At 44.8% G+C, this 57,671-nt stretch carries 48 protein-coding genes (2 of these 48 cut by a window edge); 6 read left to right on the plus strand and 42 right to left on the minus strand.

Features of this window, described 5'->3' with window-relative positions:
- The 4 genes from B9N78_RS05240 to B9N78_RS05255 form a co-directional block, all read right to left on the minus strand.
- On the minus strand, positions 1–280 hold the beginning of the coding sequence (locus tag B9N78_RS05240) for a beta-ketoacyl-ACP synthase III (protein ID WP_085099459.1). Its footprint begins 704 nt before the window's first position; only the first 280 of its 984 coding nucleotides appear in the window; it begins with the start codon at positions 278–280; the stop codon falls past the left edge of the window.
- A 113-nt stretch (positions 281–393) separates the two neighbouring features.
- Entirely contained in the window at positions 394–1,419 is a 1,026-nt protein-coding gene (gene plsX, locus B9N78_RS05245) for a phosphate acyltransferase PlsX (protein WP_085099463.1), read from the minus strand.
- Positions 1,412–1,591, minus strand: a complete 180-nt coding sequence (rpmF, locus tag B9N78_RS05250; protein WP_085099466.1) for a 50S ribosomal protein L32 — start codon at positions 1,589–1,591, stop codon at positions 1,412–1,414. Before rpmF ends, plsX begins: the two co-directional genes overlap by 8 nt.
- A gap of 47 nt (positions 1,592–1,638) precedes the next feature.
- Positions 1,639–2,157, minus strand: a complete 519-nt coding sequence (locus B9N78_RS05255) for a YceD family protein (RefSeq protein WP_085099469.1) — start codon at positions 2,155–2,157, stop codon at positions 1,639–1,641.
- Between the two features lie 183 nt (positions 2,158–2,340).
- On the opposite strand from B9N78_RS05255, the gene rpmB reads away from it, so the two are divergent.
- Positions 2,341–2,553: a 50S ribosomal protein L28 gene (rpmB, locus tag B9N78_RS05260; protein WP_085099472.1), complete on the plus strand. Its 213-nt coding sequence runs from the start codon at positions 2,341–2,343 to the stop codon at positions 2,551–2,553.
- Positions 2,554–2,967: 414 nt separating this feature from the next.
- On the opposite strand, the gene B9N78_RS05265 is transcribed toward rpmB, so the two are convergent.
- The 27 genes from B9N78_RS05265 to mraZ form a co-directional block, all read right to left on the minus strand.
- Positions 2,968–4,638, minus strand: coding sequence for a gamma-glutamyltransferase family protein (locus tag B9N78_RS05265; RefSeq protein WP_085099475.1), 1,671 nt, complete (start codon positions 4,636–4,638; stop codon positions 2,968–2,970).
- Between the two features lie 171 nt (positions 4,639–4,809).
- A complete protein-coding gene (gltX, locus tag B9N78_RS05270; RefSeq protein WP_085099478.1) occupies positions 4,810–6,204 on the minus strand; it encodes a glutamate--tRNA ligase in 1,395 nt (464 codons plus the stop codon).
- A 120-nt stretch (positions 6,205–6,324) separates the two neighbouring features.
- The gene (locus tag B9N78_RS05275) at positions 6,325–6,549 is read right to left on the minus strand and encodes a NifU family protein (RefSeq protein ID WP_085099481.1); all 225 of its coding nucleotides are present in this window, start codon (positions 6,547–6,549) and stop codon (positions 6,325–6,327) included.
- A 79-nt stretch (positions 6,550–6,628) separates the two neighbouring features.
- Entirely contained in the window at positions 6,629–7,684 is a 1,056-nt protein-coding gene (locus tag B9N78_RS05280) for an HDOD domain-containing protein (RefSeq protein WP_085099484.1), read from the minus strand.
- Positions 7,685–7,838: 154 nt separating this feature from the next.
- A complete protein-coding gene (locus B9N78_RS05285; protein ID WP_085099487.1) occupies positions 7,839–8,690 on the minus strand; it encodes a glycine betaine ABC transporter substrate-binding protein in 852 nt (283 codons plus the stop codon).
- 35 nt (positions 8,691–8,725) lie between these two features.
- Positions 8,726–9,556: an ABC transporter permease gene (locus tag B9N78_RS05290; protein ID WP_085099488.1), complete on the minus strand. Its 831-nt coding sequence runs from the start codon at positions 9,554–9,556 to the stop codon at positions 8,726–8,728.
- 1 nt (position 9,557) lies between these two features.
- The gene (locus tag B9N78_RS05295) at positions 9,558–10,748 is read right to left on the minus strand and encodes a quaternary amine ABC transporter ATP-binding protein (RefSeq protein WP_085099491.1); all 1,191 of its coding nucleotides are present in this window, start codon (positions 10,746–10,748) and stop codon (positions 9,558–9,560) included.
- A 651-nt stretch (positions 10,749–11,399) separates the two neighbouring features.
- Positions 11,400–12,803 (minus strand): sigma-54-dependent transcriptional regulator, encoded by a 1,404-nt coding sequence (locus tag B9N78_RS05300; RefSeq protein WP_085099494.1) that lies wholly within the window; start codon positions 12,801–12,803, stop codon positions 11,400–11,402.
- A 3-nt stretch (positions 12,804–12,806) separates the two neighbouring features.
- On the minus strand, positions 12,807–14,522 hold the full coding sequence (locus B9N78_RS05305; RefSeq protein WP_085099497.1) for a two-component system sensor histidine kinase NtrB: 1,716 nt from the start codon (positions 14,520–14,522) through the stop codon (positions 12,807–12,809).
- Positions 14,523–14,541: 19 nt separating this feature from the next.
- The gene (locus B9N78_RS05310; protein WP_085099500.1) at positions 14,542–15,438 is read right to left on the minus strand and encodes a DUF4405 domain-containing protein; all 897 of its coding nucleotides are present in this window, start codon (positions 15,436–15,438) and stop codon (positions 14,542–14,544) included.
- Between the two features lie 189 nt (positions 15,439–15,627).
- Positions 15,628–16,137: a periplasmic heavy metal sensor gene (locus B9N78_RS05315; protein WP_085099502.1), complete on the minus strand. Its 510-nt coding sequence runs from the start codon at positions 16,135–16,137 to the stop codon at positions 15,628–15,630.
- A 187-nt stretch (positions 16,138–16,324) separates the two neighbouring features.
- Positions 16,325–18,025 (minus strand): radical SAM protein, encoded by a 1,701-nt coding sequence (locus B9N78_RS05320; protein ID WP_085099505.1) that lies wholly within the window; start codon positions 18,023–18,025, stop codon positions 16,325–16,327.
- A 68-nt stretch (positions 18,026–18,093) separates the two neighbouring features.
- Positions 18,094–19,353: a cell division protein FtsZ gene (gene ftsZ / locus B9N78_RS05325; protein ID WP_085101242.1), complete on the minus strand. Its 1,260-nt coding sequence runs from the start codon at positions 19,351–19,353 to the stop codon at positions 18,094–18,096.
- Between the two features lie 89 nt (positions 19,354–19,442).
- Complete coding sequence (gene ftsA / locus B9N78_RS05330) at positions 19,443–20,672, minus strand: cell division protein FtsA (RefSeq protein ID WP_085099507.1); 1,230 nt, start codon at positions 20,670–20,672, stop codon at positions 19,443–19,445.
- 41 nt (positions 20,673–20,713) lie between these two features.
- Complete coding sequence (locus tag B9N78_RS05335; RefSeq protein WP_085099510.1) at positions 20,714–21,580, minus strand: cell division protein FtsQ/DivIB; 867 nt, start codon at positions 21,578–21,580, stop codon at positions 20,714–20,716.
- The gene (murB, locus tag B9N78_RS05340; protein ID WP_085099512.1) at positions 21,577–22,449 is read right to left on the minus strand and encodes a UDP-N-acetylmuramate dehydrogenase; all 873 of its coding nucleotides are present in this window, start codon (positions 22,447–22,449) and stop codon (positions 21,577–21,579) included. The genes B9N78_RS05335 and murB overlap by 4 nt, the downstream gene beginning before the upstream one ends.
- A gap of 28 nt (positions 22,450–22,477) precedes the next feature.
- Positions 22,478–23,899, minus strand: a complete 1,422-nt coding sequence (gene murC / locus B9N78_RS05345) for a UDP-N-acetylmuramate--L-alanine ligase (RefSeq protein WP_170921395.1) — start codon at positions 23,897–23,899, stop codon at positions 22,478–22,480.
- 53 nt (positions 23,900–23,952) lie between these two features.
- Positions 23,953–25,038, minus strand: coding sequence for an undecaprenyldiphospho-muramoylpentapeptide beta-N-acetylglucosaminyltransferase (murG, locus tag B9N78_RS05350; RefSeq protein WP_342743599.1), 1,086 nt, complete (start codon positions 25,036–25,038; stop codon positions 23,953–23,955).
- Positions 25,035–26,150 (minus strand): putative lipid II flippase FtsW, encoded by a 1,116-nt coding sequence (gene ftsW / locus B9N78_RS05355; RefSeq protein WP_085099514.1) that lies wholly within the window; start codon positions 26,148–26,150, stop codon positions 25,035–25,037. The genes murG and ftsW overlap by 4 nt, the downstream gene beginning before the upstream one ends.
- The gene (murD, locus tag B9N78_RS05360) at positions 26,147–27,451 is read right to left on the minus strand and encodes a UDP-N-acetylmuramoyl-L-alanine--D-glutamate ligase (RefSeq protein ID WP_085099517.1); all 1,305 of its coding nucleotides are present in this window, start codon (positions 27,449–27,451) and stop codon (positions 26,147–26,149) included. Before murD ends, ftsW begins: the two co-directional genes overlap by 4 nt.
- 7 nt (positions 27,452–27,458) lie before the next feature.
- Positions 27,459–28,535 carry a phospho-N-acetylmuramoyl-pentapeptide-transferase gene (mraY, locus tag B9N78_RS05365; protein WP_085099520.1) on the minus strand — a complete coding sequence of 359 codons (1,077 nt, stop codon included), beginning with the start codon at positions 28,533–28,535 and terminating at the stop codon, positions 27,459–27,461.
- Positions 28,532–29,923 carry a UDP-N-acetylmuramoyl-tripeptide--D-alanyl-D-alanine ligase gene (locus B9N78_RS05370; protein WP_085099523.1) on the minus strand — a complete coding sequence of 464 codons (1,392 nt, stop codon included), beginning with the start codon at positions 29,921–29,923 and terminating at the stop codon, positions 28,532–28,534. Before B9N78_RS05370 ends, mraY begins: the two co-directional genes overlap by 4 nt.
- The gene (locus B9N78_RS05375; RefSeq protein WP_085099526.1) at positions 29,920–31,377 is read right to left on the minus strand and encodes a UDP-N-acetylmuramoyl-L-alanyl-D-glutamate--2,6-diaminopimelate ligase; all 1,458 of its coding nucleotides are present in this window, start codon (positions 31,375–31,377) and stop codon (positions 29,920–29,922) included. The genes B9N78_RS05370 and B9N78_RS05375 overlap by 4 nt, the downstream gene beginning before the upstream one ends.
- 11 nt (positions 31,378–31,388) lie before the next feature.
- Positions 31,389–33,335: a penicillin-binding transpeptidase domain-containing protein gene (locus B9N78_RS05380; RefSeq protein ID WP_085099529.1), complete on the minus strand. Its 1,947-nt coding sequence runs from the start codon at positions 33,333–33,335 to the stop codon at positions 31,389–31,391.
- 27 nt (positions 33,336–33,362) lie between these two features.
- Entirely contained in the window at positions 33,363–33,653 is a 291-nt protein-coding gene (locus B9N78_RS05385) for a hypothetical protein (protein WP_085099532.1), read from the minus strand.
- Positions 33,654–33,660: 7 nt separating this feature from the next.
- Complete coding sequence (gene rsmH / locus B9N78_RS05390) at positions 33,661–34,635, minus strand: 16S rRNA (cytosine(1402)-N(4))-methyltransferase RsmH (protein ID WP_085099535.1); 975 nt, start codon at positions 34,633–34,635, stop codon at positions 33,661–33,663.
- Between the two features lie 119 nt (positions 34,636–34,754).
- Positions 34,755–35,204: a division/cell wall cluster transcriptional repressor MraZ gene (gene mraZ, locus B9N78_RS05395; protein ID WP_085101251.1), complete on the minus strand. Its 450-nt coding sequence runs from the start codon at positions 35,202–35,204 to the stop codon at positions 34,755–34,757.
- A gap of 426 nt (positions 35,205–35,630) precedes the next feature.
- On the opposite strand from mraZ, the gene B9N78_RS05400 reads away from it, so the two are divergent.
- A complete protein-coding gene (locus B9N78_RS05400) occupies positions 35,631–36,644 on the plus strand; it encodes an HD-GYP domain-containing protein (protein ID WP_085099538.1) in 1,014 nt (337 codons plus the stop codon).
- 79 nt (positions 36,645–36,723) lie between these two features.
- On the opposite strand, the gene B9N78_RS05405 is transcribed toward B9N78_RS05400, so the two are convergent.
- From B9N78_RS05405 to rlmD, 4 genes are all read right to left on the minus strand, one after another.
- Complete coding sequence (locus tag B9N78_RS05405) at positions 36,724–37,209, minus strand: CBS domain-containing protein (protein ID WP_085099540.1); 486 nt, start codon at positions 37,207–37,209, stop codon at positions 36,724–36,726.
- 176 nt (positions 37,210–37,385) lie between these two features.
- Positions 37,386–38,630 carry an HD domain-containing protein gene (locus tag B9N78_RS05410; protein WP_085099543.1) on the minus strand — a complete coding sequence of 415 codons (1,245 nt, stop codon included), beginning with the start codon at positions 38,628–38,630 and terminating at the stop codon, positions 37,386–37,388.
- A 76-nt stretch (positions 38,631–38,706) separates the two neighbouring features.
- A complete protein-coding gene (locus tag B9N78_RS05415; RefSeq protein ID WP_085099546.1) occupies positions 38,707–42,618 on the minus strand; it encodes a class I adenylate cyclase in 3,912 nt (1,303 codons plus the stop codon).
- Between the two features lie 113 nt (positions 42,619–42,731).
- Positions 42,732–44,135: a 23S rRNA (uracil(1939)-C(5))-methyltransferase RlmD gene (gene rlmD, locus B9N78_RS05420; protein ID WP_085099549.1), complete on the minus strand. Its 1,404-nt coding sequence runs from the start codon at positions 44,133–44,135 to the stop codon at positions 42,732–42,734.
- Between the two features lie 38 nt (positions 44,136–44,173).
- Here rlmD and B9N78_RS05425 point away from each other — a divergent pair, with 38 nt between their 5' ends.
- Together B9N78_RS05425 and B9N78_RS05430 are read left to right on the plus strand one after the other, a co-directional pair.
- Positions 44,174–44,482, plus strand: coding sequence for a hypothetical protein (locus tag B9N78_RS05425; protein ID WP_085101254.1), 309 nt, complete (start codon positions 44,174–44,176; stop codon positions 44,480–44,482).
- Between the two features lie 92 nt (positions 44,483–44,574).
- A complete protein-coding gene (locus tag B9N78_RS05430) occupies positions 44,575–45,303 on the plus strand; it encodes a septal ring lytic transglycosylase RlpA family protein (RefSeq protein WP_085099552.1) in 729 nt (242 codons plus the stop codon).
- A 78-nt stretch (positions 45,304–45,381) separates the two neighbouring features.
- Here B9N78_RS05430 and B9N78_RS05435 read toward each other — a convergent pair whose 3' ends face one another.
- Together B9N78_RS05435 and B9N78_RS05440 are read right to left on the minus strand one after the other, a co-directional pair.
- Positions 45,382–45,882, minus strand: a complete 501-nt coding sequence (locus B9N78_RS05435) for an FxsA family protein (protein WP_085099555.1) — start codon at positions 45,880–45,882, stop codon at positions 45,382–45,384.
- A 25-nt stretch (positions 45,883–45,907) separates the two neighbouring features.
- Entirely contained in the window at positions 45,908–46,633 is a 726-nt protein-coding gene (locus tag B9N78_RS05440; protein WP_085099558.1) for a sulfite exporter TauE/SafE family protein, read from the minus strand.
- Positions 46,634–46,760: 127 nt separating this feature from the next.
- Between B9N78_RS05440 and B9N78_RS05445 the strand changes: the two genes are divergently transcribed.
- Positions 46,761–46,982: a hypothetical protein gene (locus B9N78_RS05445; protein ID WP_085099561.1), complete on the plus strand. Its 222-nt coding sequence runs from the start codon at positions 46,761–46,763 to the stop codon at positions 46,980–46,982.
- A 3-nt stretch (positions 46,983–46,985) separates the two neighbouring features.
- Here B9N78_RS05445 and B9N78_RS05450 read toward each other — a convergent pair whose 3' ends face one another.
- The 3 genes from B9N78_RS05450 to B9N78_RS05460 all read right to left on the minus strand — a co-directional run bounded on the left by B9N78_RS05450 (position 46,986) and on the right by B9N78_RS05460 (position 50,704).
- Positions 46,986–48,491: a 30S ribosomal protein S1 gene (locus tag B9N78_RS05450; RefSeq protein ID WP_085099563.1), complete on the minus strand. Its 1,506-nt coding sequence runs from the start codon at positions 48,489–48,491 to the stop codon at positions 46,986–46,988.
- 103 nt (positions 48,492–48,594) lie between these two features.
- Positions 48,595–49,359 (minus strand): acyl-CoA dehydratase activase, encoded by a 765-nt coding sequence (locus B9N78_RS05455; protein WP_085099566.1) that lies wholly within the window; start codon positions 49,357–49,359, stop codon positions 48,595–48,597.
- Positions 49,360–49,426: 67 nt separating this feature from the next.
- Entirely contained in the window at positions 49,427–50,704 is a 1,278-nt protein-coding gene (locus B9N78_RS05460) for a double-cubane-cluster-containing anaerobic reductase (RefSeq protein WP_085099569.1), read from the minus strand.
- A 196-nt stretch (positions 50,705–50,900) separates the two neighbouring features.
- Between B9N78_RS05460 and B9N78_RS05465 the strand changes: the two genes are divergently transcribed.
- Positions 50,901–52,499, plus strand: a complete 1,599-nt coding sequence (locus tag B9N78_RS05465; protein WP_245805475.1) for a SidJ-related pseudokinase — start codon at positions 50,901–50,903, stop codon at positions 52,497–52,499.
- A gap of 5 nt (positions 52,500–52,504) precedes the next feature.
- On the opposite strand, the gene pbpC is transcribed toward B9N78_RS05465, so the two are convergent.
- Entirely contained in the window at positions 52,505–54,823 is a 2,319-nt protein-coding gene (gene pbpC / locus B9N78_RS05470; protein WP_085099574.1) for a penicillin-binding protein 1C, read from the minus strand.
- Positions 54,816–57,671: the 3' portion of an alpha-2-macroglobulin family protein gene (locus B9N78_RS05475; protein WP_085099577.1), read on the minus strand. The gene runs 2,544 nt beyond the window's last position; only the last 2,856 of its 5,400 coding nucleotides appear in the window; the start codon falls outside the window, past its right edge; its stop codon occupies positions 54,816–54,818. The genes pbpC and B9N78_RS05475 overlap by 8 nt, the downstream gene beginning before the upstream one ends.

Here is a 57,671-nt window from a genome sequence, read left to right on the forward strand (position 1 = left end):
GGCAAGCTGCCGACGGGATTACTGTGTCCGCGGTGAAAGTCGCAACTAAAATGTGCGTAAGTTCATCCGCTTCCATTCCGGAATCTTTGAGAGCTTTCTGAGTCGCTTCAAAAGTCAGGTCAAGACATGTTTCATTTTCAACAACGTGACGCTGCTTAATTCCGGTACGGGAGACTATCCATTCATCTGTAGTGTCAACAAATTTTTCAAGATCGGCATTAGTGTAAACTCTTTCAGGGACGTGATAACCCAGCCCTCTGATGTAGGAGAAATTACTCATTATTACAGTTCCTGTTTTTGACTGGGAGGGAGGCAGTTCTCCTGCTTAAAAAAGCCTTCCTGAAAAAAATATCTGTATACATCCAGGCATTAAAATAAGTTTGTCCGGCTGTATTACAGTGTGCTCTCAGTTATTTCACTGTGCGCTGCTAAACCTTCTTTCAAATGAGCGACAGCATCATTTTTTACAAATCGCGCGGCCATTTCGATGGCGCGTTCGATTGCAAGGCTGTCAGCTTTACCGTGGCAGACAAGGACAATCCCTTTAAGGCCGAGCAGGGGTGCTCCTCCGTATTCAGATTTGTCTACCAGTCTACCGAATCTTTTAAAAGCTTTCATTGCCAGCATTGCGCCGATTTTTGAAACAATATCGCGTTTAAGTTCTCCCTTAAGGAGATTTCCAAGGCTGTTAGCAAGTCCTTCGGAAAGCTTAAGCGCAACATTGCCAACAAAACCATCGCACACAGCAACGTCAACATCTCCGGTAAAAATATCTCTGCCTTCAATATTGCCGACAAAATTCAGTGAAGAACTTTTGAGCATATTGTAGGTAGTCTTTACCAGAGAATTTCCTTTACCTTCTTCTTCGCCGATGGTCAGAATTCCTATGCGGGGATTCTTAAAGCCAAGGACATCACGGGCAAATACATCTGCCATAATCCCGTATTGGAAAAGGTGTTCCGGTTTGGAATCAACGTTGGCTCCAACGTCAATAAGTACCATAGGTTTCTTTTCGGTGGGGAGGATTCCGGCCATTCCGGGCCTTAACACACCGTTAATTCTTCCTATGATAAACATGCCGGCCGCTACAGTTGCTCCTGAATTACCTGCGCTGACCACTCCGTCAGCAAGGCCGTCCTTAACAAGTCTGCATGCAACCTGAATTGACGAGTCTTTTTTTTTGCGCATGGCATCGGCAGGCTTGTCTTCCATTGTGACAACCTGTGATGCATGGACAACGTCAATAGTACATGATCCGGTATCAAGCTTTTCAAGCTCGGACCGGATCATGTACTCATCTCCAACCAAAGTTATCGGAGTCCCTTTCTTTGCGGCACTGACCGCAGCAGAAACAATTCCCGTAAGGCCGTGATCGCCACCCATGGCGTCAACTGCAATGCGGGGAGTTTTGTTAGGCATCTTCAGATGTGATTACCTGACGACCTTTGTAGGAACCGCATGCAGAGCAAGCTCTGTGTGCAATGATAGGTTCACCGCATTCACAAACATGAACGTTAGGTGTGTCTACGTGGTCGTGAGACCTGCGCATATTTCTACGGGACTTGGAAGTTTTCTTTTTAGGCTGTGCCATGACTGTCTCCTGAGAGTGATTTTGACCCGGTTCATTCGAACCGGAATTTAGTTCTTTATCTTAAGATTGCGGAAAACCGCAAGCCTTGGATCGCCCTCTTCCTTTTTACAGGTGCATTCGCCTTTGTTTAAATCAGCTCCGCATTTGTAGCAAAGTCCTTTGCAACGGTTGCTGCATAAGGGCTTTGCCGGTAGAGCCATGACGAAATGCTCCCAGAGGAGAGCACCGATTTCTATTTTTAAGCCTTCTTTAGTTTTAACAACCGGAGACGGTTCTGTGTCTTCTGCTGTTGCAACCTGCTCAAATTCTTCGAACTCGGTTGAAATATTCTGCTTGTAGTCTGCCGTACATCTGTCGCAAATAATTGTTATTGCACCGGATGTTTTGCCACGGACAAGACATCCGTTATCCTGCGGAAGTATAAATACTTCCGAAATAAGAGGGGACGCTGGGCGAGCGTCAATATTAAAGTTTTTCCATGCTTCAGTCCAGAAGGTCTGATCATCAAAAACTAAATCTTTGCCCTCTTCGGGGATGTCGTTTAATGTAATCCAAAGTTCTGACATATTTTTCCTCGCGGAAGGGTTTCCTATATGAGTTTTTTTTCTAATGTCAAGGAAAAAGAGCTTGCAATTTTCTGAGCCAACGTTTAAATGATACCTCTTTTGCGTGTCAGGAGCAATCCTTCTCGCTTAGGATTCCGGGTTACATGCAAATATGAAAAGGTAAGATCAATAAGGAGGTTCATCATGTCCCAAGTATGCGATATATGTGGTAAAAGGCCCCAAGTAGGCAACAACGTATCCCACGCTAACAACAAGTCCAAAAGACGTTTTATGCCTAATCTTCAGAGTGTTCGCACTCAGCTCCCTAGCGGTGAAGTTAAAAGCATTAAAGCTTGTACCCGCTGCATTCGTTCCGGTTCGGTTGTAAAACCAACCCCGAATAAAAAAGCTGAATAGTTTAGCGAAGCAGATGTATTATTTCTGCACGGTGTCCGTGTGAAAAGCCCCGTTCATTTTGTTCGGGGCTTTTTTTGTCGGGTGAAAATTTATTTTATGACCCAGTTTAAAGCTTCGTTCAGTTTTTCCGGATCATAAATTTTTTTATTTTTTTCCTATTCAAAAATATTAAAATTAAGTCATGAAGCATTAAGTTGCATTTCAGGACAGTGGAGCAGATCTGAAATGACTGGTTAGTTTCATAAATTTTCAGGAATAGTTAAATATTAATTCAGCTGCAATAAGGCTTGTGCTGATCAGTTATACGGTTTGTATGCCTATCTAACACTAATTGAGCAGGAAGCGGTCACGGGTTGTTTCCGCCCTAAAATCAGAGATACAGAAACAACCTTCAGAGTGCTTGGAAGCACTCAGTTAGCAGAGACCTCCTGCAACTCCGTCTGATCTGGGATCGCACCCCGCGCAAAGGGTTCCGGTTTCTTCCTCTCTGCTTATGATCTGCCCACGTCCGAAGAGCACCCGCTCATATCCTGATTTCATTTCAACTTGATGACCCATTTCTGAAAGTTGTTTGATAGTTTCGTCAGATATGCCTTCTTCTAAGCATACCTTTCCTCCGGCATCGCCAGATTCAATACAGAAACGTAAACGATTAAGTGCTTCCTGCGGATCGGCTCCATCGTCAAGCATGGCTGAAATTACCTGCATATGGCCTTGCGGCTGCATAAACCCTCCCATTACGCCGAAAACAGAGTGGAGTGATCCGTTTTTGCGCAGACAAATCCCCGGAATAATGGTGTGATATGTCCTTTTACCGGGCGCAAGTACGTTTGGATGGTTCGGGTCCAGTGAAAAATTGTGCCCACGGTTTTGTAATGGAAAACCCAGATCTTCTGGCACAATTCCAGTTCCGAAATTCATATAGATTGAGTTGACTACAGAACATCCGTTACCGTCCTTATCAATTACGTTGAAATAAACGGTGTCTGAGCTGTTTAACGGTACACCGTGCTCAGCATCTTGATTAGCCTTTTCGGGATTGATTTCATGCGCTCTTTTGGTTCCGTATTCTTTAGACAGCAGTGTGGTAAGTGGTGTTTTGTACACATGGGGGTCGGCAATGTGTAATCTTGCATCTGCGAAGCCGAGCCGCATTGCTTCTATCTGATAGTGCAATCTTTCAGCAGAACAAGGGTTTCCTTTGTCTGCGAGGTTGATATTTTCAAGGGTGTTCAAAGCAAGCAGTGCCGCAAGTCCCTGCCCGTTTGGCGGGCATTCGTGAACTTCATAGCCTCTGTATTCGGTCTTAATTGATTCACCCCATAAGCTTTCGTGAGCACTCATGTCCTCAGCAGAGAGCATCCCGCCATTTTCGCGGACCGCTTTAACAATCTTTTTTGCTATTTTTCCAGTGTAAAACATTTTTTTAGCTTCTTGCGGAGTGTGCAATGAAAGTTGTCGGAGAACTTCGCCAAGAGCATGGTTATGCATTATTTCTCCGGCTCTCGGAGCTTTACCGTTCAGCAGTAGATTTATTCCGCCCGGACTTGCCATTAAAATCTCTTCTTCCCCTGTTTTCCAAAGGCTGGCCGTTACGGGACTTACGGGGAATCCTTCTTTTGCATATCTTGTTGCCGGAGCGAATATTTTTGAGAGCGTCAGCGTGCCATACCTGTCTATCAAATCGCACCACATTCCAAATGCTCCTGGAACATTCACAGTCAGTGCATGACGCTCAGGAAGTGAACCGTGTATGCCCATGTCTTGGATCTTTTTCAGAGTCATTTCACGAGCTGATTTGCCTGAGCCGTTTAGGGATGAAATTTTATTGTCTGCCGCGTTGTAGAAGAGTGCAAAGCCGTCTCCGCCTAATCCCGTGCTGCATGGTTCTATTACTGCGAGAGCTGCAGCTACGGCTATGGATGCATCTGCAGCGTTTCCTCCGGAGCGGAGCATTTCAAGACCTGCTTCGGTGGCTAGCGGCAGGCTGGAGGCAACCATCCCTTTGGTGGCATATACAGGCGATCTTCTGGAATTGAAGATGAATTCCGGCTGAGAGTGTTTAGATATTTCAAAGGGGATCATATGCGTTCCTCCGATTAATTATTAGCAAACTTTACAGTATCCTATTGAAAATTAATCAGATGATGCAAGCATTGTTTTTGGGTGGCAGATGAAATTGCGTATAGGCAAAAAAAAGCTCCGCACTTTTAAAAGTGCGGAGCTTTTTGAGTAAACATCAACTTGGAGAGATATCTAAGCGAGGGTCACAGCTCTTCTCATTCTTGCAAGAGTCTCATCTTTGCCCATAACGAGCATCAGGTCATAAAGTCCGCCGGGGCTTTGTACTTTTCCGCAAAGGGCTAAACGTACAGGCTGACCGATTACTTTGAATTTGAGTTCCTTTTCAGCAAGATATCCTGTGTGGACCGCTTCAAGAGAGTCATGAGTGAACTCAGAGTCTGCTTCAATTCTGACTGTCAGTTCTTTCAGGTGATCTAAAGCTTCAGTAGTAAATACCTTTGCAACAGAGCTTTCATCGTATTCCAGATTGTCCGCGCTTACTAAGAAGAAATCACACATATCTGCCATTTCTTTATAGTTTGTTGCGCGTGGCTGGAGCAATGGAATAATTTTTTCAAGATATTCGTCCGAAGCTTCAACCCCTTCCGGAAGGAATGAACGCATTCCGGGAATAAGTTCAGCCGGAGCTTTTGCTTTGATATATTCGCAGTTAACCCAGTCCAGTTTTTTTGTATCAAAAACTGAAGGTGAGTTGCCGAGATGTTCAGTATCGAAAAACTCGATTAACTCTTCTTTTGAGAAAATTTCCTGATCACCGTGGGACCAGCCTAGGCGGACCAGATAGTTTACAACGGCTTCCGGCAGGTATCCCATTTTTTCATATTCCATGACAGAAAGTGCGCCGTGTCTTTTGGAAAGCTTTTTCTTGTCAGGTCCCAGAATCATAGGGACGTGGCCGAAGCGGGGGATGTCCCAGCCGAGGGCTTTGTATATCTGAATCTGGCGCGGGGTATTGTTAACATGGTCGTCACCGCGCAGAACTTCAGTAACGCCCATGGTGTGGTCATCAACAACAACCGCAAGGTTGTATGTAGGAGTTCCGTCAGAACGACGAAGGACCATGTCATCCATTTCTGCATTTTCTACAACGATAGGTCCTTTGATCATGTCGTTAAAGGAAGTGCGTCCATCGATAGGTGCTTTAAATCTGACAACACGGTTTTCGCCGGGGCCGATGTTTTTTTCACGGCATGAACCGTCATATTTAGGCTTGCGTTTTTCAAGCATAGCCTTTTCGCGCATGGCATCAACCTGTTCGGTGGTACAGTCGCACCAGTATGCGTGTCCGGTTTCAAGAAGTCGGTCGATGTAAGTGTTGTAAATGTCGAAGCGTTTGCTTTGGTACATCAGCTCGCCGTCCCAATCAATTCCGAGCCATTTCATTGAATCAAGGATAGCGTCGGTGTATTCCTGAGTGGATCTTTGCTGATCGGTATCTTCAATACGCAGCACAAATTTACCGTTATTGCGACGGGCCAGAAGCCATGAAAAAAGTGCGGTTCGTGCTCCGCCGATATGTAAATGCCCGGTAGGGCTAGGTGCAAAACGTGTTACTGTATTACTCATCGGGATGTCTCCTGACATTTGGTGTGAAAAAAGGCTTATAATTGAAAAATCCGCCTCGTAGGGCGGTCTGTTCTTTTTTATATTAAATTGACCGGGATAAAAACAGTCCCGGTCATAAAGCTAATCAACAGATTCTACACCTTTTAATTCTGGAATTTCTTTAAGCAAGGTGCGCTCTACAACACTTCTTAGGGTCTTTTGAGACATAGGGCATCCTTTACATGCGCCCTGAAGACGGACCATTGCAAAGCCTTCATCTGTTACCTCAACGAGTTCAACGTCGCCACCGTCAGCTTTCAAAAAAGGTCTGACTTTTTCAAGTGCAGCTTCGACTTTATCGTACATGGTAAATCCTCCGGTTTGGTATGCATGGTCAAATAATGCCTTTAATGAACCTTGTCAACGCAGGGAGAATTTATGTCCGTTATGCCGCCATAGTAGTCAGAATTGCGAAAGCATCATCCAGAGTGGATGTCAGATCGCTACTTAGTTCTAAAAGTTTTTCCGGTGTCAGGCCGTTTTCTTCCCATCTTTGGTTGTTAATGTCCTGTATAAAAAAGTCTCCGCTGCCGCCTATGCCGAGTGTTTTAGCAATAATATTGGCGAAGTAGACATATAGAGCTTCAGGTGATTTAACCGCTTTTTCCGGATTATGATGGTACAGAACAGATGTGACAAGTGAGAAAGGCAGGTTCCATTTGCGCAGCAGCACCCCGCCCAGCTCAGCATGGTCGAATCCGGCCACAATCCTTTCGGACTTAAACATCAGGTCTTTTTTGTTTCTTGATATGGCGGTTGCGGCAATTGCCCGTTCCGGCATAGTCATCATGAATACGGGCCTGCCTATATCGTGCAGAAGACCTGCAACAAAACACCGTTCAGGGGTACCTTTTTTAAACATTTTAGATAGCTGGCTGGCTATAATTCCGCAGGCGAAACTGTGTCTCCAAAAGAGTTCAAGATCAAGTATATCAGCAGGGATGTCCTTGAACATATCCATGACGGATGTGCCGAGCGCAAGTGTTGAAAGCTGTTTTGTGCCGATAACGGCAACTGCTCGTGAAATAGTGTCTATTTTGGATGGAAAGTTGTAAAATGCGCTGTTGACCATACGTAAAAGAAAAGCCGTCAAAGCGGTGTCCCGTGATATGACTCTTGCAAGATCCGTTGCAGAACTGGCCGGATCGTTAATAACCCGCCTCATTTCAAGAAAGACTTGCGGAAGAGACGGAAGTTTTATTTCAGAACTTATAAGGGATATAGGGTCAATCGGTTCAAAGCAATCTGTCGGCATTGGTAAGGGGGCAGCTTCTCTATAAAGTTCAGGGTGTTCAACTAGGTCGCGCGCAACGTGTGCAACCCCGAGATCAAAGAGAGTGCCTAGTACCGGCTTGCTTCTGTCGGCATGAGCAAAGCGGTTTTCCATCAGGGCTGTAGCAGTCTGAAGTGTCTGTTCAGGGATATTGATCTCTCGGGTCATGCTGTCCAACCTTGCTTGGTGTTATGTCTTAAATTTAATGTTACATTAAAATAAGTAGTTAGCAAAGAGGTGATTGCAGTTTAAGATCAGCAAATAAAAGAACCCGGGGAAAGGTTTCCCCGGGTTCAGATTTTCGATATATTAGAGTGGATATCTATTTAAGCCAAGAGTCGACTTGTTCTTTGTTTTCTTTGATAAAACGCTTAGCGTTTTCGTAAGGATCTGCGCCTTCTTCCTGATTCCAAGCCATTACTTTTTGAAGCTGGTTGGCATCTTTCCATGCAAATTTATCAAGGAAAGCATATACTTCAGGCTTATCTTCTTTCAGCCCTTTACGGACTATGGTGTTAATAGTTTCTTCCCCGCCGAGAGATCCTTTAGGATCTTTCAGATATTTCATATCCCAGCGACCGAAAAGCCAATGAGGAGACCATGCGGTAACAACTATCCATTCTTTGCGTTTAATTGCGTTGCTAAGACTTGCTGTCATGGTTGCGCCCGAGCCTCCCATGAGCTCAAAGTCTTTTAAGTCATAATCCTTCATAGCCTTTTCAGAAAGGGTCATAAGGCCGGAACCGAGATCAATACCGATGATCTTGTTATTAAATTTGTCTGCGTGTTTATTGAGGTCGGCAATTGAGTCGACTGTTACGTAACTTGGAACAGCCCATCCGAGTTTTGCGCCGGAGACAATAGGACCGAGGTTGACGACATCTTTTTCTACTTTTTTAAGATAATCTGCGTGTGTAATCGGTAACCATGCAGTTGCCATTGCATCAACGTCTCCTGTCGCTACAGCCTGCCACATAATTGCAGCCGCGACAGGAAGGATTTCAACGTCATATCCCATGCGTTCATGCAGGACGGCTTTGATTACATTTGTGGTGGCCGTTGCGCAGTCCCATTCAACATAAGCCAGTTTGACTTTTTTATCGCCGGCAAAAGCTGTTGCGCTTAGTGAAGCGATAAGAAGGGCTGCCATAAGCAGTACCAGAATCTTTTTCATACGTGTCTCCATTTTGTAAGTGTTTGTGGAAGATATTATTTTTTTGAACCGATTTTCTGGAGTACGCGGTCCATAATAATGGCCACGATAACAATGCCGATACCTGCTTCAAACCCTTTACCCATCTGGAGTCGCTGAATAGCCTTCCAGACTTCTCCTCCAAGCCCTTTGGCACCGATCATGGCGGCAATTACGACCATGGACAGCGAGAGCATGACGGTCTGATTTACTCCGGCCATAATGGTAGGAGTTGCAAGCGGCAGTTCAAGTTTGATGAGTCTCTGCCAACGTGTGGAACCGAATGCTTCTGAGCATTCAATAAGCTCTTTCGGAACCTGCTGAATGCCGAGGCAGGTGAACCGGATTGCCGGAGGCATTGCAAAAATAACAGTTGAGAATATTGCAGCAACTTTACCCAGTCCGAAGAAAGGGATTGCAGGAATGAGGTATACGAAAGCAGGCATGGTCTGCATTACGTCAAGCACAGGCATTACAGTCTTGTTTACGTATTTGTTCATGGCGGCCAGAATTCCGGTGGGTATTCCGATCATAAGAGCCATAAGGGTTGAGACAATAACAAGTGCTATAGTGCTGAGAGTTGCCTCCCATAATCCCATGTTCAGAATCAGCAGCAGCCCTGCAATTGAAAAAATGCCGATTCGTTTACTTTTGGTCAGTCTCCATGTGATGAGTCCTACTATGAGTATAAATACCAAAGGAGGAAGAGACAGCATGGCTGTTTGAACAAATCTTAAACCGGTATCAAGGACATCGGAAAAGGCTCTGGTTGCAAACGATAAGTGATCGACTAAAAAATCGATACCGATTTCTATTGTGTGTCCTACTGGAATGCGTGGTATGACCATTTTAGTTACCCCCTCTTTCTGCTAAGGCGGCGATAAGCGATCCTCGTACAATCACGCCTTTAAGTCTGTTGTCGTCATCAACAACTGCAAGCGGATGTCCGAGGTCCTGCATTATGATAAATAAATCTTGAGCCGGTGTTGACAGGTGCGTTGTTGTGCAGGACGTGCAGATGATGCTTGCTAAATCGCGACTCTCCTGTTCGACAAGACGCGCGCAATCCTGTGCATTGACTACTCCCATGAGCCTGCGATCTTCATTGAGTATGAAAAGACTGGATATGCTGTTCTTACGCATTTTCCTAAGGCATGACCGCGGTCCGTCAGCTTTGATGTAGCCGACAGCTTCACTCCGCTTCATTACAGATTCAGCCGTAAGTACTTTAGTAATATCTACATCTTCGACAAAACGTCTGACGTAATCATTGGCGGGATTGGTAAGAATGTCTTCCGGTGTGCCTACCTGTACTATTTCTCCATCCTTCATAAGCACGATGCGATCGCCGAGTTTTAAAGCTTCATCAAGGTCGTGACTGATGAAAAGGATGGTTTTTTTCATGCGATCCTGAAGATTGATAAGTTCATCCTGCATGTCACGGCGGATGAGCGGGTCAAGTGCACTGAAAGCTTCATCCATGAGAAGAACATCCGGGTCTAAGGCTAAAGCGCGGGCTAATCCTACACGCTGCTGCATTCCGCCTGAGAGTTGACTCGGCAGTGAGTCTTCCCATCCTTTAAGGCCGACAAGTTCAAGGGCTTCGTATGCTTTTTTGCTGCGATCTTCCGGATCCATCCCTTGAATCTCAAGCCCGTATTCTGTGTTTTGAAGTACTGTGCGGTGAGGGAACAGTGCGAAGTTCTGAAAAACCATGCCCAGCTTTTGAAGTCTTACTTTACGAAGTTCATTTTTATCCAGAGTGGTTATGTCTATTCCATCGATATAAATATGACCTTTGGTCGGTTCGATAAGTCTGTTTATACATCTGACGAGAGTTGATTTGCCGCTGCCCGACAAACCCATTACCACCACGATCTCTCCCTCTTCGACTGAAAAGGAGGCGTTGTTAACGCCGATACCGTGCTTGGTCTTCTTCATAATTTCACTTTTAGATACTCCGTCATTAAGCATCGGAATGACTTTTCCCGGCTGCGGGCCAAAGATTTTGTAAAGGTTTTCTACTCGTATTTTTTCCATGGGTTCTCCAGTTAAAATGACAAAAATGCCGTTTTCGTGAAAGCGGACAAAAAAGTTTTTGCAGATCTTGAATTAAGAGCTGCTTTTAATATACTTTATAAGTTTTTAATGTAACTTTTAATGCAGTAATAAAAAACAACATAACATATCGTTGTTGTAATGTTGATTCATTGTTATTACTTGGTGAAACTACTGTCTTTATGTCTGTTTTATTGTAAATGCAAAATGTGATTTGTTTTCATAAAGTTAGCGTGTTTTAGAATAAAAGTTTAAAGGTAGTTGTTGTCGATGAACAAGTCTTTAATTCTGTTCAGAGTAGATAAATAAGAACATATTGTCAAATGTGATAATATTTGTTAAAAATTATCGTTATTTTTTTGTGTTGAATTGATTAAGATTAGGAAAAATTATTAATGCATTAAAGCCTATGAACGTAGTCATGGCGGGAGGTAAGAAGAATTTACTCAAATTATGAAAATCATCATGTTACTTTAAATTAGAGTACTCAAAAAACGGCCTGAAAAATGAGTTCTGAGTCCTTTTCAGGTATTTGATTTGAAAAAATCAGGACAGCTCTGTGAGAGCGGCCCTGATTTAAGATGAATCAAGCGGTTAAATTTGGAAGTAAGACAAGCTTAGAACAGATTAGGATTATCGTCTGGTGAGACCGTACTTTTTAAGTTTGTATTGCAGAGTGCGCCTGCTGATCCCAAGTGCGTCGGCAGTTCTTTCACGATGATTCTGGTTGGATTCGAGTGCGTCTATTAAAGCATGCCGCTCAGCATCATCAAGTGATGTCGATGTTATTTTGCGCGGCAAAGAAGTTTCATCTGATTTGTGGGCAGAGTCGGCTGGATCTGACTTGGTGGCCGTATACGTTTGTGAACTCAGTACCTGCGGAGGCAGGAGTTCTGTTCCGAGCACTTCTGACCTGCTCAGGATTATAGCTCTTTCAAGCACGTTTTCGAGTTCGCGCACGTTTCCGGGCCAGCTGTAACGGCTTAGTGCATCGAGAAAAGATGGGCGTACTGAACGAACTTTCTTATTATTTTTCTGCCCCAGTTTTTCCAGCAGATGGGCTACCAGAGCGGGAATATCATCGGGTCTTTCTCTAAGTGGCGGAATACGTATTTCAAGTACACTTAATCTGTAAAAAAGATCCTCTCTGAAGGTTCCTTTTTCAACTTCGGCTTTAAGGTCACGGTTGGTAGCTGCAATGATACGGACGTCAGTTTCGACAGGGGCGACACTGCCGAGCGGTTCAACAATTTTTTCCTGAATCGCTCTTAAAATTTTAGCTTGAAGAACCTGTTCCATTTCTCCGATTTCATCTAGGAACAGGGTTCCTCCTGATGCCAGTTGAAATCTGCCGGGTTTGTTGGTTGTAGCTCCGGTGAAGGCTCCTTTTACATATCCGAACAGTTCGCTTTCAAGAAGATCGGCAGGAAGGGCGGCGCAGTTTACTTTTATGAGCGGTTTATCTGCTCTATGGCTTGCGCGGTGAAGTCCTTCGGCTACAAGTTCTTTACCTGTACCAGATTCACCGAGCACAAGAATGGTTGCTTCGGAAGGGCCGGCCTGTTCTATGAGTTCTTTGACGTTTCTCATCACCTGACTGTTTCCGATCATACGTTCGGTAACTTTAACGGCAGATCTTAAACGTTCATTTTCATCCACAAGTCTGGAATAGTTGAGAGCTTTTGCCATGACGGCTTTAAGCTCTTCGTTGTCAGCCGGTTTGGTAAGGTAGTCGAATGCGCCGTGTTTCATAGCCACAACAGCAGAACCTACGTTGCCATAGGCCGTGAGCATAATTATCGGAAGGCCCGGAACTCTTGCATGTATTTCGGTGAGCAGAGTCATGCCGTCCATACCGTTCATCCGCATATCAATCAAGGCGGTATTGAGCGTAAGAGACGGAAGCATTTCAAGAGCCTGTTCGCCTGAAACCGCTTCGTGCACAGTCCAGCCGTCATCCTCAAGCACCGCCCGTATCAGCAGTCTGAGCGATGGTTCATCGTCTACAATAAGTACATTTTTAGTTGTCGTGGTCATATATTATGATCCTTCATTGCGAATACTGGGAAAGAAAAGTTCTACGCACGTCCCTGTTGCAGCTGAGGAAGGTATTGTTACCCTGCCGCTGTGGCCGCGCATGATTGTGTTGACTATGGCAAGCCCGAGTCCGGTCCCTTTCGGTTTATCTGTGAAGAAAGGTTCAAGAGCATGCTTGCGGACATCTTCAGGCATACCTGGACCGTTGTCGCAGACACTTATCCATACCCCGTGATCATTGCCCTTCGCATTGATAAATATCTGTCCTTCTCCTTCAGGCACAGCATCCAGACTGTTTACCAGAAGGTTTAAAAGAACCTGACGGATTCCATCCGGGTCTGCATAAACTTCATGCGTTTCAAGGTTGTGGTCAAGTATGGCCCCTTTGTGCTCCAGATCGAATCCAAGCAGGGTGTTCATGGATTCACACAGATCATTTAAATCAACGGATTGCTGATCCAGCTCATGAGGTTTTGATAGATATAACAGGTCGGTAACAACTCTGTTTAGACGGTCGGCTTCTTCCAGCATGGTTCTGGCGTAAGTTCCGTAAGGCTTCTCGTCTTTCAGTTTATCGGCAAATAGCTGAGCAAATCCGCGTAATGAGCTGAGCGGATTGCGTATCTCATGGGCGACCCCCGCTGCCAGTGATCCTATGGATGCGAGTCTTCTTGCTTCATTAAGGTCGTCTTCAAGTTCGGCTATATCTGTCCTGTCTCTGATGATAACCATTGTTCTGTGCTCTTCGGAACTTTCAAAGTATGGAAAGAAAATTAATTCCAGATTCTTTCCATTGAGTTTTACATGTTCCCATAAGACATCACCGCGCCTGAATTTTTGAATAGATTCAAAGGAGAAGGTCTTCCAGCTTAGTCCTGCAAGGGATTTTCCTTCCGGGCTGTCCATCAGGGAGTGTGCTGAGCCGTTAGCTGCTAAAATTGTTTCATCCGGTGAAAGGGTCAGCAGTCCGTCAGGCATATTATCGAGAAGATTTGTCTGAAATCTTTCGAGTTTAATAATTTGCTTGTCTTCTTCTCTGCGTTGAAAATAGGCGACTGCAAGTAACCATAAGACAAATCCGGCGAGGAAAATATAGCCGGTCTGCATAAGGGCTGCTCGCCTGTACTGTTTAAATTGTGCAAGATGTTTTTCTGCACTTAACCCGAGCAGAATATAGGTTTGCTGTTCTTGAGGCGGAAGAAATCTGTTATGTTTCTGTCCATAGAGTCTTAGTAGATGAGGCTGCCCTTGCGTACCATAAAGCAGGGCTGCTTTTCCGTTGATAACAACCGGAGTGCTTGCTTCATTGAGCGAGCGGATCATGTTGAAAATAGGCGTGGGGGGAGTGAACGTGGTGGATGCATCTTTTTGTCCTACCACGACTAAGGGGTTGTCATCCGGGCCGTACAGTCCGATAAAAAGCAGATCGCCCTGTGCGACCATTTCCTGAAAAAGTTCTCTTGCCGCCGGAACAAGATTTTCACGAGCTTGCTGATTATGCATTCCCTGCCAGCGCATTCTGCGCATTCCGTCCGCAAGTTGAATATCAAGCCCGCGGGTAATGGACTTTGCTGAAAGAAGCATATGCTCAAACACAGTCTGCTGCATCTGGCGCAGGTTTTGCCACGTAAGGTAGAGAGAACCTGCGCCGAGCAGCAGCAGAGCCAGAAGAGCTAAAGCCAGCGGCAATCTTTGTGATCTTTGTGAGCTTAATTCCATTAACTAGTCTGGTTTATGTTTAAGGGTGTAAAAGTATTCCAATTTGACGAGGTGATGTCATATTCAACATGCCTGCAATGTCACGGATGGTTGTGGACTTGTCAACAACAGCACCTTTTTCTCTAAGTATTCCAAGAGCAGTATTGAGATCAAGATTTTGTCTCTCGCAATATTCTTCGAGTGTCAATTTGCCGAGTCCGCTTCCCGCGCCGCTTCCCATTCCGCTGCCCATGCCGCTTCCGCTGTTGTTGTAACCTGAGTCTTGGTGCATGCCGGATTGATTAAGCGGCCCGCCTGCGTTCATGTTGGTTCTTTGCTCAGGCTGATCCTTTAAAATAATTTCGTGGAGTTCTTTGGGGGTAAGTCCGGCTTTGTCCGCAATAGCTCTGATTGATTGCGCTGTAGATTCAATTTCTATCTCCGCCCCTTTAATTGAGGCCACAGCCTTATCAAGATCAAGTCCCATGCGTTTGCAGAATACGGCAAGAGAACTGAGTTCGGCATGTCCATACGGAGGATTGCCATATTTCATTTCGCCTTGAGTTTTAAGGTAAGCAGAAAATTCAAGAACCTGCTTCATAGGTGGAAGCCCTGTTAATGATCCTATTGCAACATACAGGGTGAGAAGAATGCTGATAAAAAATGCTGCTGATGAGAAATTTGATGTGGAGGATTTTTTCTTAAGATATGCAATAATGGGTTTCCAGTTAAGCCAGATATGGATGATTGAAGCAAAAAGAAAAAGCACTCCTGTGCAGATATGGATGGAGCCCCATTGGTCTTTACTAAGCCCAAGGAATGTCCAGTCCGCCCAGTATGCAACGCGTCCTTGTGGTACTAAATAAAGAATTATACTTGTTAGAGACAGGACGATAATCGCAAAGAAACTGATTAATGATGTTATTTTTCTAAGCATTAAAAATCTCCTATCCTTTTGGTAAATTAAAATTAAATGTTACAGGAAACTGAATCAGTTTTAATGTGTTCTATTATGTATACGTAACTCTTATCTTATTAGAAAGAGAATTAATAAAAAAGGAGGACATATATGTCCTCCTTTTTACCCGTTTTCCTGTTTTGTGTAGATGAACGTTTAATAAAGTTATTAGTTAAAGCGGGGGCATCCCTGCTGTGGATTGCAGTTTGGATTTTGGTTGTTGCCACAGCCTCCGTAGCCGTTCTGCATCATACCTCTGTTTCCGTTCTGCATCATACCCATGCCTCTTGGTCCGTTTCCAGGTCCGGGGACAACAAGCCCTGTAACCTGTTCAAGTTCATCAGCCATCTTCTGATGAGTAGTAAACATTTTTTCTCTTACATCAGAGAGATCTTTTACCATTGCGTGGATAGTCGCTTTGTCAGCTTTACCTGAATTTACAAGAGCATCAAGTTCTGTACGTTTAGCCCATTGTTCATTTTTGAGTGTACGGAAAGTCGTTTCGTATTTAGAAATAATTTCCTGAGCTAACTGCTGTTTTTCAGGTGCCAGCTGGTTTAAGGCTGCCCAGTTGCCTCCATTATGATATCCATTATGGTAACCACCGCCTGCCATGGCTACTGCGGCCATCGATAATACAAATACAATTGCTAGTGGGATCAAAGTTTTTTTCTTCATATAATCTCCTACAGTTAAATGTTGTTGCCCTCTCGGAGAAGTATACAGCAGTATACGTGCCAAAACTTTTAGTGTGGTAATATCAATGAGTTATGTTGGATTGGGGATTGTGTTGAATATGTTTTGGTGCAATTAACTGCACATATATTGCACAAGTGCAGCGTAATACGGGATTGGTGCAAGCTGTTTAAATAATATCGGAATTATCTGTAAGCCATTTGTGCATTCCACAGGCTTTACATTGTGCGCATCCTTCCGGAGGACATGGAGGAGTCATAACCCCTTTAAGGTATCGTTCCCATTCGCGCCACAGGTAAGACTTGTTTATACCTGTTTCAATAAAATCCCACGGCAGGGGATCATTTTTATCCAGATTGTGGTCAATAAATTTTTCAAGGTCGCCTTCGTAGTATTTGAAAGCTTTTTTCCAGCCGCCTTCTTCAGCGGCTATCATGATAAATTTATGCAATTCTTCATTGCCACGGGCAAGAATACCTTGAAGTCTTGCTTGAAATGGTGAATCGCCTGAGAATGTTACGCCTTTATATTTTTTGGTAAGTGAGTTCACTTTAGCCAGAACATTTTTAAGTTCTGTTTCGGAGGGCATGGCTGTCCACTGAAGCGGAGTCCAAGGTTTCGGTACGAGGCAACTGGCGCCTAAGGTAATGCGCATGAATTGTTTTTTCTTGTTACCTTGTCCGCGACTGCGCGCCTGATCGATCTTCTCAAGCATGGAAGCAAATTCTTCGTAATCTGCATCGGTTTCACCGGGCCATCCTACGATAATATACATCCGTAAATGATTTACTCCCTTGGCAGCGCAAAGTTCTACCGCGCGCAGGAAGTCTTCTTCATTAAGGTTCTTGCTTGCACTGTCACGCAGCCGCTTACTTGCACCTTCTAAAGCCAGAGTGACAGTGCGGACGCCGGATGCCCGCAAAATATCGAGCAGTTCTACGGTTAACCCGTCAGCTCTGACTGAGGATAAAGAAAATTTGGTTTTTCTGTTTTTGAGCCATTCAATATAAGGGATTAGATCAGGCCAGTCTGTAAGAGCCGTTCCTACTAGACCCACTTTGGGAGGATCTGCCAGTTCAACAATCTCTTTAAGCTGGTCAAGAGAGGCGTGCCTTGGAGGTCTATAGATGTACCCTGCCGCGCAGAACCTGCACCCGTAAGGGCAGCCTCTGTTCACTTCAACCAGAAACATGTCTTTGAAAACAGCTTCCGGACTTATGAAACAGGAATATGCCGGTGTTGACAGAACAGGAACGTGATCGTTCTCTCCACAAGGAGCAGGAGGAACAAGAGCTCTTTTGACCTTGCCTGACGTTTTTGCGGGAACGTATACTCCAGGTCTGTCTTTGATAAGTTCAAGAAAGTCATTCTTGCTTCCGCCGTCGTAGATATGCCGTTTAAGTTCGAGGCATAAATCCTTAAGTCCCGCTTCGGCTTCTCCTACCCAGAAAAGATCGAAAAAGGGTGCTATCGGTGCAGGATTTAAAAATGCAACCGGACCTCCGGCCATAACCAGCGGGAAGCCCGGGCGTTCCGACGATAAAGCCGGAACGCCCGAATCTTTCAGCATTCTTACGGGGTGGAGATACTCCTCCTCGAAGTTTATGCTGAAGCCGATCAGGGGAAACTCGGACAGTTCTTTGTCACTGTCCATGGAAACAGAAGGCTGTCCCGGATCACCAAGAAAAAACCTTTCAACTGCAAGTTCATCTTCAGGAGCCAGCAGGCGATAAACAGCCTGCCATCCTAAAGTGGAAAGAGCAGCACCTTTTCTGCCGGGGAAGACCAGGGCCGTGGGCAGTCGTCCACCAGTCTCTTCAGCTATAGGTTCTTCACGTCCATAATATATAAAATCCTCTTTTACAGACATGTATCAGGTTCCAGCGTGTTCCGGTAAATCAGAATTGTTTCCTTATTAATTTTCATTTGCAGACAGTATTAATCAGCCTGTTTGCGGATAAAAGTCGGTACTTCAAAATCGTCATCATCATGGAAGATGAATTCTTCTCCGCCTGAATTTGCAGCAGTTTTATTTTTCACAGGTTCAGAATTTCCAGCGGTTTCAGCCGGTTTCGCTCCTGAGCGCAGATATGCGGGAATAGAGCGGTCTTCTTCTGAATGAAGATTGCCGAGATGTCTTACATTACCTTGTTCGGTAGCTCGTGGAGCCATGCCTCTAGGAGTAATGTTAGAACGGGTAGGCTGCTGCATTTCAATTACAGGCTGCATCGGTTTCTCTTCTGCGGAGTCGATACCTGTAGCAATAACGGTAATGCGCATTTCGTCACCGGCATCAGGATCAAAAACAGTTCCGAAGAAAATCTGTGCATCTTCGTGAGCTTCTTCGTAAATAATATTTGCAGCTTCGCTGACTTCATCAATGGTCATGTCAGGGGAGCAGGTGATGTTGATGAGTACGCCTTTAGCTCCCTCAATTGAAACATCTTCAAGAAGGGGGCTTGTGATAGCTTTCATTGCGGCTTCGCGGGCTCTGTTTTCGCCTCTGGCTATTCCTGTACCCATGAGAGCAAGTCCGGAGCTGGACATGACAGCCTTAACATCAGCAAAGTCAAGGTTGATTAAACCGTGAACAGTAATCAGATCGGCAATACCTTTAACACCGTAATAAAGAACTTCATCAGCTTTTTTCAGCATTTCTGAGAAAGCTGCTTTTTTAGCTGCAAGCTGGAGAAGGCGGTCGTTCGGGATAGTGATAATTGAGTCAACAACGCTTTTGAGTTCTTCAATACCTTTTTCGGCCTGAAGAAGTCTGCGTTTGCCTTCAAAGTAGAAAGGTTTGGTTACAACTGCTACGGTAAGCGCGCCGGCTTCTTTTGCAATCTGCGCAATAACAGGAGCTGCTCCTGTACCTGTTCCGCCACCCATACCGGCTGTGACGAAAACCATATCGCAGTCGCAGACGAGTTCGCGGATCTGCTCAATGCTTTCAAGTGCAGCGTTTTTACCGATATCAGGGTTAGCGCCAGCGCCTAGACCTTTAGTCAGTTGATCACCGAGCTGAATTTTGTATTCAGCAAGAGATTTGTTGATATCCTGAACATCTGTGTTCGCAGCAATAAAGCGAACGCCTGTAAGAGCGGACTGGATCATGTTGTTGATAGCGTTTCCGCCACCACCACCGCAACCGATTACTTTAATCTTTGCGTGACCGTCATTTTCGATTTCCATGTAATCCATCATCATTTTCATTCCCCTGTTTAAGCTTCCGTTAAGTTCAATTTCCCGGAGATCGGGTCCGGAAAAGCCTTCACCAGATGTAGCGGTGACTACGCTATATCGGTGAACCACTTACGCATCCTGCCCAGAATGCGGTTGAAAACATTTTCGTCACGAATACGGAATACCTGTTCGGAACATCCTTCTTTTTCAGCTCCGTACATCAGAAGGCCGACTGCGGTGGCATATTTGGGACTGTGAACAACGTCTTTGAGTCCTCCGATTCCGGCTGGATAGCCGATACGAACCGGAAGGTCGAAAACCTGTTCTGCAAGTTCCTGCATGCCGTCTACCAGTGATGTCCCACCTGTAAGAACAACTCCGGCCGCAATCAGGTTTTTGTATCCGCTGCGAATTAATTCCTGATCCACCAAAGCAATTATCTCTTCACAGCGAGGCTCGCATATTTCAGCAAGAACACGCTTAGACATTTTGCGATGGTCACGCCCGCCGACGGAAGGAACTTCGATGGTCTCATCATTTTTGACGAGATCCGTCAGAGCTGTTCCGTATTTGACCTTGATCTGTTCAGCCGAACCCATTGGAGTTCTAAGTCCGAAAGCTATATCATTGGTCAGGTTATTGCCCCCCAAAGCGATAACCGCGGTGTGCTTGATTGAATCATTTGCAAAAATTGCGAGGTCTGTTGTGCCGCCTCCGATGTCAATAATGGCGACTCCGATTTCTCTTTCTTCTTCAGAAAGAACAGCCTTGCTTGAAGCAAGAGATTCAAGAACAATATCAGACACATCAAGACCTGAACGGTGACATGAGCGAATGATGTTCTGCGCTGAAGTTACCGCGCCGGTAACAATGTGAACCTTAACTTCAAGGCGCACACCTGCCATTCCGAGCGGATCGGCAATGCCGCGCTGGTCGTCGACTATAAATTCCTGCGGCAGGGTGTGAATTACTTCCCTGTCCAGCGGTATAGCTACAGCTTTGGCAGCATCAATAACTCTATCAACGTCTTTTTGAGTAACTTCTCCGCCTTTAACAGCGATGACCCCGTGGCTGTTAAAACCTTTGATGTGACTTCCTGCAATACCTGCATAAACGGAACGGATTTCACAACCAGCCATAAGCTCAGCTTCTTCAAGAGCTTTTTTTATCGATTGAACAGTCTGTTCAATATTAACAACAACGCCTTTACGGAGACCCGTAGAAGGAGCAGTGCCGATGCCGACAATGTCGACTCCGTCAGCTGTTGCTTCTCCGACAACAGCACAGATCTTAGTAGTGCCTACGTCGAGACCGACTATCAGATCAGATTTGGCCATAACATTCTCTCCTCATCACCTTAAGATATATAGGGGCATTTTCATTGCAAACCGTCTTGACCGGAAGTCCGCTTTTCTACCCAGACGCGGTCTTTTCCCGCCGAGATCCTCGCAACGTTCCTGAACTCACCCCGGTTTTTAAGGTCGTTCCAGACGGTGTTCAGGTTTGAAAGCTGTGCTTGCCAGTTATCCAGTCCCAGCCGGATTGTCAGGCCGGGTCTGTCCATAAAAATTTCCATTCTGTTGCCGCCTTTGATATTGACCCATGCAATTTGTCCTGGATCAAAAGGCAGCTCTCTTCTGCTTAAAACTTCCATAAACTCCGGAAGAATTTTAGCCTGCTCCATGGCATCCGATTCAATATTTAAAAAAGGCAGCGATGCGAATTTGCCTGGTACAACCGGAGCAATCAGCTCTCCTGTATTGTCGCAATAAAAAAGTTTATCGCTCTGTCTCACCATGAACTGAGGTTTCTTCTCAATAATCTGAATAGACAGCTTATCCGGAAGTTTCCGTTTTATGGCGGCGGACGTAATCCAATTGTTTGCACTCAGTCTGCTTTCAACATCACCTATGTTTATGGCAAGACTGTTTTTATTAAGCCCTACCTGAGAAATCGTGAGTATTTCACCATCACTCAATCTATGATTTCCAGTGACCGTAATGTCCTGCAGTGCAAAATATGGAAGCACTGTAAGCCACCGATATCCGGCAAGGCAGCCTAATCCTACTAAAGCCAGCATCAGCAGGCAGATAGAAGATATGCACGTCTTGCGAAACAGGCTTGAAAAAATCTCTGAAAGCGGACGGGACGGCTCTTTACGCATCTTGTTTACATTGCGCGGGCGAGCTTTCCTGTCTGTATTATTCAGGTTTAGACGGCTTTTGTTTAATCTTGCAACGCTCATTGTAGTATTATTACCTCCGTCTCAAGGGTTACACCGGATTTATTCAAAACGGCCTGCGTGGCCATGTTTAAAAGTTCCAAAGCCGCGGTCCCTGTTCCCTGTCCCTTATTCACTAAAAAATTTGCGTGTACTTCAGAGAAAGCCATTCCTCCGAGGGTCTTGCCCTTGAATCCGGCTTCATCCAGAAGTTTGCCTGCGCTGAACCCTTCCGGATTTTTAAAAACGCAGCCTGCCGTTTTTTCCAGCACAGGCTGAGTGCTCTTTTTCTTATTGAAAACTTCCTGAACTTTGTTCTTAACTTCTGATTCTGTAGATTTGCTTAACGAAAATTCAGCTTCCCATACTAAGGTGAATTCACCTGTCTCCGAAGAAAAATGTCTATACCCGAAGCTCATCTCATCTGCGTTTTTCCAGAAAAGTCCTTTGCTCGGAGTCCAAAGTCTGACCCGCTTGAGTGAAGCAGCCATGTCCGTTCCGTATGATCCTGCGTTCATGGCAATGCTTCCGCCTACAGACCCGGGAATACCTGCCAGACCTTCCATTCCGCTCAGGCCGTTGCGAATTAAAAATGCAAGAAGTCCCGGCAGCCTTGTGTCTGCTGAAACCTTAACAGTCAATCCGGAGATTTCCGGTTTAATTTTTTCTGCAAGATCCACATGCACAAATGCAAGGTTCAGTTTCCCGTCCGCTGCGAGCATATTGCTTCCTTCCCCGATAGCGATGAGTCCGGCTGATTCTCTTTCGAAAAAGAGAGATAGCTGGTCTAAGGCCGCTTCGTCCCGCACTTTTGCGAGAGCTCTGGCAGTTCCGCCAATACCTAGAGAGGTAAGGTCTGCCATTTTCGGTTCATGAAGCAATTCGAGAGTCATTATTTTCTTTTTCCGTTATTCTTGCGTTTTAAAGCTGGGTAACTGTTTCAGCTGTTTTAGATGCACAACCGCTTTCAGATTCATCTGCCAGATATTTCAAAAAATCTTCGCCGATACGGTAGATAGATCCTGCACCCTGAGTGATAAACAAATCACCTGGTTTTAAAATATTAGGAAGTTCATTTTCCATCATTTCAAAGTCCGGATAGAAACGTACTTTCGTTGAACTTACCTGTCTGATTCCCTGAGCCAGAGACATTCCGTTAACACCCGGAATTGGAGATTCCGAAGCCGGATAAATTTCAGTCAGCAAAAGCTCGTCTGCCAGTTCAAACGTTTTGCAGAAATCTCCGAAAAGAGCCTGTGTACGTGTGAATCTGTGCGGCTGAAAAGCTACAACCAGTCGTCTTGAAGGGTAACAGGCTTTAGCTGTTTCAAGGGTTGCCCGTATTTCTGCCGGGTGATGTCCGTAGTCATCCACAACCAGAATGCCTTTGCATTCACCTTTCTTTTCAAATCTGCGTCCGACTCCCATGAAGTTTGAAAGTCCCTGAAGAATTGCTTCCTTATCGAGTCCCGCTTCAAGGGATACACCGATTGCTCCGAGAGCGTTCAGCACATTGTGTTTTCCGGGCTGTGCAAGTGAAACTTCGCCAAGGAGTTCATCGTCAAGAAATACTTTGAAAAGGCTGCGAACTTCGCAGGAAATAATTTCTGCTCTGAGCCTGTTATGTTTTTCAAGGCCGTAAGTAATATACGGACGCTTGATGGTCGGCAGCAGTCTCTTAATGCCGGAGTCGTCTCCGCAAATGACGTTCATTCCATAGAAAGGGATGGCATTCATAAATGATCTGAATGACGTATCGATGGCATCCTGATCTTTATAGAAGTCCATGTGGTCCAAATCAACGTTGGTTACAACAGTGATGATCGGCGAAAGACAAAGGAATGATCCGTCTGATTCGTCAGCTTCAGCAATCAGGAACTGTCCTTCACCGAGACGGGCATTACTGCCGAAGGTATTTAATCTGCCGCCGATAATTACTGTCGGATCAAGCCCCGCTTCAGTAAAAATTGTTGCAAGCAATGAGGTTGTCGTTGTTTTGCCGTGTGTTCCGGCAACAGCTATGCCTGTGCGCAGACGCATCAGCTCGGCAAGCATTTCAGCTCTGGGGATGATGGGAATGCCAAGCTCGCGAGCTTTGATAAGCTCTGGATTGTCGTTAGAAATAGCGGTGGACTTAACCACAACATCTGCGTCGGTTACGTTTTCAGCTCCGTGGCCTATGAAAACCTGTGCGCCCATTTTAAGGAGGCGTTTAACAGGAGCTCCTGCCGCAAGATCAGAGCCGGTAACTGTGAAACCCATATTGATCAGAACTTCGGCTATTCCGCTCATACCTGAGCCGCCGATACCGATCATATGAATGGTACTTACTCTGCTGCGCATCATGGGACATGCTGGGTCCATGCGTGCTGGTACGTTAGGTCCTTCTGCTGCGATCATGCCAAACCTCTCACCGTTTTCATTCGAATAATTATTTCAAGGCCGTCCACTATTGCGGCGGCTGCATCCGGACGTGCAAATTTGAGGGCCTGTTTGCCCATCTCTTGAAGCGCGTCCTGATCTGATATCAGTTTTAAAATTTCATTTGCCAGCACTTTGCCGGTCAATTTGTCTTGCGGAATTACTTTTGCAGCACCGAGTTTTTCCAGACACATTGCATTGCCTGTCTGGTGGTCATGTGTTGCATGTGGAAACGGGATGAAAATCGCCGGTTTTCCTGCTGCCGCTATTTCAAAAACTGTAGAGGCTCCTGCTCTGCAGATTACAAGCTGAGCGTCTGAATATGCCGCGGACATGTCATGGATGAACGGTGACACCCCCATCGAGTTGACACCCGCTTTTTTATATTCAGCTTTAACTCTTTCAAAATCGTCTTTACCTGTTTGATGCCTAAGACTTATGCCTGCGCCTTTCAGCACAGGCAGTGCTTCAATTATGGCACTGTTGATTGCTGCTGCGCCTTGACTTCCACCGAAGATAAGTATGCTTTTGTCTTTTGCTTTGCCGCCGAAATCAATGATCTCTTTGCGGACCGGATTCCCGACAACTTCAATCTTATCTGCTGGAAAAGCACCGTTAGTATCTTCAAAAGATGTGAATACCATCTTTGAAATTTTGCCTAGTATTCTGTTGCTAATCCCCGGAACACTGTTCTGCTCATGTATTGCTGTAGGTATTCCAAGTATCCATGCTGCAAACACAGGACAAAAACCTGCGTATCCACCGAAACCGATGACGGCGTCCGGCTTAAAGCCGATCAACTCTTTCAATGAAAGAACAAACGCTTTGATTATCCAGAATGAACCGAAAATTCTTTTGAACCCGCCGCCCAGAACACCTCTGGCCGGAAGGCCTATAAACTGAAGTCCGGCGCGTTTAACCATGTCCTTTTCCGCGCCTTTGCCGCCGAGAAATAAAATTTCACACTGAGGAAATTTTTCCTGAATTTTATCTGCTACAGCTAAAGCCGGAAAAACGTGTCCGCCTGTTCCGCCGGTAGTGATTACTATACGCTTAATCATACTTTCCCCCTCGAAAGGTTGAGAAGTATGCCGATGCAGATGCACGAGATAAGCATGTTCGATCCGCCATAGCTTACGAAAGGCATCGGTACTCCCTTTGGAGGTACAGTTCCCATGACAACAGCCAGATTAAGCGTAAAGCCGATAGCAAGCATGATAGTCATGCCGTAAGCTGTGAACCTGTCTTGAAGGTTTTCCTGCAGCAAAGCTATTTTGAATCCGCGCCAAAGGATAAAAGCTATAACCAGAAATACAATTGCAACGCCGACAAATCCAAGTTCTTCGCCTACTACAGCCATAATGAAGTCGTTATGGGCTTCAGGGAGAAAGAAAAGTTTTTGTTTTCCATTTCCAAGTCCCTGTCCGAAAATATTTCCGGAGCCAAAGGCATACAGAGACTGAACCAACTGGTAACCTTCATTCTGAGCACTTTTAAACGGGTCCATGAACGCAGTCATACGCTTTAATCTGTATGGCGAACTGGTAATCAGCAGATATCCTGCCCCGCCAGCGAAAAGGAGCGAGGTCAGCAGATATGAAATACGTGTTCCGCCGACTAAGCTCATAAAAAATAAAATCATGGCCAGAAAAACTGCTCCGCCGAAATCCGGCTGCAGCATAAGAAGCAGGCACAGTGCGCCGGTAATAGCGAAAGGAGGCAGAAATCCTATACTGAATGACTTGATCATTTCCTGCTTGCGCGAGAAAAAGTATGCAAGATATAAAATAAGCGCAGGTTTACAGAACTCAAGCGGCTGAATACGCAGCGGTCCCATGGCTATCCAGCGTCTGGCCCCGCCTGCTGCTATCGAGAGTGGTGTGAAGTCGCATAGAAATAAGAGTGCGAAGGCCACCATAAGCCAGACATAAACCAAGTTGTAAAAAAAGGATTTAGGCAGTTTTGAGCTTATGAACATCAAGAAAACGCCGATCGCAAGGAAGACAGCCTGTTTTTTGAAAAACAGGTACTTATCATCGAAAAACCGTTCAGCCATAATTCCGCTGGCAGACAGAACCATCATGAGTCCGAAGCACGCAAGCAAAAGAGCTGCGCCTAAGAGCCAATAGTCCGGCCGTTCCGGTTTATCGGAAAGTGTCTTCTTTTTATTCAAGACAAATCCTCCATAATCCTTTTGAAATCATCGCCTCGTGCGGCGTATCCTTTGTATGCGTCAAAACTTGCTGTTCCGGGAGAAAGCAGGATTGTTTCCCCTGCGGCAGAGTTCGCGAAAAGGGTGCGGACAGCTTTTTCTAAATTATCGTGCCACGAAATTTTAAAGTCATTTGCCAGAGGTCCTTCAAAATGTTCCCGTCCAGCTCCGAATAATGCTATTTCAGCAACTTTTCCTTTCATTGCAGGAATCATTCCTGCAACATTTCCGCCTTTGAACACGCCTCCTAGCAACAGTCTGATGGGGCCGTTAAAGCTTCCCAGTGCTGCTACGACAGCATCCAGATTAGTTCCTTTAGAGTCGTCAATAAAAGTTACTCCGCCTACAGATCCGATATTTTCAATGCGGTGAGGTTTTCCTTTGAAGGTATCAAGCCCTGCCTGAAATTCGTCTCTGGATATTCCGAATTTTTCAAGTGCAAGCCACGCCGCTTCAATATTGGAACGGTTATGAACACCGGGAAGATTCGGCTGTTCTTTAATAGCGTTACCGTCAAACCATTTAGTTTCGGCTTTTGTAAATTCAGCCGGATTAAGTTCGTCGCGCATTGAAGCTGGAAGTATTGCTAAATTTTCAGGTGTCTGGCGCGCGAAAATTTTAAGTTTGGCAGCAACGTATTCATCCATATCCAGATGGTAATCCAGATGGTTCGCGGAAATATTCAGCAAAATAGCAATGTCAGGTCTGAAAAGGTGACAGTTCTGTAATTGAAAGCTGGAAACTTCAAGAACCAGAACATCACACTGCCCTTTATCCAGAATGTATTCTGAAAGAGGCGGACCGTAGTTTGCGCCGGCAAATACAGTTTTACCTGACTGTTCAAGTATGTGTGTTATCAGAGCTGTTGTCGTTGTTTTGCCGTTTGTTCCCGTAATTGCAATCTTGGTCTCGTCTGCAAACCATGAAGCCAGTTCGAGTTCAGAAATGATCTTTCTTTCTGATATTTCACCAAGCATCGGCCTGATTTTGCTGACAGGAACACCGGGGCTGATAACGATAACTTCGGCATCTGCGAACTGTTCAGGGCATGCAGGACCTGTCATCAGCTGTGCATGCTTTCCGAGTCCCTGCAGAATATCTTCAGTAACATTAATATTTTCATCAACAATGCGCACAACAGCACCGAGGGCATACAGCAGCTTTGCTGCGGCAATACCTGAGCGTCCGGCTCCGGCAACTACTGCCAGTCGGTTAGTAAACATGCGGGTCTTTGTGACCTGTTTGACGAATTCGCTATCCATTTTATATCTACCTGAGTTTCAGGGTGCTTAAGGCCATTAAGGCCATTAATACTGAAAGTATCCAGAATCTTATAACAATCTTTGATTCAGGAATTCCTTTGTGCTCGAAATGATGATGAAGCGGGGCCATGCGGAAAATCCGTTTACCTCCGCTGAATTTAAAATATCCTACCTGAAGAATTACGGAGAGCGTTTCGAAAACAAATACTCCGCCTACGATGGTCAGCAAAAGTTCCTGTTTTGCTAACACCGCGATAAATCCCAAAACTCCGCCGATGCTGAGTGATCCCACATCACCCATAAAAATCTGGGCAGGATAAGCGTTGTACCAGAGGAATCCGAGTCCTGCTCCCACTAAAGCTCCACAGAAGACAGTTACTTCTCCCACTCCGGGAACATGGGTAACGTTCAGGTAGTTTGCTATTCCCACATGTCCTGCAACATAGATGAAAAATGCAAAGCAGCTCGTTCCGACAATGGAAGGTCCGATTGCGAGTCCGTCCAGTCCGTCTGTGAGATTAACACCGTTCGAAGAACCGATCAGTACCAGCAATGCGAAAGGCAGGTAAAACCAGCCCAAATCGGGGCTGATGTTTTTAAAGAACGGAACAGCAAGCTCTGTGGAATACGCAGGCTGCATAATCAGCAATGAAACGGCTATTCCTGCAACGATCAACTGTCCGGTAAGCTTTGCAAGGGCTGAAAGTCCTTTGTTATGTTTCCTTACTACCTTGATGTAGTCATCAACAAAGCCTACGGCTCCGAATCCTACGAATACAAAGATTGTAAGCCATACATATATATTAGAAAGATCAGCCCACAAAAGGGTGGAAATTAATACGCCGAAGCCTAAAAGGAGTCCGCCCATAGTCGGAGTTCCGGCTTTGCACTGATGCTTTGGGCCGTCTTCCTGAATATATTGACCGCATTTTATTTTTTGCAGCCAGCGCATCATGGCAGGGCCGAGAACAATAGTAATTATCAGTGCTGTAAGCAGGGCATAAATTGATCTGAATGTTATGTATCTGAAAACATTCAAAGCACCGAGTTGCGCGCTCAGGGGGACTAGAAAATGATAAATCATGCTTTGTTTCCTCCGGTCTCCCCTGTGACCTCATTATTAAGTGCGTGGAAGTAATTTTCCATGCGGCAGGATCTTGACCCTTTAAAAAGAACCACCGCATTGTTTAATCCTAGTTCATGTATTCCAGTCAGAAATTCTGAAGGCTTGTTTACCGGAACCAAAGTTGATCCGTTAGTGGATGAAGCCACATCCTCGTAATGTTCACCGAAATAAAATGTAGCAGCCGGATCGATTGCGGCAATTTTTTTGCCGAGTTCACGATGAGCCCGTGTTGCATCTGCACCTAGTTCAAGCATATCTCCTAGCACCAGAATCAAAGATCTTTCCCCTGCAATTTTTTTTGCAGTATCAATAGCTTTGCTCATGGAAAGAGGATTCGCATTGTAGGAATCGTCTATAAGAGTCCATTTACCGTAAGCGTGACAGTGAAATCTTTGCTTCGGAAGCTGTATTGTTTTTAATCTGTCAGCAATCTCTTGCAGTCCGAATCCCAGAAGCGAGGCCGCGCATGTAACAGCTGCGGCGTTTTCCGCAAAATGTGAACCGCAAGTCGGCAAAATTGTTTCAGCTGTTTCATCTCCTGCCTTAATAAGAAAACGACCTGTGCCGTCAGGCAGAGTCTCGAGCAGTTCACTGTAATAAAGTGCGTTCTTATCCTGCGAAGAGAAAGGAACGGGTTCAATGATATCAGCGGCTGCGTTCCAGAGCAGAGTATGATCCTTACAGCAAAGTCCTTTGCCATCCGGTTGCAGATATTTGAAAAGTGAAGCCTTGCTGGTGGCAATGTTCTCCATCGAGCCTAAACCTTCAAGATGAGCAGGTCCTATATTGTGGATAATTGCCATGTCCGGCATTGCCACAGGTCCGAGTTCTTCCATATCTCCGAGAAGGCTTATTCCGAGTTCCATTACCCAGAAATCTTCTTCACCGGTAGCTTCCAGCATGGACATCGGGAGTCCTATCTGGTTGTTCAGGTTCATAAAATTTTTGTGAACCGAGTATCTTCCGGCAATAACATGAGCCAGCATCTCTTTAACGGTGGTTTTCCCGGCAGAACCGGTAACCGCAATCATTTTTGCTTTCGACTTAGTGCGCCAGTACGCAGCCAGTTTACCCAATGCTTCTATTGTGTTTCTAACCATGATGACCGGTTTATCATCAAGATTTCGCAGATGTTTTGAAACAACGACCGCGGCAGCACCGGCCTTAAGGGCGGCTTCCGCAAAATTGTGGCCGTCGTAATTTGATCCTTCTATGCAGAAGAATACATCACCTTTGCGTACCAGCCTGCTGTCTATCCGCACGGCTGTGACTTCGGTGTCTGCTGCGCAAGGGATGTCACTTCCCCCTTTGAGCTGTTTTTCAAGTTCACATAAGGTTAGTTTCAACCGTATATCTCCTTGATTGCCGAAGTTACTTCAAGCGCGTCGCTGAAGTCGCGTTTTTTAGTTCCGATAATCTGGTACGTTTCGTGTCCTTTACCTGCGATCAAAAGAACATCACCAGATTTCATTTCTTTTACCGCTTTGCGGATTGCTAAAGCTCTATCCGGTTCTTCAATAGTCATAGGGCATTGCGTCATGCCGACGCGGACATCATTGATGATTTCAAGGGGATCTTCGGTCCTTGGATTGTCTGATGTCAAAACAGCTACATCTGAATATTTGCATGCTGCTGCGGCCATAAGTGGACGTTTTGTCTTGTCCCGGTCTCCGCCGCAGCCGAATACAGTGATGACCCGTTTGAAATTCAGCCCCTTTAATGTGGAAAGAACATTCTCAAGAGCATCAGGAGTGTGGGCGTAATCCACAAAAATATCGAATCCATGATCATTTCTGACTCTTTCAAGCCTTCCGGGAACACCGTGAAAAGTTGTTGCTTTGAGCTGGGCCGGAGTAAGCCCTAAGTGCAACCCTACAGCCTGTGCTGCGAGTAGATTTGACCCGTTATGTTTACCGATAAAGTCGGTATCAATTTCCCATGAGTCTTCTCCGAACGTCATTTTAAGGAACATTCCCTTGCCGGTGCATGAAATCATTTCACCGCAAAGTTTGTCGCAAGTAAGTTCGTCAGAAGCTCCAAGTCCGAATCCTATTGAAGGTGAGTAAGACTTAAGAAGTCTTCTGCCGTAAGGATCATTGAAATTTATGATTCCACGCTTCCCGGTGAGCGGGTAGTATTTGAACAGCATTGATTTTGCTTCAAAGTATGCTTCCATGTTGCCGTGGTAATCTAAGTGGTCCTGAGTGACATTCGTCAGAACTGCGGCGTCAAAATCAATACCTGCAACACGTTTCTGGTGAAGGGCATGTGATGATACTTCCATGACCATGACATCAACATTTGCCTTGTTCATCTGTGCGAGCATTTCATGCAGCTGCCAGCATCCAGGAGTTGTGAGAGGAGCGTCCATTTCGAATCCGGGCCAGCGGTAGCTGACGGTTCCGAGGACTCCTACTTTCATTCCTGCGCCTGTGAGCAGTTGTTCGATCAGGTAAGATGTGGTCGTTTTGCCGTTTGTTCCGGTAATTCCAATGATCTTAACAGTTGATTTGTCAGTTTTGAAATATGCTTTAGCAAGGTCCACCAATGCTTCGCGTGGGTCAGAGTGAAGAATTAATTCTGCTGAACCAGTCGAAAGATGAGAGGCACAAACGATATATGCGGCCCCGTTTTTAAGGGCTTGCGGAACAAAGTCCGTTCCATCGCGGAGCGGTCCGGAAATCGCGACAAAAACATCGCCGGGTTCAACTTCCCGCGAATCTGTGCGAACCATGAGCCCCTCTTTAACTTTTTCGAGGAGTCTGTTCCATTTTGTTATGTCCATAGTACTGTCTGACATATTTGCCTTTCTTATGATAACCAGAGAACTATTTCTGCGTTCTTTTCTTCAGGCCATTTATCGCCTGCAGGAGGAACCTGTTTAATTATAGTCATTCCCTGACCTTTCAGTTTGGGAATAAATCCTTTCTTCACCATTATTTCTACAGCTCTGCGAATCGGCATTCCTGTTACATCAGGAACGATATCGCTGGAAGGTTCACTCATTGTCGAGTTCAGTTTCACAGCTTTCTTGGGCATTTCGGAATACGCCTCAACATTTGCTTCCATAATAGGTGTCGAGTTCTGTTTTTCCGGTAATTTGCCATAGTAGGCAAGAGCCTCGGTCATTATCGTTTTAACGGCAGGAGCGGCAACCTTTGACCCGTAATGATTGAGCTCAGGCTCATCTATCCAGACAAGGACAATGTATTCAGGATTAAATCCCGGAACCATGCCTACAAATGAGCCCATATAATTGTCGCCGTATCCGCCTTTTCCTGCCTTCTGCGCAGTTCCGGTTTTTCCGGCAACAGTGATGCCGTTTATCCGTGCATTGGTTCCGGTTCCATCTTCCTGAACAACTTCGCGCATCATGGAGAGAACTTTTTCTGCTACTTTTTCGCTGAAAATTCTTTTAGGTGTTTCTTCGTCTTTTGACTTAGGTAATTTAACCAGTCGTAATGGTTTCGAAACTCCTTTATTAGCAATGCATAAGTAGGCTTTTGCCATTTGCAGAGCTGTAACGCCGATACCTTGCCCGAATGATGCTGCGGCAAGGTCAATTTCGTTCCATTCGGCGGCAGGGCGGATTGCTCCGACTCTGTCTCCGGGGATAGGAAGTCCTGTTTTGCTTCCGAATCCGAGATCCGTCAGATATTTGTGGTAGTTCTGAACTCCTAGTTCAAGCCCTATCTTTGCGGCCCCGATGTTGCTAGAATATCTGATAATTTTATGCACCGGAAGCCAGCCGCATTTATGTGTATCATTGATATATTTACCGTTTAATTTCCATCTTCCGTTTTCACAGTCGAAGAGTTTTTCAGGGGTTACAACTCCGCTTTCTAAGGCTGCGGCGACCAAAAAAGGTTTCATAGTAGAACCGGGCTCAATCACATCAAGAGCCGCCCGGTCTCTCCAAATTTTAGGAGAACTTGTGCGGAAAATATTCGGGTTGAATCTCGGGCAGTTGGCAAGAGCTAAAACGTCCCCTGTTGCAACTTCCACAATAACAGCAGCTCCCCACTTCGCCTCAAATTTCTTTATAGCATCAACCAATGCATTTTCAGCGATTGATTGCAGGTGGGAATCAATCGTCAGATGTACGTCTTTTCCCCGGACATCAACTTCATGCCCCATAGCATCAAGGTAAAGTCTGCGTCCTGATGCATCCCTTTGAACAACAAATTGCGCCTTGCGTCCTGCTAACCGTTCATTGAATTCTTTTTCAATGCCTTCAAGACCTTTTCCGTCAATTCCGGCAAAGCCCAGCAGCTGTCCTGCCAGATGCTTGTTCGGGTACAGCCTCACAAATTCAGTCGTCAGGTAAACCCCCGGTAAGTCGGCTTCTTTAATTTTATTAGCTGTCCGGTCGTCAAGCTGTCTCTTAATCCAAATAAAATTCGCCTTCTTAGAGAGATCTTTTCTGAGTTTTGATCTCGAAATTCCTAGTATATTTGAAAGCTTTGCAGCTGTTCCTTCAACATCGGTGACTTTTACAGGGCGGATATAAAGTGAAGACGCTTCTACACTTGTCGCAAGCAGGTTGCCGTTTCTATCAAAAATAGAGCCGCGCTCTCCACGTTCAAGTTCCGCAGCCAGATGCTGGCGTAGTGCAAGGCGTGAAAGGTCCGCCCCTTTATAAAGCTGCAACCATGCGGCTCTACCGAGGAGGCTTGTCCACAAAATGGCGAAAAGAATCATGACGAAGAGCAATTTATTCTTGCTCGACTCCAAGCTTTCTTTTTTCCTTTTTGCCACGGTGCAGGCTCCTGTTTCTTGTTGTTACTACGGCTTCGTTTCCTCACGCGGTCTTCTAATCTGTCCCTGTGAGGCTGGTCCGAATCCATATTGTTTAGCTAGTTGTCTTAATCTTATCGGGGAAAGCAGGTTGTTTTTTTCAACTTCCAATTTCCCCTCGAGAGCTTCCTGCTCATTAAGTCTTTTTTCCATTCGCCGTAAATAATATGCCTTATCGACTCGCTCTATATTGAGCCAAACGGATATCAGTCCTAAAATAAGAGCTGAAATCATTGTTGCGGTTATGGCTAAAGCTATGCTTTTTGAGTCATTCTTCATGCCGTAATCACTTTTTTCCCTGCGACCTTTCAGCCACTCGGAGTTTTGCGCTGCGACTGCGTGGGTTGATTTCCATTTCTTCTTCAGTGGGAAGAATCGGTTTTTTTGTCAGCACCTTCAGTCTTTGCTTGTTTCCGCAGGTGCATGACGGCTGCATAGGAGGGCAGTCGCATTCTTTGGATTCGTCTATAAAAGATCTTTTAACTATTCTGTCTTCCAGTGAATGAAAGGAAATAACCGCGACTCTGGCTCCTGGATTAAGCTTTTCGGGAATTCTGTGCAGAAAGTTTTTAAGTTCTTCAAGCTCTGAATTGACCGCAATGCGTAAACCCTGAAATGTTTTTGTTGCCGGATGTGTTCTGGATAAAGCTCTCCGTTTCGCCGGATATGTTTTGGATATTATCGCAGCCAGTTCCAGAGTTGTTGTTATCTTTTTTTCATCCCTTGCTTTAATGATAGCACTGGCTATTTTTGAGCCCAGAGGTTCTTCTCCGTACAGTTTAATTATTCTGACGAGGTCAGAATATGACGCTTTATTCACTATGCTTGAAGCCGGAGGCATTCCGCCTGAAGGGTCCATTCGCATATCAAGTGGTCCGTCTTTAGCAAAACTGAAACCTCTTTCAGCACGGTCAAGGTGCAAGGAAGAAACTCCGAGATCCAGAATTACTCCATCAATTTTATCCCAGCCCATTTCATCAAGAGCTTCTTCAAATTTACTGAAAGCCAAATGAAACCTGTGAGCTCGGTCTTCAAAAGGAGCCAGCCGCATCTTTGCAAGTTCAAGCGCCTGTTCGTCTCTATCCAGCCCTATCAGTTGAGCTCCTTCGCCGGCAGCTTCAAGAATAGCACTGGAATGCCCGCCCATACCTAAAGTCCCGTCAAGGTACAGACCGCCGGGTTTAGGAGCGATCCAGTCAATGACTTCTTTTAGAAGAACAGATGTGTGAACCTTTTCAGGGGTTGTATTCGTTGTTTCCATGACATCCTGATTCAGTTTAGTTCTGGGGGGAACGGTCTAAATCTTTGGTGGCTTAAGGAAATTAAGTTTCCAAAATTAAATAAGAACTATGTGCAATCGTGGTGCGATGAAGCAAATCTCTAGAACGGGAGTTCTACTCCGCTCTGAGATAATTCTTCGGAAACATCATCGAAATCCTGTTCAAGAAGAGCTTCAAAAGCTCTTTTATCCCAAATTTCAAATCTGTCACCGACTCCAGCCAGAACAACTTCTTTGTCCAGCTTTCCGCTTTTACGCAAATGTGAGGGAATGGTAATTCGACCTTGTTTATCAAGGTGAACTTCTTCAGAACCGGAAATGATAATGCGGATGAAATTCCTCAGGCTGCGGCTTGGGTTCTTGATTTTAGCAAGATTCTCTTCAAGAATAGCCCAGTCAGGAGGCGTGAAGCCAACAATGTTGCCTTCAAAAATAGTTAACGTCACGAGGCCGTCCGCAGAATCAGCATAAACCTGATCCCGGAATTCTGGTGTCAGCATCAGTCTGCCTTTGGCATCCATGCTTCGATGGGCGTGACTTCTAAACTTCATTTCGCCTACCACTTAACTACACAGTTCTACCACCAATCCCCCCCGTCTCTCCACGTGTGTGTGAAAAATAGTAAAAAGTCAAGACCTCTTTAAAAAAATGAGAGTACTAAAATGTACAGAATACGGGAGTTAATTCCTGTTTTAGAGTTTTAACAGCTTAAATATAAGGACTTTAAAAAATGATGTTGGCGAGGGGAAAAAAAGTTCTTTTTTAAAAAATAATAGCTAAAAATTGCCATCTTAAGTGAGATGCTCTTCACGAATTGGAGTATGGATGCTATAGCCCTTTGCTATAAGGTGAATAATTTTGGAACTGACTGTTTTTTTTCGGGGAAAACTTTCTGTCGGAATTGATCAAATTGGTTGAGTCAAAAGTCTGGTTTAATTATTATGGATAGTTTTCCCACTTCTGGAGAGTGTTACAATATGAATGCAAAAGGCAAAATAACAGTTCCTGAGGGGTTGAATGAAGAATTTTATCAGATAACAGCCGATATTATTCAAAGCTTTAACAAGTTTAGACCTCCTTTGGATCTTTTTCTTTTTAAAGAAGATATCGGGCGTATAGCTCCTTATTACAAGCTCGGTGAGCGGCTTACAAAAGAACGTATTGAAGAACTGGGCGGTTTGGTTCAGGCTGGGTTAATATTTGTTTCCCGTGCGGATCATGCTGTTTATGTTAAACATATAGCTTATCAGCTCGATTTGGTTCTCATTGATCGCAATCTTAAAGAAAGTGAAATTGCTGATATTTTTATTGAAGCCTTAACCATGCGTATGACAGAATTTTTTGATCAGCCTATAGCCGCTGTTATGGAAAAACTGTGGTCAGACTTGATGGTGCTTACAGAGTATCTCTGGGATGATGTCCACAGAATCAAAGCTTTGGCGAAAAGGCTGCATAAAGAGCATTCTCTTGCCAAGCACAGTGTTAACTGCGGAGTGCTTGGTATTACAATTTTCAGCAGGATCAAAGCTGATGCTTTTGCTAAAAAAGAAGTTACCAGAAATCACTTTAACCGGCTTACAGCCGGTCTGTTTCTGCATGATCTGGGGATGACAAAAATACCTGCATTCATTCGCGAAAAACCGAAACCGCTGACTACTGATGAGCGTAGCAAGGTCGATAAACATCCGCTTATCGGTTATGAAATGCTCAGCAAGCTGGACCTTAAATATAAGGAAGTTGAAGCGTGCGTACTTGAGCATCATGAACGTTTGAACGGAAAAGGATATCCTCAGAAAAAATCAGGGAAAGACATCACCCCTCTTGGCCGGATTTGCGGAGCGGTGGATTCGTATTGTGCCATGATTACTGAAAGACCTTATGCGGAGGCGATTGATCCTGTTACGGCAGCTTCACTTATATCGCAAGATGCCAAATATGATCCTGAGATAACCAAGTTTATTCAAGCGTGGGCTTTGACTGTAAAGAAATAGTTTTGTTAAAATATGTTTATAAAAAAACAGCCCGCTATATTGATTGGCGGGCTGTTTTTATTTTGCGGAAGATAAATTTTTAAAACTGTGTGACTAGGTCTCTGGTCAGTTCACGGTACACGTCGCTGATCAGAACAACACCTATGATACTTCCGCCTTCCTGCACCAAAGCCCATGAGCGATGTTTTTTGCGGAACAGTTCCAGCACAACAAGCATTGGGTCTCTCGGGTTAAGAATCGGGATATCTGTTTCAATGTGCTCATCAAGCGAGCTGTGACTGCAAGCGGTTCCTGCTCTTTTGAAGGCTCTATCCCAGTCTGTGTTTTCGTCCAGACGCAAATCTTCATCTTTCAGGACTTTTTCTTCAACTGCTTTAAGCATGGTCCAAATGGATGCGACACCTTTAAGTGATCCATTTTTTTTCTTTACCACCACAATATTATTATCAGGAGCGGTTTTCATACTGTCTCGAAGAAGTCTTATTGCTTCAGCAAGACTTGCTGATTCATCAACAGTCGCAAAATCTTCGTGCATCATATCCCAGGCTCTTTTTCGCAGCAGCATTAATATCTCCTTCACAAAGTATTTGTTATTTATATAAAAATATACATAGTTCAGAAAAAATGGGCAAGCATTCATTTATCTTACCCTGTTAACTGTAAATTAAAGCATATCATTCCTATTCTCGTAAAGAGCAAGAAATAATAAAAGAAATCTTTTTATTACAGAATTTAATAATCTTAATCAAAATCTGCAAGCAGCGGTCCTACATGAATACCAGCGACCACCGGATTTTCCATATAGCTCTGGCTTATTCTCCAATATGCCTGATGCAGAGGGGCAGAAGTTATTCCGTTTTGCAAAGAGTTGTATGCTTCCAGAAAAGCTGCCAGATGGTCACAGAGTTTGAGAAGCTCACCGTCTCTGGGGTCGTAGCAATCGTCATTGTAACGGGAATCCAGTTCTTCTGTAGTGACTTTTTTTGCACAGCCGTCGATTATCGCTGCGGATTGGAATTCTGAACCTGTATCTGATCCGAGGAAATAACCCAGTCTCAAAGCTATAGATTCATATCCATTATCGATAAGCGGTTTAGTAATTCTTGTCTCAACTTCCTGATCTTCATACTCTTTGATCAAGTCTCCGATGGTAGGATCGGCTTTTTTTACAGGGGAGATAATGTCTCGCGTAAGAAGTTCCGGAAGATCATGAAAAAGTCCTGCAAAGAAGTTATTCTGCCGTCTTGCAGGGCAGGCCCCGATTTCAAGACTGAAAAACCATGCAAAGGTCGCAACTATATAAACATGACCAAGGACAGACGTTTCCGGTATTCTAGGTGTTTGAGACCATCTTGTTTGAAATCTGAGTCGCCCGCAGAGGTCAGCGAATTTTCCTAAGGGGGTAGTTTCAGAGTTGAGCAGCTCTTGAACTCCTTTCAAGTCGCAGTGACGCTTGAGGCGTGATTTGAAATTTTCTTCTATGGCTATCAGTTCCTCATCCGGTTGATTCAGGTGTTTCAGGAGTTTGAACTCAGAATAGCTTGCGTACATGTGTGAAGCAGATAAAATTCTTGCAGAAAGAGTGGTTTCATCAGGATTTAAATGGAATTTTTTAAGTCTGTCCCAGAATTCATTCCCAAGAGGCATTAAGCGAGGGCGCAATTGTTTGAGCACCCATTCTGCCAATTTTCGATAATGCTCCGGATTCTCTTTAATTCGGTAGAAAACAGGTGGTTTAATGTCGGTGATAACTATTCTGAACAGATATTCGAAAATTCCGCCTTCAACGATTTCATTCCCAAGTTTAATTTTTTCGCGCGGATCCATGTGTTCACTGTTCAGCGTGAAAAGAATCCATGCCGCGATCATTTTGTGAGCCTGTTTATCCACTTCAACCAGTTCCATCGGGCGTAGTTTGTCATTCCAGCGTTTCATAAACGAGCCGGAGAAAATGAGTTGGAGTAAACTTTTTCGAATATTAGGCATAATATATCTCGTTTATTAATAAATCAGGTTATGTTGTTTTAGTTTAATTTCAAGATGTCAGCATATCAATTTTTTCTTAAAGAATATTTAACAACGGGCATTCTGAATTTTGCGGAATGAACAGCTTCATTTCGGGTTTTTCTGAGCAAATCTCTTTCATTTCGCTAAGGAGATAGGCCGCAGGTGATTTAATTAACTTAGGGCTGATTTTTAAAGGTTTGCAGAATACTTCACCCCAGTTGGTGTTGTATACAAGGCTTATTCTTTTAACAGTATCTGTTTCTCTGGGAACAGATAAATTAACAATGAAAAAAGCTTTTAAAATGCGCTCGGGTTTAAGGGTCTCCTCGATAGGTGTATCAAAGACCGTTTTCGGCGGGAAAAATTTTTTCAGCTCTGTAAATAAACTGCGTATATCACGGTCTCTTACCGGTGAGGCACTAAGGTCCATTTTAATTTTTATACTGCTGTCGTATAATTTGTTCAGCACCAGCCAAACAAGCATTGGCGAAAGTGTCGGACTTGATTTAATTTCTGTGATAACATTTCTTGAACCTGATTCATCAAGAGATTCACCGTTTAAGATCCACTTTTTAGCGTTGGGGCGGGATACTATAATATTGTTGAAAAAATGCTTTTTCGGACCCGGCAGGCAAAGTCTGGCCACTTTGAATTGGCGTTTTGTGTAGTTTGCCGAAATCTTACGTCCGAGTTTTGTAAGATCTTCAGGTGAGATGGAAACTCCGGAAAAACGATCCTGCTCTTTTCTGATTTTTTTATATGTATTGATCATGAAAAGATTTATCTGTTCACCCAGATTAAGCACTGATTTGAAATCTGTAATGCTATCATCGGTTTGTTTTTTGGACTCTGCACTTTGTTTAGAAATATTCGCGGTAAATTCATTGAGTTCTTTTTCTTCCGGACGCTCAGGAACTTTATCTGTATTATTTCCTTCAAGCATCCCGCACTTTAACCGCAAAGCCATTCCTGTAAGCCATGCATTTTTGAATTCACTCTGGCTGTTATAAAAAAAGGCAAGCTCTTGATACATAAGCATATATGGGTCGATATGGCGTAAATCCCGTCGCCCTTCAAGGATGTTTTTCTTGATTGCCTCACACAGCAGGGGAGCTTTTGTCCCTGAAGTGTAACGTTCAAGCAGTCCGAATTTCATAATAGATTTGAAAGGACTTTTAACACCTTTAACAATCTGCCAGAGTGATGCTCCAAAAAATTCTTCCCCCGGGATGCGTGGAACATTGCCCAGATCTACAGCAAAGTTTTGTCCTTTCAATGCTGCAACCCGTTTCTTTGCGGTCTGGTAGATTTTGTCGTTTGCGTTAGCAGGAGTGAACCACCAAAGTGGTGGCTTGCCTGCGATAAGGAGGGCCGATCTATAGAATTCTTCTTTGAGAATAGCCCCCTGAGCGGAACCGGAGCTTTCAGCGTCACTTATTCCAAAATTATTATCTTTCACGTCCTGTACATCCATCAGGAAAAAGTGAACTTCTACTGAGAATTCGTGCATGGCCCATTCTTCGATCAAATTCAGCTTGTTTTTCAAAAGGTCTCGGTTTGCAGCTGAGCTGAGCGAGAAATCGCAACATACCCAGCAATCAAGATCTGATGCAGGAGTTTGAGCTATTGTTCCTACACTTCCTATTGTAAGAATTGTCAGGATAGGAATAAATCCTTCAGATGGGGATTCCTGTTCAATTTTTGGAAAAAGTTCCTCCAGAATAGAAGCTGCTTCAGGCGACAGAGTGTATCCGGCAATTTGAGCAGGAACCGGGGCAGAAGCTAATTTCAATCCTTTTTCAAATTTGTCTGTGTGGATAAGCGCAGGCAGAATTTTGAAAAAATCTTTTGCCTTAGCGTCTAATTTTTCTTCAGCCCAACTTGCACGCCGTTCATTGTTCTCTGCAAATTTTTCATAATTGCTGGCGATGTCTTTTACTGCGAACCATCTTTTTATTGCTTTATAAATCAGTTCACGTGAAGGCTCATCAAATTTGCTTAAACCTGCCGGTTTTTTCTTAAGCCGTTCCCTTTCCGTCAGGCGTGCGTTAAGTGTTTTTCTCATTGCGGTCAGCAGAGCTGAAGCATCTGTGGAAATATTAACAGCCTGACATTTTCCCATTGAACAATTGACTAATGAAATATTGCTTACTTCAGTGTTGTTGAAGAGAGTCTTTTTAAAATCGGAGTTTTTAAAGGTAACTCCATGTATTGCTCCCCTGAAAAAAACAGCTTCCCGAAAATCAGAAATATTGAAAGTGCATGATTTTATCTGAGTTCTGAAGAAATAAGCACCTGCTAAGGTGGTGGCTGAGAATTTATTGTTGTTGATTGCGCATAGAAAAAATGTCGCAGTATCGAAGTGTGTTGCTGCACTTGAGCACTGCATGATTGAAGTATCATAAAGCATTGCTTTGCTGAATGAGCATCCAGAAAATGTGCAGTTTTTGAAGGTGCATTCTTTCAGTATTACATTTGAAAAAGATGTCGATTCAAATTTACACCCTACAAACTTACATTTTTCCATAGTTGATGCACTAAAATCGGAACCAGAGAATGAGCAAAATTGAAAAGTTATATCTCGCGCTAGACTTCTCACCCGGTTAAGTTTGTGGGCTCGCTGGTTTGAAATTTGAGCATCTGAATAAACATCCGGTAAAGAATCCGAATCGTCTATTTCTTTGCCGAAAATTCTTTTAAAGCCTTTAGTCATCAGCTTTTTTTCAATATTTAATACAATTGGTGCGCCTATTTTAATAAAATCCACTCCTGAAACATTTCTCCCTGAGGGGGATGGAGGTTTAGGCGGCGTAGCAGGGGTATCTAATCTGACGGAATCTGCAATCAGTTCGCTTAGTTCTTTATCCGGGTTACTGCGAAAACTTTTCCGCATTGCCGATATGCTTTGTCCGAAACAATGCGGGTCTTCTTCGCAGAGAGTGGAAAATAGTGCCGAAATGACAGGAGTATGAAAGCGTGGAGAAATTTTCGCCATGAATTTTGTGAAATTATCGCTGTCCAGTCTGGGAAGTCTATTGATTATCTCAGCTCTTATTTTAGGAGCTTGATTGAAAAGTCCGGCGAAAGCTGCGCCGCTTTTTTGCTTCCCGAATTTAGCGATAATATCCATGGCGGCTTTGCCGAGAGACAGAGTCGGGGATTTTGCAAGCGGAATAATTTCTTTTAAAAGTGTCTGGTCGATTGATTCTGCAAGTTTACTTATTGCAAAAAGAACTTTTTCCATGACCAGCGGGTCCATGGATTTGAGATGCAGAGCCACATCTGTAACAAGTTCAATTTCCGGGTAGGGTGGGACTGTTTCTGAAAAATAACTTATTTTTTCCAGAGATTCAGGATTGATAAATTCATTGCGGCATTTGGACCCATAGTTTCCTGTCATGAACTTTTCCAAAGTGAAAAAGGTCATCTGTCCTTTTTTAGTCCCATTTTCTTTGAAGAAGCAAACCGCTTTTTCCGGTTCGAAATCGGAAACTTTAGAGATAATCGTGCGGGCAAAGTTTTCCCGCTCGTGGTGCAGTTTATGGCCCAGAGCGATCATTCTGTCGGCAATGGCAATATGGGATGTTTGTGTTTGTCTGTTAAACCATTCTTTGACTTTTGAAAGGGGCATCAGCTTATTGGAAAGTATTTCCGCGGCAAGCGTATGTCCTAAAAGATCCAGATTGGATAGCGCGTCAAGCGATATGAAGACAGCAGAATCGTCTGATTTATTTGCAGAAGGTGTAGACGGCGTTGAAGTTGCTTCAGTCTCTAATGATTTGATGGCGAGACCGTAAAAAAGTACTGCAAATTTAGCATCTTGCTGGGGGTTGGAATTTACTGCCGGATATGGGAATCTTGATTCAATTTTGGACCGCAGTTCATATAGTTGTCTGTCTTCAAGCTGGTAAAGATTGAAGCGTCGTAATTCGCGTAGCAGATTCTCATTATTTACCGATTCAGCCATAAGTTTTCATAATCACGGAACCCTGAAGTTATTCAGGATTCCGTGAGGATATATTTATCGTTTTCAAAAATGGAAGTAGTCCCTGTCACCCTTTGCCATATTTTTGAATTGTGTCAGCTTTTACTGTGTCTCGTCAACAAAGCAATACATTCAATATGCGCAGTGTGCGGGAACATATCTACTGAGCTGAACTTCGTAAGTGTGTACTTTTCTTCCAGTCTTTCTGCATCACGTGCGAGAGTTGACGGATTGCAGGATACGTAAACAATCTTTTCAGGAGCCAATGATAGTATACGTTCAAGAGTAGGGGCCGGAACACCGCTTCGCGGAGGGTCTAATACAATTATATCCGGCTTCGGCAGTTCTGTTGGAACTTCGCCTTCGTTTGATAAGTTGGCGGTGATATACTGGCTGTTTTCAATTCCGTTCAGTTTGGCATTTTCTCGCGCAGAGAGGACTGTTTCCTTGGAAATTTCGAACCCGATAACTTTTTTTACATTGCTCGCCATAAACATGCCGATTCCGCCCGATCCGCAGAACAGGTCATAGACAACATCCGTTGCAGCAGGTGATGCAATATCTAAGCATCTTTGGAAGAGGACTTCTGCTCCGGAGGAGTTGGTTTGGAAAAATGCGTTGGGGCTGATTTTATAACTGACAGATCCGCCGTCGGATTTTTTCAAAGTTTCAGTGATAAACGGTTCTCCGGTCAGAGAAATAAGGCGTTCACCTGAGGCAATGTCCGGTCTGCCGATGCGGGTTGAGTGCGCAAAGGTTTTAAGATTTGGAATCTTGGCAAACAGAAGTTCTTCAAGTCCTTTGATGGGACTGTGAGTTTTTGAAGGAGCGGTGATCACATGGATCATTATTTTGCCGCTATCGTGAGAAACGCGGACAACAAGTTTACGCCAATATCCACCTTTGCCATGTCTGAATGTTCCGAACTCGCTTTTAGTGCAGTACTCTTCTACTAAAGCCGGAATGTTCCGGCAGGACTCAGGTAAGAGCGGGCAGGAGCTGACGCTTACAACTTCGGTTTCCGATCCGCGTTTTTTAAATCCTACAGAGAGCTCTTTTCCATATCCCTGAAAAGAAAAATCCATTCTATTGCGGTAACCGGTCTGAAGAGGAGAACCTATGGTGTCTTGACCCATACCTTCAGTATCTTTCGTTATTTTGCCTATTCTTGCCAAAGTATCACTGACCTGCCGACCTTTCCAGTAAATTTGAGAACCGTAAGCAATGTCCTGATGCAGGCATCCGCCGCAGATTCCGAAGTGTTCACAAAAAGGAGTGGCTTCTTCTTTCGATGGGGTTATGACTTCAAGCCGTTTAGCGAAGGCAAATCTTTTTTTGAGCTTAGTAATTTCGCAGCGCAGCACCTGTCCGGGCACTGCGTTATCAACAAAAATAGTCAATCCTTCATGGCGGGCAATGCCCTGGCCTCCGAAAGCTAAAGACTCAATCTCAATTTCTATAGTACTGCCCTTTGCAAGGGCATTGTTTTCATTAGTCATATTTGACAGTTCTCCTTGAGCCGCTGTATCTTTGGCTCATGATTGATAAAGCAACCGCTCTCGAGTCGGTGCTGCGGAAGTTAAAAACGCTTCCTGTAGGGCACTGCATAGACCTGCGAACATACAAACGCAACCGTTCTCTGCTTCTTATACACTATCAGAGCGAGAAGTTCATTATATATGAAGAGGGTTACGAGTCGATTGAGCATACTGTAACGTTGAAAGAAATACGCAAGACCTTGAAAAATCTCTTTAAGGTTGAATTTCCACGCAGTAATAAAATTAGAATGTATGAACTTGGTAAATATGACGATTCTATGCGTGAACGGGATATTAAGAAGTTATAAATTATCGATCTTTACTTGCAAAAAAAGCGTATTCTGAATAGAGGAACAGAGTTGTAACTGGATTTATATATATCATACGGCAGGAGATTTTTATGTTTAAAAGAACGTTTTTAATGATGTTTGTGTTCCTAATTTTTGCAAGTACAGCTTACGCCGAAGAAGCGGCTGAAAACAGTACTGAAGTTAATGCAACGTCGACTGTAAGTGCTGCATTTCCTGTTCAAGTTGTTCCCGCAGACTATAAGGAAGAGGGCGTTGCTTCGTGGTATGGTGAGGAATTTCAAGGTAAAGTCACTGCAAGCGGCGAACCGTATGATATGGATAAGCTGACAGCCGCTCATAATTATCTTCCGCTTGGCGTAAAAGTTACTGTGACTAATTTAGATTCCGGAAAAAGTGCTGATGTCACTATAAATGATAGAGGGCCGTTTGTGCCTGACCGTATAATTGATCTTTCACGCGCTGCCGCAGATAAACTGGGCTTTACTGATGTCGGCAAAGCGAATGTACGTATTGAACCTTACCGTCCTGAAGAGAAAGTAGAAGTTGTTGCAAAGCCTGCTGAGCATAAACTTTACGGATCATTTTATATTCAAGTCGGCGCATATAAGGTTAAAGAAAATGCTGACAGGCTCATTGAGCGGCTTGAAAAGGCCGGGTTCCATAATGCCAGAATTGTACGGATTGTGACTGACAGTGCTCAAATCTTCAAGGTTCAGCTTGGAATGTATAAATCTCTTGCCAGTGCACGTAAGGCCAATCTTAAAATAGGTCCGGGGTTTCCGGGAACGTTTATACTTGCTGATGTGATTCAGTATTAAAATTTATATTTTCAGATTAACAGTCGGAAAAAATCCCGCGTTCGAATTTTCGAACGCGGGATTTTTTTAGGTCAATTTTTATTGAAGAGGTTTGTCTTTATCGTCAGGGCTGTGAGCTTCAATATCAATCACGTTTTCGATTTTTTGCGAGCTAGGTTCCTGATTGGTCCAGGCTTTGAATTCTGTGTGCTGGTAGGTCATGTGTACATTCGGACTTTTTTTCCAGTCTACCATTTTAATGCGTAACCACCGTTTAAAATATCCGCGTGTCAGCGGGAAGAGCAGAAGCAGTCCGAGTGTATCAGTGATGAATCCGGGAGTGAGCAGGGTGAGTCCTGCTGCAAAAATGATAACTGCATCAAGAATTTCTTCGGCGGGCATTATGCCTTGATCCATGTTCTCGCGAACCTTCTGCATCGCAGCCATTCCTTGCGAACGGGCAAGTGCCGCTCCGACAAAGGCTGTAAGCAAAACCAACATAACTGTATTAAGTGTGCCTAGTTCGCCGCCGATCTTAACAAGAAGATATAAATCAAATATTGGAACAAGAACAAAGGCTAAAAAGAGTTTGCCAAGCATTAATTTTCTCCGTGCTTTAAAAATCTTATCCGATGCTTTCAAAAATAAGCATGATTCCCATGAAGACAAGCAGAATCATAACCATTCTTTTGTATAGTTCGTCGGAAATTTTTCCTGCAAGTGAATACCCAAGGGAAACGCCTAGCAGTACTGGAATAAGAGAAGCAAGAAAAAGTTTAAAAACATAAAAAGTAGTTATGCCGCTTATTAAGTGTCCCGCAGCTCCAAAAGTTGCCGAGGTTATAAAGAATCCGGCAAGAGTTGATTTAAGCTCATCTTTTTCCCAACCCATAACCGCAGCATAAATAATGGCAGGAGGGCCGCCTGCACTGACTGTGGCTGTGAGAAAGCCAGTTGAAAACCCTCCAAGCAGTCCCCATGAAGGATGTAATTTTAGAACTACAGGTTTAATAAGCAGGGAATACGCAGCATATCCGGTAAGGAGTACACCGAGTAAAAACATAATAATATCAGAATTTACTTGTTTAACAACAATAGTTCCGAAGATAGCTCCGGGAATACTGCCTATGGTTAGCGGAAGAACTTTTTTAAGATCAATCTTTGCTCTCAGGTTGAGAACCATTTTAAGATTAATGATAACTCCGCACAAAGTGCAGACTGCCACAGCTGTTTTGATATCAAGGACAAATGCAAGCAGGGGCATGGCGATCATTGCTGATCCGAACCCTGTTAAACCTTGCAAAAATCCTGCGCTGAGGAAAATTAGTGGAACAAGGATAAATGGTGTCATAAAAATACTATGGAGTGAAAAAACTGCCTGCGGGAGGCGAGTCTGTTCGAAATTTGGTTGAGATTTAAGAGACTAGTATTTGCGAAGTACTAAAAGAGTTTTATGGTTGTGTACGGAAGTTTCGCTTATGACTTTAGCTTTTTTGACATCGGCGATAATGTCGATTCTGTTGCGCTGGCCCAGGGCTATTTCTACGGATAAGGTTTCACCTGAATTAAGATCTTTGAGACGCGAACTCGTCTCTATGAATCCTGTTCAACAGTCGGCCCAGCAGACAATTGGTTCATTATTATTCATAGTGGTTGATCTCGAAGTAAGGGCCGGATTCCTTACAGAATCCGGCCCTTGAATATTATTTCTTATTTTTCATGGCTTCTTGGAGTTTCATTCCAAGAAGTCCGCCGAATCCACTGGAGTCGCCGGAAGTAGTGACTTTGGGTTCAGCAGCTTTACGCGGTGAAGATTTTTTAGGAGCAGCAGGTTTTGCATACTTCTTCCAATCTGTATCTTCTTTAGGTTCGCCTGTGGTCAGGGTTACCTTGCGGTCAGCTAAGTTGATTTCTTCAATGGTCAGTTTAACTTTCTGGCCTGGAGTCAACGCTTCCAGCTCATTTTTCCTTTCTGAGCGGGTAATACGTGACATGGGCAGAAGGCCGGTAATTCCAGGAGCAAGGCTTACGAAAATACCGAATTCGGCTTTATTTTCGACAACGCCTTCAACTTCTGTTCCGACTTTGAAAGATTCCGCCGCGTCAAGCCATGGATCACCTTCAGCATCTTTCATGCTGAGCGCAATACGGCGTTTAACGAGGTCAAGATCTTTAATCATGACGGAAACTTCCTGTCCGGCAGTGACTTCTTCACTTGGTTTGTGAACGCGCTTGGTATAGCTCATTTCAGAAATATGAACTAAACCTTCGATGCCTGGTGCGATTTCAACAAATACGCCGAAATCTGTGCAACGGGCAACTGTTCCGGTAACCTTGTCGCCGGATTTAAACTTTTCACCGACTTCGTCCCAAGGGTCAGCCTGAAGCTGCTTGAGAGAAAGACTGATCTTAAGTCCTTTTCCGTCCTTACGCGGTTCCATGGCAAGGATTCTGACAGTGATGTCATCACCTGGCTGAACGATGTCTTCGGGCTTAGCAGATCGTGACCAGCTAAGTTCTGACACGTGGACCATTCCTTCCACTCCGGGGACAAGTTCCACAAATGCGCCGAAGGCCATAAGTTTGGTAACTTTACCTTCAAGAACTGCTCCAGGCTCAACCTCCGCGATGAATTTCTCGCGGGATTTTTCCTGTTCAACCTCAAGAAGAGCTCTGCGGGAAACAACTACGTTGCGTCCGCCTTCCTCAAACTTGATGATCTTGAAATTGTGTGTTTCACCCACGTATTGTTCCGGGGTTTCCACGAAAGTTGCGTCAATCTGGCTGACGGGGCAGAACACCTTGCGGTGCATCATGCTGACTCTGAAACCGCCTTTGCAGGTTTCCATAACCTTGCCTTCTACCGGTAGGCCGCTTTCATATGCATCGTTGAGCATATTGAGGCCGCCTGCGCCGGACATGGCTTTGGATAGGCTGATTCCATTATTGTCAATGGAGATAACGTAAAGTTCTACGGCATCTCCTTCCTTAACGGTCAGTTCGCCTTCTGAATCAGTAAGCTCGTCACGGTTAACTATTCCGTCAACTTTTGAGCCTGTGTCTACAAACACAGAGTCTTTAGTGACTGAAATTACAGTTCCTTTAACTAGATCACCGACCTGAAGGTTGTCGTTTGATTCTGACTGAAAAGCTTCAAACAGTTCGGCAAAGTTTTCTTCGCCATTTGCTTCCAAGTTATGCTCGGACATTCTCTGTACTCCTGGAGGGAAAAGTCATCGCGACAGATGTGTTTTTTAGTGACGCGAACATTGGGAACCTAACGGTATTGGAAGCATTTTTCAAACGATTTATTCAAGATATTTTCGGTAATGATTTTCCATAGAGGGCAGAACCGAGTGCTCCGACCATATCCGGCCCTTCCGGGATGAGTGGTTTGATGCCAAGAGCCTGTGTTAACATGTTGATAACACAAGGATTGTTTGCAACGCCTCCTGCAAATACAAACGGTTCGTGTAGGCCGACTCTATGCAGCATATTTGTTGTGCGGCGAACAATGGAAGCATGTAAACCAAGGGCAATATCACGCGGATTTTTGCCTTGGGCCATCAAAGAGGTCGCTTCTGTCTCCGCAAAAACAGTGCACATGCTGTTTATTGTGAGCGGCTCAGTCCCCCCAAGTGCGTAATTTCCGAATTCTTCAATGGGGATTTGAAAAACAGTTGAGAGATGTTCAAGAAATTTTCCTGTTCCGGCTGCGCAGCGATCATTCATTTCGAATTTGGCAACCTTGCCGTCTTTCATAAGTGAGATTGCTTTAGTATCCTGCCCCCCGATATCGAGAATGGTGCGAGCGTCCGGGAAAAGGTGCGAAATGCCGAGTGCGTATGCTTTTATTTCAGTCAGTGATACGCAGGGGACTTTGCATATTTCTTCGGTTACAAGCTTTCTGCCGTAGCCTGTTGCGGAAATCAGATCAGCTTTAACTCCGTCCAGAATGATTTTTAACTGTGAGGCGGGATCGAAAGTTGTGGGGAGCTTGCGTTCCAGTACTATTTTATTGTCATTAAGAAGTACTAATTCCATTGATCGTGAGCCGATATCAATTCCAGCAATCATTTTTAACTCAGCTTGTTGATATGAGGGGCGGTAAACCACCCCTCATATTATTTATCTGCAGGATCGTTTAGGAAATCATTTCCACAAAGGCTTCAATTCTTGTTTTAAGCTGTTCGACATCTTCCATGCTGTAATCTGTTTCAATTGCAAGCATGGGGACATCATTTTCTGCAAGTGTTTTTTCAACTTTGAAGGCTTCATGAGTATAGGGCTGGCAGAACATGAGTGAGTAATGGATAACTCCGTCAACGCCGGTTTCTTTTGCGAGAGCTTTAATATTGTCCATGCGTTCGTTATTTGGAGTGAAGCAGGCACAGTCTATTTTCATATAGCGGTCGCAAAGGGCATCAATCATCTCTTCAACGGTTTCGCCTGATTCATCAACAAGATCACGGCTGTTGCGTGTTCCGATGCATGATTCTTCTGCGACAACGACTGCTCCTGAACCTTCAATTATGTAGGGTAATTTCCAGTTAGGAACAGCCATTGGACAGCCGGAGAGCATAAGCCTCGGTGTATTTTCAGGGACGATGCCTTCGTTTTTGGCAATACGTTCTTCTATTTGATCACATAGTGTATTGATGGACTGTGTGAAACGGATAGGGTCATCATAAAAGCTGACCTGATTGATGAGAAGAACGTCACGTCCGGAAATAGGTGTTGGTTTAGCGGCGCGCAGTTTGTTGAGTCTCTGCAGAGCGCGTCTTTTATCGTTAACTATTTTTATGCCCTTTTTAAGGGACTCGGCAGTTACGGCCTTACCAGTAACTTCTTCAAGTTTATCTTTCAAGCGCAGAACTTCAGATTTCCACAAAATTCTGTCGCTGGCTTCCTTGCGCTGCGGTACTTCCATGATATGCATGGGAGCCATTTCGCCGAAGGCTTCGTATGCTTTTTTCTTACCGTCGCAGGTTGTTTCACCGATGATGAGGTCACATGATTCGGTGTAAGGGCAGATTTTTGCCATTTTAAAGCCGATGAAAGATTTTATCAATGCGCAAGTGTTGCGGGGAACGATAGTTTCGGCAGCTTCGGTTCCGGCATCTGCTCCGGCGCAAAGGCCGACCTGAACAGCATCAACCGCGAGAGAAAGTTCTTCTGGAACGAAAACGCAGAAAGTTCCTATTATTTTTTTGCCTTCAGCTTTGGCATCCATCAATTCTTTAATACGGAGACCATGCACTTCTGAGAGTACAAAGTCTAGATATTCCATGCCCTTGAGACGTCCTTCCTGGGTCATATAAATATCACCGTAGAATTTGCCGAGCACTTCGAGAAGCCCGTCATGGGCTGCGATATCAAGATTCAGATTTTCCCACATTTCTTTATACGCCGATTCTGACATGATTTGTTCCCTCGCGAAATTTGTTGGATTTTATTAAAATAGAATCATCAGAATTAATGGAGTTCAGATAATAGAACAAATTGATAAAATTTATCTTTTGCTTGGTTTGGTATTTGTAAAAGCTATATCTCGAAAGATAGTCGACTAGCTTTAATAAATTTATTCATATACTTCTGCCGCATACAAAGTAGAGAGGATGCAATTGAAGAAAGCGGAAGCAACGGCTTATGCTCGCGGTTTAATTCCTGAAAGAGAATTTTGCGCAGCTTATATGGACCTTAGAAATTTGAGAGGACTTTTGCAAAACAGTCCTGACTGCGCTGATTATGAAATTATTAAAGCTGTATGGGATGTGATTGTCGAGCAGCGGTATTCTGACCAGACTATGTCACGTCTTCTCTATAGGGAATGTTCAAAATCCTTAGCTGCTGTGGGAGCATTCTGCACGGATTCAAAGCTTTCATCAAAGGCTCTCAGTCTTCAGATTCAGGCCGCGAGCACCTGCAGTGAACATGCTTCAATAGAGGCATCCGGCGGGCTTGGCGTTTTACCGTTTGAGCTGGTTCTTCCTGATTCTCCATCTAAATTTTCAGGTAATTCACCATCTATCACGTGGAATGAACTACTACAGGCGGGAAACGTTACAAGTGAACCGGTCTTTTCAGGGCGCAGCGCAGTGATGGAATCCGCAGGTGATAATCAGATTTTTGCGGTAAAAATTGCGCGCAACGGGGAATCTGCTGAAGGGCTTCACCTTGAAGGTAAATGGATGGAAATGCTTCGTGCTGAGGCTAAATCCTGCTCCGTGCGGTTTGACTGCCCACGGCCATTTTCTGTTTCAGATAAAATACTTTTCAAGATTACAGGTCTTCCTGAAAACTGTCCTGATAATCTGCACAAAGACGGCTACGCAATGGCTTATCATGCGCACAGCGATTACTTTGCGTATCCGAACGATGACAGAGAAGGTAAGCGTACAGAGCCTCAGGATTTCTTGGAAATAATGTCCAGAAATTCATATATATTGGGCTGGCTTGCAGGAAGAGGCATTGTGCATGATGCCCCCATTCCGCTGTTCCATAACAGAGTGCAGGCCATGCGCCGCACAGACGAAGGCGTATACCAGTGGCATAGGTTCGGGCGGCTGGATCGCTGGCTTGAGTCATGCCGGTTCCCGAATTTCGGGCGTTCAGGACTGCGTGATTTTGAACATCTGCAAGTGATGAAACCCGGTTCAGATAAATTTTACAGAGCCATCGGTTCTCATTTTATGAGCATACTGCTGGTCATAGGCAGTTGGTTCAGAGCGCAGAACCCAGAGCTGTGCGGACTGGATGAGAATAATGAACCCATCGATGCCCGTTCGCTTTTTGATCCTGACTTTTTTGAAAAAGCTGTGATGTCATGTTTCACAGAATACTACAGAGGTTTTACGGGGTTTGAGTTTCAGCACGAAATTGATTTGCACATCCCCAAACTGGTAAAATGTATGATCGAGCAAATGGGTGTCGACAATCATATGTTCGAGTTCATGCGGATAGTCGATCAGAATATACTAGAGGATCAAGAGTTCCGTAATTATCTGCTGAAATACGGAATGGCACCTGAAAAAGTCGCAGAGCTTAAGAAAGGGGAAGCAGACGTTCCGCTTGTAACAGGGCCGCATCTAGGAAATTTCAACGGAGTTATTTCACTGCCCGAGATAATAGAATGGTCCGCAATGGCCGCGGGATGCTGCGTTGCGGCTAAGTCGCTCGGTGGTCGGTGGGTTGGGGCCAGGCTTGGGGCGGTGTAGCGGGATTACTTCCCGCCCAGCACTTCAAAGATAATAGAATCCGTGCGGCCCAGTGAATCCGTTACGGATATCTTGTGTTTGCCAGCTTCAACTTCTGTGAAAAGGTTTTGATTAAACTCGCCCTTCTTGACTAACCTTCCGTCCAGAAACCAGTATAATGTTCCGCTGTCTGCTTCTGCGTCCGCTTTAAGCCCTATCTGTTGATACTTTAACGGAGTATCTTTTCGCAATAAATAAGGAGTGCTTGATGCCGGAGAAACTATTTTGGGTGCATTTCCTGCGGGGATAAGATCGCAGTCGGGTGCTAGCGGCGGAATTAGCGGCACTTCCATGTTATTTTCTGCGCGCCATCTGGCAAGCTGAGGCGGAAGAGTTCTGATAATCATTTTTTTTAGTTTTTTACGATCTAAACATTCACCGGAAAGACGGAATCCGCTCTTCGGGTCTATGAAAATCTGTTTGCAATATTCACACGGTTTAAGCTGTGTTTTGCCTGAAAGGGTCTGTATAGTGATTCTTTCGGTGCAAAACGGCCCGGGCAGTTGATGGCTGTGAGCGCAGACCTGTATTTCGGTTATTCCCGGACCATCCGGTTTAGGCGGCAGTTTACCGCCGGGGGATGTTATGCGCAGTAAATCAAAAAGCAACGGCCCCGCGTGTGACGCTCCCGAGATACCTTTACGTGGTCTTCCGTCAGGATTCCCAACCCATACGCCAACTGCGTAATCGCCTGAAATGCCTATTGCCCAAGCATCTCTGTGACCGAATGAAGTTCCTGTTTTCCACGCCGTTTCCGGCATGTCGCTGGTCAGCATCCAAGTATCGTTCATTTCCGGTCTGGATACTTTTGAAAGCATTTGCAGCGTAATCCATGATACTTCGGGCGAAAACAATTGCGAGCTGATATTATCAGCAGACGGAGTTATCTTGAAAGGGCGATACCGCCCGTTGTCAGCCAGACTTGCATATAAATTTGTCAGTTCCGTAAGTTTTACTTCGCACCCGCCGAGGACCAGCGGCAGACCATATTCCATAGGTTTTTTATCCAGCGTAGTCAGTCCGCCTTTTCTCAGCAGGGTGACAAAATCACTTACACCTGTTCTGGCTAATGTTTTAACCGCCGGAACATTCAGTGAACGGGCCAGAGCTTCACGCATTTCCACTTGTCCGGACCATGTCCGGTCATAATTTTCAGGTGAATATCCTGAAAAATCCACCGGAATATCATATAAAAATGTTGCCGGGACCATCAACCCCTTATCCATTGCCAGCGCGTAAAGGAAAGGTTTTAGAGTCGAACCTGGGGAGCGTTTGGTCTCTGCAAGATTAATCGCGCCGCCGTAGCCTTTTTCAAAGAAATCAGCGGAACCTACCAGCGCGCGGATTTCACGCGTTGGAATATGGATGATGACGCAAGCCGCGTTATCAATATCCGCATTTCGTAAGCGTGAAACATATTCTTTAAGACGTGCTTCGGCTGTCTGCTGCAATTTGTAATTTAAAGTTGTCATTATTTCGGGTGGTAAGCCGTTTCTTTCAATCACCATTCTGGAAAAATGAGAAGCTTTAAGAGGGACAGGGAGTATTGCCGTCGGAAGCGGAACTTCTTTATTGCGTGCGACTTCTGCAGTTGGAAAAACGCCGCGTTCTTCCAGCTGGTCCATTACGTGATTCCGCCCGAGTTTAGCCTGCTGCGGGTGTCTGAGCGGATCGTAAAAAGCTGGTCCGCGGGGCAAAGTGGTAAGCAGTGCTGATTCCGCAAGAGACAGCGTTGAAGGATCATGACCAAAATAAAAATGTGAGGCCGCCGCAACTCCTTCGATATTTCCGCCGTAGGGGAGCATATTCAGATAAATTTCAAGTAGTTCTTCATTCGAATGATGCAGCTTAAGCTGTACTGCTCTGAATGATTCTTTGAGTTTGGCAGAAAAGGTGCGGGGTTCAGGAGTTGCCATGCGCGCAATCTGCATGGGAATGGTTGATGCCCCTGAAACAACGCGACCTGCAAGCAGGTTGGAGAGTGCCGCACGCACAACAGATATGGGATTGATTCCGGGGTGATATCTGTACCAGCCATCTTCAGAAGCTAAAAGTGACCGTATCAGCACCGGCGAGACTTTTGAAATATTCGTGTGCATCCGTCGAGCTTCGTCCGCAGGTAGAAAAATACGGAGCGGTTTGTGATCACGATCATAAACAACAGTCGCAGTGTCGGGGTGAAGTTTGTGTTCAGGAAAGGGAAAAACCATATCCAACGCAAAAAAGGCGACAAAGCAAAAAGCAATGCCGCCTAGAGTAATCAGTAATTTTTTATTTCTACTCACCAATTACCATTTTTCCGATATCCGTGGCTCCTGCCACTTCAGGGTTATACATAGCTTCGACCTGTGCCGGAGGAATCTTAAATTCACCTCGGGTAACGGCCCGTAGCAGAATCACTTGTTCCACTTCCCCGTCTTTGGGAATATCGGTGAAGACGAGCACTCTGTCATCCCTTATGTCGACATGATCAGGGCTGACTTTTTCTCTTTCAATCCAAGGTAAATCTTCGCGCGTGGCAAGCTTGGTGTTTTCCGGTTCAAGGCCGGATGGCAGTAAGCATTGAATGACGGCATTTGATACTTCATTGTCCGTGCTCGAAACAACAGTTCTCATTGCAACAAGTTGTCCCTGTTTAATTTCTTCCGGATTTAACGGTTCACCGTCGCGGGTAAGGAACTCACGCTTTATTGTCAGTCCGTTAGAGAACGGCTTCCAGTTGGCGATTAAAGGTACTGCTCGTGAATTTATGGTCCACACTGCGGTTCCTGCTGCCGGAACTGAATCAAGTTCAACTGAAAGCGTAGCATCCCCGTGAACAGTTACAACGGTTGTTGAGTTGCTGCCGAACTTGTCAAGCTCTACGCCGTTGCTCATGATCCGGCCCGAAGGAATAGGCTCAGCTTTTGTCTGTCCGAAGAATGAGCCGAGGGCCATGAATCCTAGTGCATTATCCTGTGTTACATCTTTTCCGTTATCTGCCATAAGATTTGACAATTTCTGAATCATTTTGGGTATGGAATCATCTGTTTTGTCGGACTCCATGCGGACAAGAGTTTCAAGTGCCAGATCACGTGTTTCGGAACTGAAGACGTTTTCTTTGTCCGTCTTAGAAACAGGAGCAGGCTTAGTAGATAAAAGCTGCATATATGCTTTCATGTCACCTGTTGCGGCGAAGGCTCCGCCGAGCAGGGTTAATGAAAGCTCATCGAGTTTAGTGATTTTTTGTTCTCGCAAATAATTCATGGGGCCGTGCATGGGGTTGCCGCATTTTGCCAAAACGTAGAGTGCATAGCTTGCTAACCTGTATGAACCTTTATCACTGAGTTCTCCGGCAAGGTTCGAAACGTAATTCATAGCTGAATTTAACAGCAGGGTATCAACCTGATAACCGGAAATTCCCGCTTCGTAGAGGAAGTGCAGTGCGTAGACAGAAGTCCATTTATCGGTATTACGTCCGTTCGGCCATAACGAGAAACCGCCGTCTCCGCTCTGCATCATGGAAAGTTTGGTTAGCGCGGACTGCACCATGTATTGCGGCGAGTTCTTCTCAAAACTTTCAGGAGAAAGTTCACGGGCAAGTTCCGGGAACTTCAGCAGCGGGAAAGCTCCTGATATTACCTGCTCGGTACATCCGTAAGGATATTGCAAAAGGTAATCGAGTTTTCCTGCCATGCGGATCATGGGCTGATTGCCGACGGTCAGTGTCCGGCTGATAGTTGAATTCATCATTCCTTCTGATTTAGACGGGAATGATGTTTCCTTGTCTTTAAGGAATCCGGACTCACTGCTGCGCGTTGCAGGTAGGGCCGGACGAATATTCATATCAACCGTTGCCACGGCATTTTCTTTGTTGCCTGCTGCTGTGAAGGTAAAGGCTGATTCGCCGATATCTTTACCGGTTCTGGCTTTAAAGAATGTGGTGGTTTGCCTGTCTTTAGCAACGGCTAATGAATCAAGATTCATATTTGTCTGGAAAGAACCGGTTGATTTAACGGTGACGGTAAAATTGCCGTCAGTCGGCGTATCGTTGCGGACGCTTACAGGAATTTCGAAGCTTTCTTCAGGAGCAAGGAAGCGTGGCAGAGTCGGTGTTACCATCAGCGGCGAACGGACTGTCATCAAGTTTGATGACGAGCCGAATTTTTCTCCGTCGGTAACAACAGCCATAATCCTCAAGGCTCCGTTAAATTCGGGGATTTTCGCATCAAACGAAGCGTTTCCGTCTTGGTCTGCTGTGATTAAACCTGACCAGAACGTAACAGGTTTGACGCGCCTGATAGAACCGCTGCCTGTGAATTGTTTCATCATAGCCAGAGCTTCACCGCCACCGGCAGGAGATTTGTTGATAGGACCGGCGTCAGGCATGAGCATGCCGAAAGTATCCGACCATCTCACTCCAAGTGCTCTTTTGGCGTAAAAATAGGTAAACGGATCAGGAGTTTTTTGTCCTGCAAGTCTTAGTATTCCTTCATCTACAGCTGCAATAGTCAGCTTTGCTCCGGGGGTTGTTTTCACTTTGAATGTGACCGTTTTTTCAGGACGGGTTGTTTCAGGAGAAGTGATATCAACTGGGAGTTTGTTGGACTGCCTGTTTACGAAAATAGGCACAGCTCCGACCGCGCGGGCTGAAGCGCCGGGCTCAAGATCTTTGACAGACCTGATCAGAGTTGCAGTTACATAAGCGTTAGGACTCAATTCTTTCTGCACCGGAACGGAAATGGTTGCCGTATTTCCTGTTATAGTCAGTGTTTTCATCCAGCGTACAGAGCGGTCTTCAACCGTAACAAGCATCTGTCCTGAGAAAGGAGTGCGGAGCTGGAACTCTGCCATTTCTCCGGCCTTGTAATCACCGCTTCTAGTCGGGATTATATCCAGTCTGGAAGGATTTTTAAGTGCCCATGGAGAATAACCCCATCCGCCGCAGAAGAAATCTGCCTGCGCGGAAACGCCTGATTCCGGATCACTCAGTATTACGCGATAGCTTCCGAATTGAACCGGCGTTACTTTAAATGAACCTTGAGATTCAGAGGGAGATATTTTGCGTGTCTCAATAAGCTGGGGGTCGCGTTCGGTCACATACCTGAATCCGCCGGACGCAGTGGTGCGTATAATGGTCTGCCAGCGATCTCT

It is taken from the genome of Desulfovibrio gilichinskyi (genome assembly GCF_900177375.1).
GTDB lineage: Bacteria > Desulfobacterota > Desulfovibrionia > Desulfovibrionales > Desulfovibrionaceae > Maridesulfovibrio > Maridesulfovibrio gilichinskyi.

Coding starts and splice junctions, on each gene's coding strand:
- mraZ (WP_085101251.1), bottom strand. CDS start 35,204: ATGAAGTTTAGAAGTCACGCCCATCGAAGCATGGATGCCAAAGGCAGA.
- B9N78_RS05400 (WP_085099538.1), top strand. CDS start 35,631: ATGAATGCAAAAGGCAAAATAACAGTTCCTGAGGGGTTGAATGAAGAA.
- rpmF (WP_085099466.1), bottom strand. CDS start 1,591: ATGGCACAGCCTAAAAAGAAAACTTCCAAGTCCCGTAGAAATATGCGC.
- B9N78_RS05440 (WP_085099558.1), bottom strand. CDS start 46,633: ATGACACCATTTATCCTTGTTCCACTAATTTTCCTCAGCGCAGGATTT.
- B9N78_RS05310 (WP_085099500.1), bottom strand. CDS start 15,438: ATGCTTAGAAAAATAACATCATTAATCAGTTTCTTTGCGATTATCGTC.
- ftsZ (WP_085101242.1), bottom strand. CDS start 19,353: ATGGATTACATGGAAATCGAAAATGACGGTCACGCAAAGATTAAAGTA.
- B9N78_RS05455 (WP_085099566.1), bottom strand. CDS start 49,359: ATGATTGCTGGAATTGATATCGGCTCACGATCAATGGAATTAGTACTT.
- B9N78_RS05290 (WP_085099488.1), bottom strand. CDS start 9,556: ATGGTCATACCACGCATTCCAGTAGGACACACAATAGAAATCGGTATC.
- B9N78_RS05410 (WP_085099543.1), bottom strand. CDS start 38,630: ATGCCTAATATTCGAAAAAGTTTACTCCAACTCATTTTCTCCGGCTCG.
- rsmH (WP_085099535.1), bottom strand. CDS start 34,635: ATGGAAACAACGAATACAACCCCTGAAAAGGTTCACACATCTGTTCTT.
- murG (WP_342743599.1), bottom strand. CDS start 25,038: ATGATTAAGCGTATAGTAATCACTACCGGCGGAACAGGCGGACACGTT.
- B9N78_RS05335 (WP_085099510.1), bottom strand. CDS start 21,580: ATGAGCGTTGCAAGATTAAACAAAAGCCGTCTAAACCTGAATAATACA.
- murB (WP_085099512.1), bottom strand. CDS start 22,449: ATGACTCTCGAATTGCTTCATGAACCGAAAATGGCAGACCTTACCTCT.
- B9N78_RS05445 (WP_085099561.1), top strand. CDS start 46,761: ATGACTTTAGCTTTTTTGACATCGGCGATAATGTCGATTCTGTTGCGC.
- B9N78_RS05460 (WP_085099569.1), bottom strand. CDS start 50,704: ATGTCAGAATCGGCGTATAAAGAAATGTGGGAAAATCTGAATCTTGAT.
- B9N78_RS05450 (WP_085099563.1), bottom strand. CDS start 48,491: ATGTCCGAGCATAACTTGGAAGCAAATGGCGAAGAAAACTTTGCCGAA.
- B9N78_RS05255 (WP_085099469.1), bottom strand. CDS start 2,157: ATGTCAGAACTTTGGATTACATTAAACGACATCCCCGAAGAGGGCAAA.
- plsX (WP_085099463.1), bottom strand. CDS start 1,419: ATGCCTAACAAAACTCCCCGCATTGCAGTTGACGCCATGGGTGGCGAT.
- murC (WP_170921395.1), bottom strand. CDS start 23,899: ATGCGCAGCAGAGTAAGTACCATTCATATGATCGGTATCGGCGGCTCA.
- rpmB (WP_085099472.1), top strand. CDS start 2,341: ATGTCCCAAGTATGCGATATATGTGGTAAAAGGCCCCAAGTAGGCAAC.
- B9N78_RS05430 (WP_085099552.1), top strand. CDS start 44,575: ATGTTTAAAAGAACGTTTTTAATGATGTTTGTGTTCCTAATTTTTGCA.
- B9N78_RS05425 (WP_085101254.1), top strand. CDS start 44,174: ATGATTGATAAAGCAACCGCTCTCGAGTCGGTGCTGCGGAAGTTAAAA.
- B9N78_RS05320 (WP_085099505.1), bottom strand. CDS start 18,025: ATGTCTGTAAAAGAGGATTTTATATATTATGGACGTGAAGAACCTATA.
- B9N78_RS05300 (WP_085099494.1), bottom strand. CDS start 12,803: ATGACCACGACAACTAAAAATGTACTTATTGTAGACGATGAACCATCG.
- murD (WP_085099517.1), bottom strand. CDS start 27,451: ATGGATAGCGAATTCGTCAAACAGGTCACAAAGACCCGCATGTTTACT.
- rlmD (WP_085099549.1), bottom strand. CDS start 44,135: ATGACTAATGAAAACAATGCCCTTGCAAAGGGCAGTACTATAGAAATT.
- B9N78_RS05415 (WP_085099546.1), bottom strand. CDS start 42,618: ATGGCTGAATCGGTAAATAATGAGAATCTGCTACGCGAATTACGACGC.
- B9N78_RS05375 (WP_085099526.1), bottom strand. CDS start 31,377: ATGTCAGACAGTACTATGGACATAACAAAATGGAACAGACTCCTCGAA.
- B9N78_RS05385 (WP_085099532.1), bottom strand. CDS start 33,653: ATGAAGAATGACTCAAAAAGCATAGCTTTAGCCATAACCGCAACAATG.
- gltX (WP_085099478.1), bottom strand. CDS start 6,204: ATGAGTAATACAGTAACACGTTTTGCACCTAGCCCTACCGGGCATTTA.
- B9N78_RS05285 (WP_085099487.1), bottom strand. CDS start 8,690: ATGAAAAAGATTCTGGTACTGCTTATGGCAGCCCTTCTTATCGCTTCA.
- B9N78_RS05315 (WP_085099502.1), bottom strand. CDS start 16,137: ATGAAGAAAAAAACTTTGATCCCACTAGCAATTGTATTTGTATTATCG.
- B9N78_RS05265 (WP_085099475.1), bottom strand. CDS start 4,638: ATGATCCCCTTTGAAATATCTAAACACTCTCAGCCGGAATTCATCTTC.
- B9N78_RS05435 (WP_085099555.1), bottom strand. CDS start 45,882: ATGCTTGGCAAACTCTTTTTAGCCTTTGTTCTTGTTCCAATATTTGAT.
- ftsA (WP_085099507.1), bottom strand. CDS start 20,672: ATGGCCAAATCTGATCTGATAGTCGGTCTCGACGTAGGCACTACTAAG.
- B9N78_RS05275 (WP_085099481.1), bottom strand. CDS start 6,549: ATGTACGATAAAGTCGAAGCTGCACTTGAAAAAGTCAGACCTTTTTTG.
- B9N78_RS05465 (WP_245805475.1), top strand. CDS start 50,901: ATGCAATTGAAGAAAGCGGAAGCAACGGCTTATGCTCGCGGTTTAATT.
- B9N78_RS05305 (WP_085099497.1), bottom strand. CDS start 14,522: ATGGAATTAAGCTCACAAAGATCACAAAGATTGCCGCTGGCTTTAGCT.
- mraY (WP_085099520.1), bottom strand. CDS start 28,535: ATGATTTATCATTTTCTAGTCCCCCTGAGCGCGCAACTCGGTGCTTTG.
- B9N78_RS05405 (WP_085099540.1), bottom strand. CDS start 37,209: ATGCTGCTGCGAAAAAGAGCCTGGGATATGATGCACGAAGATTTTGCG.
- B9N78_RS05280 (WP_085099484.1), bottom strand. CDS start 7,684: ATGACCCGAGAGATCAATATCCCTGAACAGACACTTCAGACTGCTACA.
- B9N78_RS05295 (WP_085099491.1), bottom strand. CDS start 10,748: ATGGAAAAAATACGAGTAGAAAACCTTTACAAAATCTTTGGCCCGCAG.